We start from the raw sequence: 52,041 nt of genomic DNA, 5'->3' as shown, positions 1-52,041 counted from the left end.
GATGCTGTAGGTGCCCGCCGGGACACTTTCCCCCACCGCCAGGGTGAGGGTGCTCGCTGCGGGCTGGTTGGTGGCTGCACCCGTGATCGGATTGGCGCTGAACGTGCCACTGATGCCCGAGGGCGGCGCCACCAGGCTGAGCTGAATAGCGTCCGCGAACCCGCCCTGGCGCGTGATGTCGATGGGCAGCGTGGCCGTTTTTCCTGCCGCCCGGTCCACCACCGCGCTGCCCGCCGTCGTCATGTCGAAGCGGGGCGCGAGCGAGGCCGCTGTCACGGTGAGCAGCACCTTGCTGCCGCTGCTCACGCCGCCGCTGCTGCCGGTAAGCAGCACGTCATAGCGGCCCGGCACCGCGTCCACGCCAGCCTTCAGCGTCAGGGTGCTGCTGCTGCCGGACGCGGGGTCCGGGTCGAAAGTGGCCGACACGCCAGCGGGCAGGTTCTGCACGTCGAGGTCCACCGCGCCGGTAAACCCCGACTGCCGGTTGACGCCCACCGCCACGGGGTAGGTGCGCCCCGGCTCAGCGGTGAGACTGGCGGGCGCGGTGAGGACAAACGAGGTCTGCGCGGCCCGCAGGCTCGCCACCTCGCGCGACAGGTCGATCAGGGCCTGACGCAGAAATTTAGTGTTGCCCAGGGTGTCGCCGACCGGCAGTTCCAGGTCAGCGGCGTCAATGCCCTCGCCGTCGCGCGGCACTTCGATGGTGTCGGTCCAGTAGGCGGGCGGGTTAATGGTCTTCGGCATAAGCAGGTGCTCCTTCGTATTCGTAGATGGTTTCGGGTCGGCCCTGGCCCCACAGGGTTTCGCGCTCTCCCGGCGGCGGGAAAACCACGGGCGGCGTCCCCCAGGGGCTGTTCCAGGGCTGTGCTTTTACGCCCTGCGCCCAACGGTCCGTACCGCCCCAGATGTGCCGGCCAGGGCTGTAGAGCAGGCGGCGCAGGCGGGCGTGAGCGGGCTTCACGTCGCGGATGAGTTCCAGTACGCCGTCGAACGGTAGGCCCTCCAATCGGTAGCCCCAGTAGTTGGGACTGCCCCATGTCTGACCCGCGCCCCAGGTGCCGCCGCCCGTCGGCGCGAACAGCGGCGAGATGAACACACTGAACTCAGCCCAATGCGCGGGGTCCGGGTCACGGAAGTGCTCGGTCACGGTGGCGAGATAGCCCGCCTGCCGCAGCGCGAGCACCAGCCCCGGCAGCGTGCCCGCCTGTCGCCAGAATTCCCAGGCCCCGGCCACCCGGCGGCGGTAGGTGTCCAGCGGCTCGTCGGGGTAGCGCCGAATGCGCCGCTCGGCGCCGAGCTGCAGCAGGGCGTCCTCTGGTGCGTACTGCACCAGTCGGGCCAACGCGACGGCATAAGCCCGGCCAGCCACGTCGTCAAGTGGCGCGGCCAGTGCCCGCAGGTGCTGCTGCGTGCCCTCATCCTGGTAGTCCACCGGGTTCAGGCGCATCAGGCGTTGCAGTGCCGGCAGATACGGCTCAGGGCCGCTCACGGGGTGTCCCGCCAGCTCACGCGCGGCACCAGGGTCAGCGCCTCCACCGCCCCCGGGCGCACGTCCGCGAAGGTGGTTCGCGCGTCCAGGACGCCGGGCGGCAGCATCGCCACCTCGATCACCTGCGCGCGGTACAGCGTCCCGCCAATGGGCAGTTCACGCTGCAGTGCACTCAGGCCGGAGAGCACCTGCGCCTCGATGCTCGCCCGGTCCCCGAACGGGGCATAGAGTTCGACGGCCACCGGGACGGCCCGCTCCGCCGCGCTGTAGACCTGCACGTCAGAGGTCAGCGGGCGGCGCGCCTGAACATAGGCGTCCACGGCCGTTACCGCCGCGTCGCCCAGGCCGCCGGTGCCCCACAGCACCACGTCCACCGTGCCCTGCCCGCGTGGGTGTTCGTCGAGGACCCGCACCCGGTCCACCGAGGGGTGGGCAGTGAAGGCCCAGTACTCGTAGGCGTCCCGCGTGGCCCCGCCGCCGAGTTCCGACCAGCGCAGGCGGGCGCGACGGCGCAGGGCCTCGTCGCCCTCCTCGTCGGCCCCCGCCTCGAGCAGCCAGCCGCCCACGTTGGTCACAGCCAGCCCCGGCAGCGGCGTGTGCAGGATACGGATGGTCGTCGCCGGGACGTTGTAGGCCGCGCCCGGCTGCTCGGCGCGGACCGGGACATCGGCGTAGCTCCCAGCAGGCACGACAGCGGCTTCGAGGGTGCTGAATTTGAGACCGTTGGCCGTGCCGACGATCAGGCCCGCCGGGGCCGCGACCGCGCTGCCCGGCGAGGCCACCAGGCGCACGAGGCCCTGCGCGAACGTCGAGGTCTGCCGCGTGGTGGCGTAGTGCGACTCGGTGAGCAGCGAGAGCCACTCGCCCACAGCGGAGTCGAGGTAGCCCGCCTCGGCCAGCGCGGCCACCAGTCGGTCCACATCGCTGATGCCCTCGCCCGCAAGTTCAAGCAGCGTTCTGAGCGGGTCGCCGGGCACGTAGTTCGTCGGCGCGAAGTTGGCCCCGAGGGCCGGGTCTGCGCCGAGGGTGTAGAGCATCCGCTGCACGACCTGCTCGCGGCTGCGTGGGCGGATAAGGTCAGATAGTGCCATGCAGCCTCCTACCCCACTCCGTAGGGGGTGATCTCGATTTCTGGCGGGTAGAGGGTGTGGGCGCTGCTCGCCTCGATGACGAGGTCAATCACGCCTGTCTGGGTGGTCACGCTGGCCCGGAGACTCACACCTCGCAGGTGCACCGCTTCCACGGTCGCATCCGCGTTCAGCACGCGCGGGTCTTCTTCGAGGTCGAGTTCGCAGATGGCCGCCGCCTCCGCTCCCCCGTCCTGAAACGATTCGCCCAGGTATTCGGGCAGGTAAGAGCCGTAGTCGGGGTCGTACCAGAGGGCGCCCTTGCGGGTGCGCAGGCGCCGGGCGAGGGATTCAATGAGGAGGGGCAGGCCGGAAGTCAATTCGCTCCCCAGGCCACTGCGGAGGGTGAAGTCAACGCCGAGGTTATCGCCGGTCATTTGATCGCCCCCAGGATGGATTTCGCGGCCCCGAACACGTCGCCGAGGCCGTCGATGTGCTGATCGAGTTCCCCGACCGCGAGTTCGGCGAGGCTTCTCAGGTCCGTCACGCTCTCGATTTTTCGCGTCACGTCCCCGACGAGGTTCTCGACGCTGCGAATCTGGCTGTCCAGTCGGCTGGCCTGCTCGCTCGCCATGCGGATGACCTGCGCCAGCTCGGGCGAGTGCTGTGCGAGGAGCTCCAGGGCTTCCCCGAGAATGGGCATCCCCGTGAGGTCGGTCAGTGCGCCGGGGAGGTCACGGGCGATGTCCAACAGCCCATTGAGTTTGCCGCGCATGTCCCGCAAGGCGCCCAGGTCGCCCAGGGCCTCGTGGAGCTGGCTGCCGAGGTCTAGTTTCATGTTGACGAGGTTGCCCGCGTAGGAGAGCAGAGAATCCTTCGCCCCTTCCAGATCACCGCGCACGAGGCTTTGCAGCACCGGGTCGTCGAGCTGCGCCCCCAGCGCCTGCGCGATGTCCGGCCCCACCAGCCCCAGGAGCTGTTGCGGGTCGCCGCTGCCCACCGCGTCTGCGATGCTCGGCAGCTTGTCCAGCATCTTCGTCACTTCGGGCGGGACCGGAATGCCCAACTCCCCGGCCACCTGTTGCCCGAGGTCCACCAGTTCCCAGAGGCTGGATTTGGCCCCCAGTTGCGTCAGCGGGTGCAGGAGGCCCATCAGCCGCTTCCTACCTTCGTGCTGCCACTGGTGATCGTGCCGATGTGGGTGACGGGATCGACCTGCACGGTGTCACCGACGCGGGCCACCGGGGTGTCGCCGCCGACGCTGATGCGCGCCCCGTTCACAGTGGCGCTGCCGCTCGCCTGGAGGTTCAGATTCGCATTGGCCTTCAGGGTCACGTCACCCCCCTTGAGGATGTCCAGCACTCCACCCAGGCCGCTGAGCCGCACGCTGCCCTTCGCGGAATCCATCAGCAGTTCCTGGCCGGCCATGTCGCGCAGGAACACCTTCTCCGCGAGTTTCGTGGAGTCCATCAGCAGTTCGTGCCCAGCCTTCGCCCGGACCCGGATGCACTCTTTCCGGTCTTCGGCCCACAGCTCCACCAGTTGCCCGGCAGCGTCCTGCACTTTGATATGGGGGCGCATGTACTCGGCGTCGTCCGGCGACTTTTGTCCCCGGTCGTCGTCGATCACGATGCCCTGGCCCTTGCCGGTCACCAGTTCGAACCGTTCGAGGCTGGCCGCTGCGTAGCCGGTCACGACGGGCCGCGCCGGGTCGCCCGCCTGGAACTCCAGCATGACTGTCGCCCCGGCCTTGAGCTTGACCTTCGCCCCGGCAATCGGCTGCAGCAGCCGCACCTCGGTCATGTCGGGCATCAGCGGATGCTCGGGCCGCAGGTCGAGGGTGTGGTTGCCGTGGTCCCGCAGCACCTGCGCCGCGTACAGCCCGCAGTAGTCGGTCCAGCGGGTGGCCTGCTGCGTGACGGTTTCCAGACCCGCGATGCCCTGATCCTTCCCGTCACCCGTGTGGACCGTGGAGCGCAAGCGCAGGCGGTTTTTCGGGTAGTCGTAGACTTCGGTGATGGAGTGGACCACGCGGGTGACGCGTTTTTCCACCTTCTCTTCCCCGCGCGTCATGGTGACGTGCCGGTTGGCCGTGAGCTGGGGCGTAAAGGGCACCACATACAGGCCCTGGGCGGCGTCGTACTCCTCCAAGGGAAGCTCCGGGTCAAACGGTTCCCACTTCGGAACATCGGCGTGAACCTTCCCCTCATGGTCCATCCACCAGATGCGGTCGGGGTAACGCATCATCAGCGCCCGCAGCGCCTCGTGCGCGGGACCGGCGGGGCGGGTCCATGCCGGCAGGGTGCCGGGCAGGTTCAACTCGCCGACCTGCTCGCCGCACTCCTGCAAAATCTCTCGCAGCACGGTTTCCGCTGGGATGTCCCGATACCACTTGGCCGCGATGTCCTTGCCCAGGCCGCCCGTGCCGCCGACGAGCTGCGCAGAGAGAAAGCCCCCGCTCAGGCCGACGCGCACGACGGTCATGAGGCAATCCGGGGGCGAGTCCTGTTCGAGGTCGAAGCGCAGTTGCACCTGGTCGCCCGGCTGCCAGGGCACCTCGGTTGCGCCGAGGCGGACACTGGCGGTGGGGCGGCCGTTGAGCGGGTGCATGATGAGCGTGGGCGGCCCCGCAGGGATGCCGGAAATCTGAAGTAGGGGCATGGGGCCTCCTGTGTGGGCGGAAAGGACTCAGCGCGCGGGCGGCTGCACGTTCTGGCTCGGCATCCCCTGCGGAATCGGGGCCACTGGGCCAATGGGCCGGGGCTTCGGCTTCGGCGGTGCTGCGCCCCAGCCACCGGGTCGGATGATGGTTGTGGGCTGGCTCTTCGGCGTGGTGAGCTGATCGAGCCGGACCACGCCGCGCGAGTCGATGTGCCGGTCAATCGGTCGGCCCGCGCCGTCGAATCGCCCGCCTTTTTGCCGGTAGGTCACGAGGTTGTTGCCAGCCACCAGCGGCATGCCGTCCTTCTTGTCGAAGCCGACGACGGTACCGAGGTGGCCGTACCCGCTGGGGTCGTTGGCAAACCCGATCATGTCGCCCACCTGCGTCACGCCGGGCTGCCAGGGGCGACCCAGGCCCATGCGGTTGGCGTTGGCTTCGGTGGCCCGGGCGCTGGCGCCGAAGACTGCCGCAGGGACACCCGCCGCCGTTGCGGGCACCCGCACCGAGGCCGAGCAGAAGCCGGGCGTGGCGGTGGTGTTGCCCCCAGTCAGGGGCACCGGCGGGGCCACCAGCGAACGCAGCATCGAGTCTGCCGACGCCTGCCCCGCCGCCGTGGTGGTGCCGCCGCTGCCCCAGTTGCCAGGGGTGCCGCCTGCGCCACTCGCGCCGCCGCCCGGAATCGTGATGGTCCCGGCGTCGCCCACCGCCGTCGCCTTGTCCTTTTCCTTGAGCTTCTCGGAGAATTTCAGGGTGGCCGAGTAGCCCCCTTTGGGGCTGTAGCCGCCGCCCTCCTCGCTCACGAAGTACAGCCGCTTGATGCGCCGGCCCCGGATTTCAGGATGCGTGCTGGTGAACACCGCCGGGCCGCTTTTCGTGCCGCGCCGCAGGTGGGCGAGCAGGCTCTGGTAGGCGTCCCACTGCGCCGGGGTCCACATGGTGACCTTGACCTCGACTTCGCCCGTCGCTTCGTTGAGCTGCGTCACGGCCTTGCCGTCGGCGGGCAGTTCCTGGCTGTCGGTGTTGGCGCTCATGGTCACGCGCACCATGCTGGCGCCCGGCACCGGCCAGCGCTTGCCGCCGTCGAGCAGCACCAGGTCGTCGTGCAGCTTCGCGGCGGTCATGGGGCTGCTGCTCACTGCGGACCACCTCCGGGGGTGCCCACGCCCTGCTCGATGGCGTAGAGGTTGAGACTGCTGCCCACCGCGCCGCCTGCCGCTGCGCCCACGTCCTGGGCGAACTGCGGCGAGAACTGGCCGTAGGCGTTGATGGTGATGTTCGGGGCGAACGTCGGGGCCGCTTTGCCCCAGGCATTGCCCGCCGACTGCGCCGCTTCCATGCTGGTGATCTTGCCGTCGCCGTCGAGGTCCAGCCCCTTGTTGTCGCTGTAGGCCCTGCCGTCGGCAGTGGTGTAGAGCACCCGGCCCGTCTTGCTGGCGCTGCCCGCGAACACGGCGGCGTAGACCTGCTCAAGGCTCGCGCCAGGACGCACGCCCGCCTCGCGCAGGTAACGCTCGATGTAGGGCGCCTGTTCGGTGGGCGACATCCGGCGCACCGCCTCGGCAGTCGTGCCCAGGCCCCGCGCCGTGGACGGCAGGAACTGAATCAGGCCACTCGCGCCGCTGGCCTTGTTGACGGCTGCCGGGTTGAGCGCACTTTCCTTGAACGCCACCGCGAGCAGCGCCTGCGGGTCGATGCCGAGCCGCTCTGCCACGCCGGTCAGGGCCGACACCGAGGCATTTGCGCCCGTGGGGGTGAGTGGCGGCGTTTTGGGCTGCGGCCCGGTGGGCACTGCCGCCGCCGCCTGCTGCACCACCTGCGGGGTAGGCAGGGTCACGCCGATGCGGGCCAGCCCGTCACGCACCCAGTCAGGCAACAGGGTTTCGTACAGCGTGGCCCCCAGGCCAGCCAGTCGGGAGGGAATGCTCTGGAACCACCGCACGGCGGAGTCGGCGGCGCTGCGGAAGCCGTCGCCCAGGCCGTCGATAAAGTCCCGGAACGGCTCCCACTTGCGGTACAGAATGGCTCCGAGGCCCGCGATGGCCGTCACCGCCGTGACCACCCAGCCGATAGGGTTGGACAACCCTGCGAACAGGGCGCCGATGCGGGCCAGCCAGGGCGCGAACCGGGCCGCGAGCGGCGCGAGGCGGCCCAGCCAGCCGAGCATCCGGGGGCCGAGGGTTTTCAGGCCCCCGAGCAGTTTGGGGCCGAGGCCCTTCAGCCCCAGCGCCGCCAGCAGGCCACCGCCGCGCACGCTGCCCATGAAGGTGCGGGCCAGCCACGAGCGCCCGAGGATGGCCTGCCCTGCTCGGCTGATGCCGGTCTTCATTGCTCCGATCAGCATCTGCCCGCCTTTCATGCCGAGCTTGCCGATCATGCCGAAGCTGAGCAGGTTGGCGAGCCACGCCACGCCACCCGCGCCGACCATGAACCCGAGCACCTTGCCCATGCCGCCGCTGCCCTCACCGCCGGTCAGACGGTCCAGTTTGTCCAGGCTGGCGCCGAGCAGCTTCACGGGAATCAGGGCTGTGTTGACGCCAGCGGCGAGGCCCTCCCCGAAGCCTTTGGCGTTCGCAATGACGCGGGGGCCTTCGCGCTCCCACCACGTCGCGTAATCGTCAAGCTTGGAAAGAATGCGGTTGATGGTGTCCACGCCTTTTTGCCCGCCCGTCGCATCGGCCAGCGGGTTGAACACGGCGCCGAACAGTCCAGTCATGCTTTTCTCGAACCGCTTTTGAATCCGTGAACCCGGCCCCTTGCTGAAGTCGGTCAACTCCGCAAGGTTCGCCATGAAGTCTTGCAGCGGCTTGAGCGCCCTGCTCGACCCCTTGCTGTCCACCAGCGACATGAACAATTCCTCGGGCCGACTGGCGAGCGTGGAAGCGAGGCCGCTCAGGGCGCTTGATTGCTCCTTGAGGGCGCTGCCGTACTGTTTGTTGATGATCTTGCTGACGGCGTTGATGCCCTCCTGAATGGTGCCCTTGTACTCGCCATTGGCCCCGAACTTGAGGCCCGCCGCCTTGAGCGCCATTCGGCTGATGTTGAGGTTGGAAAAGCCCTGGCCGACCCCGAACGCCTGCCCGAAGTCGCCACCGCGCAGCGCGGCGAAGGCTTCCATGACCTGATCCATGCTCTTGCCCGATCCCACGCTCAGTTTCCCGGCCAACTCGACTAGGGGAATCGCCTGCGAGGGGTCGAAGCCGATAGCCACCGACTGCCGCGTGGCGTCCAGAATCTCGCGGGTGGTGAAGGGCGTGGCCGCCGCAAACCGCTGAGCATCCTCAAACAGCTTGGCGGCCCGGCTGGCGTCCCCCTCCATCATTCCCCGGAGGCTGAGCAGTTGGTTCTGCTTATAGGCGGCGGCATCGACGATTGACTTTCCGGCGTAGCCCACGCCGTAGCCCACGCCTGCTACTGCGAACCCCGCAGTGCCCAGCATCTGCGTCAGCCCCTGAAAGCCCTGTTGGGTCTGCCCCACCCGGTTCTGCACGCGCTTGAAGGCGGCGTCTACGCGGCGGGCGGAGTTTTCCCCGGCCTTCGCCCAGCCCCCGAAGGCACCGCCGGAAAGTCGGGTCGCCGCCTCGACACGCTTGATGGTCTTCTCGACCAGCTCCAGGCGCTTCTGCGCGTTGCGGGCGGGGGCGGTCAGTCTGTCAACGAGCTGTAGCGTCCACTGTACGGCTCCGGCCATGATTCACCCCCTGGTGTGGTATGCGTAACTGCATGAAACGTGCCCTTCTGCTCGCCTCTGCCTTACTCGCTGGCTGTCAGCAGGCGGGGCGCTCGCCCGAGGCCACCGCTCAGGCGTTTTTTCGCTCCGTGCAGACGCTTGATCTCCCCACCGCCGCCGGGCACCTGCACTCCGGAGAATCAGTGGAGGCGATTGATTCATTCGTGAATGGCGACGAGGACGTGCGGACCATTCGAAAGGCCCTTTGGGAACGCATGGAGTACACGGTTGGGAAGCGTCAGGCGGGGCGTCAGGGCACCACGCTGGTCCCGGTGCGCGTGAAGACCGTGGATATGACCACGGTGGCCCGCAACATCATCACGCAGCAAAACGGCGGGACCATGTTCATCCTCAACCAGATCACCGACCCGACGGCGCCCATGCGAGAGGTCACGGTTGGGCTTCAGGTGTCGGAAGAGGCGGGGAAATGGAAGATTTTCAGCTCTCCCGACCTCAACGCGGCCTTGCTTGGCCTCGATCTGCTCTAGCGTCCCTTGCCGAACGCCGTCATGAACGCCCGCTGCATCAACATCTGTTGCGCCGTGAAGTAGGCCCCCAGCCGCGCCCGGTCACTGGGCCGCCCGTCCTCGCGCTCCTGAAACTGGTAGGCGAGCAGGCACTCGGCGGCGAGGTTCAGCCCCCCATCCTTCGTTTGCGCGACCAGCCGTTGCCAGTCGGCCTCAAAACGTCTCTTCGCGGACCTCCGCGTCCGCACCCGCCATGCTCAGCACCGGCTCGACCAGCTTGTCCACCAGCGCGGGCTGCGCGTCCAGGGCCACCGCCACCGCCGCCGCGTCCGGCGCGAGCAGACAGCTCATCAGCAGTGTGCGGTTGGCACTCAGGGCCTGCGCGGTGCGCTCTTTGAACTTGGCGAGCGTTTCCACGTAGCGGTCGTATTCGTCACGACTGGGGGCGCGGACCACCACCTGCAGGCGCTGACCGGCGGCGGTGGGCGCACTGAGGGTCTTGACGCGCTCGACGCCGTGCGTGCGGCGCAGTTCGGCGACCTGGGCACGGGTCAGGCCCGCGAAGGTGTCGGTGGGGGTGGGCTGGGGCTGCTGCTGTTCCTGGGTCATGGGGATGCCTCCGAAAATGGATTGGGAAAAAGGTGTCCAGGCCGGGAATCTGGGCGACTCCCGGCACGTTTAGGGGTGGGTTACTTCGCGCCTTCCGGCATCTTGGAGAGCGGGTTTTTCCCGTTCATCTTGATGTAGTGCGGCTTGAAGCCGAGGGTGCGGGTCAGGGCGTCGCCGCCGGTTTCGTCGCTGACGCCGCGCTTGGTCCAGCGGCAGCCGATCAGCTCGTCCTTGGTCAGCTTGGAACTGCCGAGCTTCTCGTAGGCCACGCTGACATCGAAGTCCTTTTCAAAGAACTTGTCACCGAAGGCGTCCACGATCTCGGCGTACTCGTCGGCGTAGACGGTGAGTTCGCCTTCGTCGGTCTTGTACATGCCGTCGCTGACCCCCAGCGCCATGCGGGCGTTGCCCTCGATGTCGCTGCGCTCGATGCTGTCGCCGTAGCTGATGGACCGGGCCAGGATTTCCTTGCCGTCCACTTCGATCTTGATGCGGGCGAAGGTGAGGCGCGGGTTTTTGGTGTCGATCTTGGGCATTTACGTCACGCTCCCTTCGGCGCAGCGGGCGCGGCGGCGGCTTCCACCGGGGCCGCCGGTGCCAGGGCCGCCAGCATCGGATTGGTGAAGCCCACGACCACGTCGATGTGTTTCATGTGGCCCAGCGGAATCACGCTCAGGACGAAGGTGATCTTGCGGGTGCTGAGGATGTTGCCCTCGCGGTCCACGCGCACGCGCACGCCGGAGGCTTCCCCGCCCAGTCCCGCCCGGACGCGGCCTTCGAGGTAGGTCTCCATCGCCAGCGCCTTCGTTTCCAGAATGCGCCCGGTCGTGGTGTCCACCGGCACGTCGTCGCCCAGGTAGTCCATCGCGGAGACATAGCCGATGGTGGCCGCGCGGTCGATCACCTCGCGCTGCTGCACCTCGTCGTAGTCGCTGCCGCTCGGCGCGAGCATCGGCCAGGACGCCGGGTACACCCCCTCGCGCCCGTCGTAGGTGCGCAGGGCAGCGAAGCGGCCCACGTTGCCCGTGAGGTTGGCATCGAAGGCCAGGGCACCCATCGCGGGCAGCGGCCCGGTGCGGACGCGGTAAGGCGCTTCGCCAATCGGCACGGTGGCGCGGCGGGCGCTGAGCTTCCAGGCGCTGCTGCGGCGCTCCAGTTGCCGGGTGATGGGGTTGTAGACCGCGCCGCCGTCCAGGGCCACCGCCACGCGCAGGCTGGTCAGGTTGGCGAACAGGGCACTGACGCGGCTGAGGTAGTCGCTCATGCGCTCGCCGTCGGTCATGGCAGGGGCTTCGAGCAGCGCGTGGACGTAGTAGTTCCGCGTCTCGCGCTCGGTCAGCACGGCGTCCACACCGGCCACCAGCGCCGGGGTCGCCGCGCCGAGGATGTGGACGAAGCGCAGGTCGGGGCGCGAGCCGAGCAGCGTTTCCAGCGCCGTGATGATGTCGGCCACCGTCGCGGCGGGCGCGGTGGTGGTCAGGCTGTAGGTGTCGCCTTCCGTCAGGCCGCCCGCGCCGAAGGTCACGCTCAGGCCGGTGCCGGTCAGGTCGAGCGTGCCGGAGGCGGGCACGCTGCGCTCGGGGCCGTCGTTGCCGTTGGTGCTGACGACCACCGCCGCGAGGCCGTCCGTCGCGGTGCCGCTGCGGGTCACGCGCAGGGTCAGGCTGTAGGCGTCGTTCACGGTGCCGCCCGTGGTCATGACGCTGGCGCCAGTGCCGACCTTCGTCACTTCCGACACGGTGCCCTGGGTCGTCGCGTTCACGCGCACGCCGACCACCGGGGCGGTTTCGAGCAGGGCCACCGCGCAGGCGCCGGCCAGCGGGCCACCCTGGTAGGCGTCGAGGGCCTGCGAGCCGCGCGTCATCCACTGCGGCGTGAGGGGGCCAGCGGCGGCCACGCCGATCTTGGCGTGCGCTTCGCTGATGGGGGGCACCAGACCGAGGTTGTAGTCCTCGAAGGTGACTTTGACTCGGGAGAGAGCGGTCACTTGATCACCTCGCCGGTGGCGGCCTCAAGAGCTGCCTTGAATTCGCCTTGCGTCACCTCGCGGCCCTGGGGCCAGTTGGTCGAGGCGCGGAGGGCCGCCTGCTGCCACCCGGGGAGTCCGGTCAGCAGCGTCTCGAACGGCACGCGCCCGCCGTCCTGAGCAGGGGCGGGCGCATCGGCGCGGGGGTCGGGGGTCGGGGTCGGCTCAGTCGGATTCGACAAACTGAGTTTCTCCGTTTGGGCGGTACGTTTCGTCATCAGGGACCACCTCCGGGGTGTCCATGAACTGGGCGAGCTGCGTGAAGTGGGCCACGCGCACGCGGGTGATGTCGCTGCGGGTCAGCACGGCCGGGAACGTGATGGTCAGGTCGGCCACGCGCACCGTGTAGTCGCCCCACGTCTCGGAGCGCAGCCGCGAGGTGGCGGGCTTCCCCGGGCCGATGGCGGCGTAGCAGAGGTCGGCCAGCAGGGCGGCTTCCTCGAAGGTCACGGCCTTGCACACCAGCGTCGTCTCTGCCGTGCCCATCGCCAGCGCGTCCGCCACCGAGCCGTCCGGCGCGTCGTAGCGGACACTGCCGGGCAGCACGATGACCAGCGGGAGCTGCGGCTGACGGTCGAGGTACTCGGAACCGAGATACACCGCGACGCCAGTGCCCAGCGCGTCCTGAAGCTGTTGCGCGAGTGTTTCCATCAGCCGAACCTCTGGCGCAGGTATTCGCCGAAGTCGTTGCGGAGCCGCTGCTCATAGGCGAGCGGCAACTCCCCCGAGTCCGGCACGAACTTGCGCCGGGGCATCTTGCGGGTGCCGCGTTGGTGGTAGGCGGCGTAGGCGTTGGCGCGGCCCGAGGTCTGCACGGTGACGCCCCGGCTGTCGGCCCGCCACGCGATGCCGTTTCGCAGGGTGAAGGTGTCCTGCAAAATTGGGTTTCGGCGGCGGGTGGGTTGCCAGGGCACGCCGTAAGGGTCGCGCTCGAAGCGGAACCCTTCCAGCACCAGCTCATGCGTAGCATGTCCAGCGATGTTGTGCAGGTCGTGCAGCGTCTGCGGGTTTTGCAGGTCGCGCAGCTGGCGTTTGAGGTCTTTGAAGAGGGTCACGCCTACCACCCCGGCCCGGTGCGGACCACAACCGTTGTGGGCCGCTCTGGAGCCACCTTTCCGGCTTCAGTCGTCCCCGCCACCGCTTCGAACGGCGGCAAGGGCTTGACCGGAATCAGGCTGTCCAGCGCTGCACCCTGTGCCAGCCACGCACTGACGATTTCCTGGCTGTCGCGCCTGCTCTCGCTGGAGCCGTCCACCGCTCGGGACTTCCAGAGTGCCGGGTCGCCGAGGTAGAGCCGCGCCGCCGTGAAGTGCGGGCGGTAATACTTCGCCGGGGGGTTGGCCGCCGGGTCAAAGGCCGCGTCCAGCTCCAGTGCCGCGTTCAGCTCCTGGTCGGTACGGCTGTACTCAGGCCAGGTCGACTCACTGGGGCGGGTGGGCTGGCCGGGGCCAAGCGGCAGCCCGCCCCGATTGACCTCGGGCCTGTCGCGCAGCAGTGTGCGAACCCACGTCCGAGAAAATTCCCGGTCTGCGGGGTCAATCACCGTCAGCAGCGACTCGTCATAGGTGCGGGCGGGCTGGGTCATGTCAGTTCACCGGGTCATTGGCTTTGGCGAGGGCGCTGTCCGCCTGCTCAGCCGTCAGTCCCAGGTCGACCAGCGCCGCTTTGTCCTTGGCCCGCAGGGCTTCGTAGGTGGTCACGTCGCCTTCACGCAGTTTGGCGATGCCGACGAAGTTGCCGGGGAGGTCGCCCGTGCGGAGGGTGGGGGCATCCTCCTGAGCGCTGGCCTCCGCCTTGGCAGTGGCTGGGCCGAGGTCTTCCCCGGTGGGAGAGACGAACCGGCCTGCACGGATAAACTTGACGTCACTCATGGGCCACACTCCTTACTTGGCGGTGGGGTCTTCGTAGGCCCCGGCGGTGATTTGCAGGATGGCGGCGGCGCCTCGGCTCAGCACGCCAAAGCCAAACTCGGCCTCGAAGTTCTCGCTCTGGAGGGGGTAGGCGATGTTGGTCGCCACGATGCGCAGGCCCCGGCGGTTCTGCTCCTCCGGCTCACGCAGGCCCAGCACCTTCTGGGCGGCGTTGCGGTTCAGGCCCAGCAGGTAGCCGCTGTAAACCCAGGGCTTGACCCAGATTTCGGCACCGTTGTAGTAGCCGATTTTGCGGTTCTTGATGTTGCCGGTGTTCAGGCTGCCCCGGGCCACCATCTGGCCGTTGGGCACCTGCTCGATGCGGGCGTCCATGATGGGCGCAAAGCCGGGCAGGGCGCGAATGGCGGCGGCTTCAGCCAGGGACACCTGAATCACCACGTCCGCATTGTCATCGTGCTCTGCCACGTTCTCAATCAGGGCGTCCACAGCGTCAGCGGTCAACTCGGGCGCGGTCATGAAGTGGTTGTGGGCGCCGTCAAAGCTCTCACCGGCGGGGCCGTTCACGGGCGCGGTGCCGTCACCGTTGTACAGGGGCTTGACCTTCAGCACCATGTCGTCCACGCGGTAGTCGGTGAAGTCAAAGCTGACCGGGCGGAACAGCGCCTCGCGCAGGTTGCGGGTCATGCGCTTGATGTGCGCGGCTTCCACCTCGCGGGTCCGCATGGCGACCTGGGCCACGCTCGCGGTGGTCAGGAAGTCGGTGGTGAAGCCCTTGGCGATTTTGTAGCGCTCAAGCGGCAGCCCGATGCGGCCCGGCTTGCTTTCCACCTGGGTGGGGGCGCGTCCGAACTCATCCGCCAGCACCATTTCGTCGGTCAGCATCTGGCCAGTGGCGTCGGGCATCTCGCGCTTGGTGGTGGGGGTCACGTAATCGCGCAGACCCTCGACCAGCTGGGCGTTGTGGGCGGCGATTTCCGCATTCACGGCGGCGGCCACGTCCTCCATGCCAAACTCGCGCACGGTCTTGTTGGTGATGGTCTTCAGGTAGTCCAGCGTGTAGGTGCCGGTAACGCCTTTGTAGTTTTCAGCCATGATTCAGCCCCCCCTTAAGCGAGCTTGCCCTGAGCGACGCACAGCAGGTCGTTCTCGGACACGCGGATGAAGGCCCCGCGTGCGTCCTGCGCGGTGGGGGCGTCGTTGATGGTGCCGCCGGTGCCCACGTAGTACACGTCAGCGGTCAGCGGGGTTTCGGAGGCGCGGAAGCGCACGCCGACGCCGTACAGGGTCAGCGGTTGCGCCAGCACCTGACCGGCTTTGGCGGCGCGGGGGGCAATGCCGGCGAACGCGCCAGCGGCGAGTTTGAAGATGGCGTAACCGCCCGTCACGGCGCGGATTTCGCAGGGGCTGCCGGCGGGAATGTCCTCCCCAACGCGGAAGCCGGTGGTGGCCTGAACAGCAAACATGGCGCTGTTGGTGTCTACGCCAGCGCGGGGGCTGAGGGTAATTGCAGGCATGTCCTGGCTCCTTAAATCTCGTAGGCGGGGTCTTGCCCCTTGGCGGTGATGATTTCGGTCTGGGTGGCAATTCCGGCGTTGGCGGCCTCCCGGCTCTCCTGCCCGCTCACCCAGCGGGTGCCCTGCTCGGTGGGCTTCTGCTCACGCTTCAGCGCCCCCAGCACGGGTTTAAAGTGGTCGGCGGCCAGCGGGGCGTCATCGCCCTCACCGACCACCCAGACGGTTTCTTTCACCGTCTCTCCGTTTTCCTGTCGCTCGCGCTCCACCTGCCGCAGCTTCTCTACGCCTTTGGTCAGCAGCAGCGCCTGGGGGTCCAGGCCATGCTCAGTGGCGTAACGGTAGGCGCTCAGCTCGGCGGTGGCGCCCTCGGCGGTGTCCAGCAGGGCGTCCAGATTGCCCAGCCAGCCCTCGACCACCTTAGAGCGGGCATCGTCACTGTCTGCGCCCTCCAGCGCCTCCAGGTCCAGCCCAGCGGCGGCCAGCAGCTCCAGCGCCTCATCCCGCCCGGCTTCCAGCGCCTCCAGGCCCTCCAATTTCTCGGCCACCTGTGCGGCAATCTGCTGCGCGGCGTCCTGAGCGGGCCGTTTGCCGGGGGCGGGGAGTTCGATCCCCAGCGCCTGGGCCAGCGGCTCCAGCGCTTTGGCAATCACGCGGGTGCGGATGCTGTTGCTGTCGCTGGCCTCGGCGTTGCTCTCGGCCTCGGTGAGGGCGGTCTGGCTGGCGCTGTAGGCGTCGTACAGGGCGTTAAAGGCGGCCTCATGGTCGCCTCCTGCGGTGTTCAAGAAAACGGCTTTTGATTTCATGGTTCTGAGCCTCCAGGGCTGCGCCCGGCGTCATGCCGGGGTGAATGGGCGAGCGCACCCGCGTGACCGTCATGGTCTGGGGTGCGCTCAGGGGTTTGGACTGGACTTACGGTCACGTGACCAGCCAAAGGATTAGGTCAGGTCGCCGTAGGCCTTGAGATATTGCTTTGCGCGGCGCCGCGCATGTTCAGAGAGATTGGGGTTCCTCAGAGCACCCTGAATGCGCAGAGAATGCGCAGACGCCTTCTGGGTAAGGCGCGAGCCGCCAAAGAGGTCAGGCGTATCCGCACGCTTGAGACGGCGGGCAATACTCCCTGCGTGCTCAACCCGAGGCCGCCCCGCCTCTTGTGCAAGCCTCCGCGTTTTATCGTGGCTCTCGCCAAGTCGGTAGCGAAGCGTATGGCCGCCAAGGCGGTTAACCAACTGGTCAGCTTTCTTGGGTTTGATCCCCACCAGGCGCCGCGCCGATGCTGCCTGTCGAGTAAAAAACCCTGGCTTGTGCTCAGAGCGCGCCCGCGCAGTGGCATCTATGGCGTGAATAAGGCCCTGTCCACGCTCGCCATGCTCAAACTTAGAGAGCTGGCGGGCAGCGCCCAATAAACGACCCGCTCGACTGCCCAAGTGCTTCTCTCCGTGCCTGGAGTAGATGACGCGCCGCTTCCCTTTCGAGTTGGTCGCGCTTCTCATTAGGCCCTTGGCAAACAGTGCCCGGTACTGCCCGGCGACATTTTTTCCTCGCACGGGATGCCCGCGCCCGCCGCCTCTTCCTTCCTCTGCCATCCCTGTCACCTCCTACTGAACTTGAGAATGTGCCCACAAAACGCCCGCTCCGACCAGGGCAACCGCTCGTCACCCGGCCCGTAGGCCAGCGTGCCGCCGATGTTGTACAGGTCATCTACGGGGATGGTCAGCCCCTCCAGCGAGCTGTGTGCCCTGCGCTCCTGTGCTGGCCTGACCCGAATGAATGTCTTGAACCGTGCCCCGCCCTGCACCGCTCCGGCCTGGGCACCCTCGCGGGCGGCATCCCAGACCAATATCTGAGCGGCGAGGCGGGCGTAGGGGCTGACAAAGGCCGCAGACCGCCCGGCCAGCACCTCCGCAGCCCGTTGGGCCACCATCTGACCGCGCGGCAGGCTCAGGCCCACCGCCACCGCCTGCGCCTGGGCGGGCAGGGTTTCCACCCGCACCAACCCCGCCAGCGTCTCCCCAAACGCCTCACGCGCCGGGGCCTGGGCTTGCAGGCTCGCGGTCAGGGCCAGCAGCGAGAGCAGACGCTCCGGCGGCCCACCGCCCGCTGCCAGGGCCGCATGGATGGCGGCGAGCAGGGGCAACAGGGCGGATTCGGCCTCACCCTGCCAGAAGGCGAGGGCATCATGGGGTGGCATCGGCTGTCACCGGCGCACGCGGTCTGGGCGGGTCAATCATCCCAGCCAGCGCTTCGGCTGCGGCCTGACCCTGCTTCAGCTTCTCTTCCTGCTCTTTGCGGACGGACTCCAGCATCTCGTCGGTGTCCTCCACCCCGATTTCACTCATGGCGTTCTCGGTGCTTCTCAGGCCCGCGCCCTGCTCGGCTATCACCTGCGCCCGCTCCTCGGTGGTCGGCTGCGCGGCCAGGATGCGGCACTGGACCACCACGCGGTAGCCCCGGAAGCGGCCCGCACTGCCACTCAGCGCAGCAGCCCAGGCCAGCACCATCTCCAGATGCTCGGCCAGTGCGCCCTCAATCGCCGTGGCGGTGGCGTAGAGCGACGTTTTGAAGTCGTTCATCGCCTGGATGCGGCTCTCACCGCTCGCCGTGGCGTCACCTGACATGCGGATATGGCTCTGTGCGGCCTCGTCCAGCATGTCGTGGTAGGCGTCCGTTTTGGTGGCAATCAGGGCGTCGGGGCTGACCGGCTCGAAGCGGCCATACTGCCCACCGCCCACCGCCTGCACGTTGCCCTGGGCGTCTGCCGTGGTTTGCGGGCTGAAAAAGGTTGCCTGCCCGCCGCCGGGCCGCCAGGCGGGGTCTATCTCGTACCGCATCCCGTCCGGTACGTTGCTGTCCCGGACCCACTCCCCAGGCGGCAGGATGTTGACCCCGTACCGCTCCAGCACCGCCGCCAGCTCTGCGTTGCGGAGAATGGCCGTTTTGGCGAAGTTGAGCATGAAATTGTTCCGCACCATCGTCGGCGTGATGAACTGCTCGCGCTCGGCGTGGGTAATCGGCAGCAGGCCGTGCATGTCCACTCCGGCGCTCTCCTGCACCCGCTCCTGCACCGGCAAGGGCTGACCATCGCCGCCCAGCAGCAGCGAGGCTTCCAGGGCCGTCACGCGGCGCACCACCGTCTGCCCGGCGGCGTTCAGGTAGTAGACCTCTGCCGCCTCATGCCCGGCCTTGTCTTTGCTGCGGTACACGGCGTACCGCTCGCCGGTTTCCTCATCATCCACCACCCGCACGGCTGCCGGGTCCGGGTTGCTCAGGCGCAGGCGGGCGATGCTCCCCAGCAGGTCGCCGGGGGGAATCACGCCGTCCCGCAACTGCCCGGTCGGGACATAGCTCCGCAGGTAGGCGTCACCGAGCAGCAGCTCGCGGGCAAACATCTGGAGCTTGCCCAGCGCCCGGTTGCGGTCCAGGTAGGCGGTCAGCGCCCCCTCGGCCTCCCGCATGTCGGCTTGCTGCGCCTTGGTGGCCTCAGCGGTGGCGTCCCGCAAGGCCAGTTTGATGATGGGGTAGCGGCCAATCACGGCCCCGACATGGCGGCGGGCGACTTCCAGCAGGGCATTCTTGGGAATGAACTGCTTCTCTACGGCCAGCAGGAACTCTGCGGCCAGGCCGTTCTCAGCGGGCAGGCGGGGACCAACCCAGCCCGCACCGCCCAGCCAGTGGTCGCCCGCCAGCATCTTTCGCACGCGCTCGCGGTGCTGCCTGCTGTCGGCGTCGGCTTTGGTCAGCTCCTGCGCCTGCTGGAGCGTGAGGTGTTCAGGCATTGTCATAGGTCACGCTCCTTTCAGCGGATGGTGGCCACGGATACGCCACCGGGGCGGCGGGCGGGGGTCTGACGCTTCAGTTCTTCGTCGAGCCAGTGGTCGGTATCTGCGAGGTCGTAGGGCTTGTAGTCAGGCAAGCGCTTCAGAGCCTTGAACAGGGCGTCATGCGTCCCTTCGGCTTCCACAAATTCGCCGCGTTCTCGGCTGCCGAGCGTGACCTGCCAGCGTTCCCGCTTGCCGCCAGTACTGACACTTGCCTTGACCTGACGTAACTGGGGCTTCCTGGTGGTCGTCGTGATTTCCGGGTAGTCGGGTGACACCACCAGTTTGTCCCAGGTGGCGTTGTAAGACGTTACCCAGGTGTCGCCCCCCTGGTTGGTTTCGATGATCACGCGACTGGCCCCGTACTCGATGGCTTTCACGATGATGCGGGTCAGCATGCCGTCCACGCTGTCGCGCCCTTCCCAGGCGTACAGACCTACGCGCAGCTGAGGCCGAAGGAAAGGCGGAAGCGGGGGATCATTCGGGCCAGGCGTGCGTACGCGCCCACCGACGCGGATGCCATTGCTGTCGCTGTCATCCGTGTTCGTGACCGCTGGGTCGCCCACCACGACAATGTCCTCGAATTCTTCCAGCCCAGGCCGAGGAATGGCCCGAAGCTGAAAATCCTTGTAGAGTTCCCCTTCCTGATTTCCGACTTCGTTCTGCTTTTCCTCGATGAACTGGGTCGGCCCCATCTGGTTGAGTTCCGCTTCCAGCATCGGCAGGGGCCGCGCCTGGGGCCAAGTGCTCTCGCCCGCCGTGATGCGGTAGACCGGCCTGCCATGCTCATTCAGGCCCGCCTGCTCGTACTCCAGGCCGCGCACGGCGGGCCAGGGGCCGGACACGAAGCGGTCCATCAGGAAGTCGGCGGGGTGCTCGGGGTCGAGGTCCGCGAGCCGCGTGAAAATCCCGTGCGGGTTGATGATGTTCTGCAGGCCGATGACCACGCGGTTCGGGGCGCCCGCCGGAATGATGTCCGAGGTGATCGTCTTGATTTTGCGCTCGGTGGTTCGCAGCGTGTCGTGCTTGCCGTCGAGGTCGTCGAGGATGATCACGTCGGGGCGGCTGCCTTCGAGCAGCAGGCCGCGAATGCTCACGTCCAGCCCGGCGGCGTCCACGACCACGCCCGACGCCGTGCGCACGCGGTCACGGCGCCAGCCCTTGCTGTTGCCGAACTTGCCCACCTGCCGTTGAGAGAGCAGCGGGTAGTAGCGCTCCACTTCGGGCGACTCCAGTACGGCGGCGATGTTCGTCACCGCGTCGTCGGCCTGGTCCTGGGTTTCCTTGACATACAGGATGTAGCGGAAGCCAGCGGCGGCGAGGCGAATCACGGCCCGCTCGGCGTTGGTGGTCTTCGAGAAGCCGCGCGGCCAGATGTAGAACTCGGTGGCCGGGCGCTCGGGCGTCATGGCCCAGATGCGCTGCCAGAACTCCTTGTGGAAGTCGGAGAGCGGCTGGGTGTAGGTGTGCGGGAAGAGGGTGCGCAGCCAGTCGAGGTAATGCTCCGGCGCAGGCTGGCCGTTGCCGAGGGGCCGCTCAGTTGAAGGCGGGGTCTGCGCTTCCAGCGATTCGAGGAGTTTCAGTGCCCGCCGTTGCTTGGGCTTGAGCAGCATTAATTCGGTTGGCGAGAGCACGGTTCACCTCCTCATCGGCTGTTGCGTCGGCAACAATCTTGAATGCCCCGCTCAACTTGAACAGGTCTTTTTCGGTGTCGGCCACTTCGCTCATGCGGTCAAGCAACTTCTCCCGCACGCGCTTCGCCTTCTCCAGATAGCCTTCGATAATCTCAGCGACTTTTTCAGGGGAAGGTTTTATTTTCCCCTGCGCCTGCCACTCCCTAAGCGTGGGGGCAGAAACCCCCGTCTCACGCGCTGTTTTCTTGATGTTTCCCGCATTTGCCTCAAGGATGGTGAGGAATGCCTCTCGCTGTTCGTCGCTGTAAGCCATGCTCACCTCCATGCAAGCAAAAGCCCCAGCCGGAGCCGGGGCGGTTAGATTCTCTTTTTCTCGTGCCAGTAGCGATGGTACCCGGCGGCTACCCAGAGGTCATGCACGGGCGCCCAAACAGCGTAAGAAGAACTGCCGAGCAAGCCGTCACGAATCAGGCAAGCGGAAAGCATCTTTGTTGCGTTCATACCCTCTCCCCCTCAAACACCAGCACTTCGCCCCGCTCCGGCTCCGCGTATCGCACCTGCCGCGCCGCCCACAGGTCATCGAGCAGGGCGTCCAGTTCCCCCTCCCCCGTCGCGCTCCGGGGCCAATCCTCCCGGTGGAGGTGCAGGGCCGCGCAGCGCGTCGGCTCCGGCTCAGGCGGGCACCAGACGGCGGTCAGCTCGCGGGTGATGCGGGGGCCGTACTGTTTGTGGCGGGGCGCCCAGGTGTCGGGGTTGGGGCGGGCGGGGCCGTTGCGGGTGCGGAGTTTGCCTCTGGCCTGTTTGCCCACAGGACTAGGGAAGAAGGCCAGCGCCAATACAGCACTCTGTGCAGAGCGCGTCGCCATGCTCTACGTGTGTTGCTTCGCGCTGAAGGCAGTTTTGGCACAGATTGAGCGCACGCTTCTCCTGACGCCACGATCTAAGCGCCTGCCAGAGCGCACCCACAAGAAGGCGGTGATGCCCCGTTCCCCGAACGTATACGGGAGTGAACTGGGTAAGAACATCGGCTGAAGCCTCAAGGCTGACGTGGTAGCCCGTGTTGTAACGCTTGACTTCCAAGTGATTTAGCTTCATATGCCTACCTCCGCTGGAGCCGACGCCCCAGCCGTGTCCCGCCTGCGTTGTGCCGCCCGCGTCGAACGATGCCGCGCCAAAATGCCAGCCGCTCCTTCCGCCTCAGCACTTCGCGTACCACCCCCCATCAAACACGCTCACCCCGACCTGCCCGAGCTGCTGCGCCAGGGCCAGGGCGTCAGCCGTGCGGGACTCGCGCCAGCCGAGGTGTGCGGCGAGGAGACGGGTGGTGACGGGGCCGCGCTGCCCAGCCCGCCAGCGCGTTTCGGCGTAGGCGGCAAGGTGCCGGGTCAGCTCATCAGCGTCCCGGTGGGCGGCGGTGCGGGTGATGTGCGCCTCAAAGCCTGTCATTTGGGCGTGATGCGGCGGCACTGGACCGTCGCCACGGTGCCGTCTTTGTTCCACTTAAGGCGGTACTCGCTGCGGGGCAGAACGCGGGTACTCACGTAGGAGCGGTCCTGCCTGTCCTGCTGACCGCGCCACCGTTCGAGGGCATCTGTCGCCGCTGCGCGGGCCGCATCGTGGGCCGCTTTTGCAGCGGGCAGGTCCGGGGTGGGGACAGCCTCAACATCACGCCATTGCTCGGGCATATGGGCCTCTCAATTTGAGGGAATGTGGGGGTGGGGCAAACGAAAAACCCCCGCGCTGAGGCGGGGGTAGTAGGTGGCAGTTGCGGGACTCGAACCCACGTGTCACAGGGTGAAACTGTGCTGACCTCCACTGCCGGGGCTGGGTTTTACGGTCTCCCAGAAAACGTGCGGCCTGACACCGCCTGCTCGGTTATGCACCCGACTGTGCTGGCAGATGCTGTGAGAGTTGCACTCAACACGAGGTCGAGCTTAGCTAAATCATACGGGTCTCCGGCCCAGTTTTCAAGCACTACGCGCAATTTTGTTGCGGTGAGCTTCCCGCGCTGCACACGATGGGCCGCAGGTAGACGGTGAGGGCGGTGAGCATTGCGCGGGTGCCCGCCGTGACTTCGCTTCGCAGCTTGTACCGCTCCCGGCACAGGCGCACCGGGGCTGCGCTGCCCCCATCCCTCAGCCACGCCCGCGCCTCCTGCCACAGCGCCTCGTCCACGTCGCGCACGTCCAGTGTCCAGACCTCGGGGGCGTAGGTCGCCTCAAAGCCGCCGACGAACGCCGCGCCGGGCACCTCCACGCGGTAGGTCCAGGGGCAGCCACGCGGGGGGCGGGGGGCGGTGTCCATCTGCGCGAGCAGGCGCTCAAGCTGCGTGGCGCGGTTGGCGAGGGCGTCCAGGCGGGCGTGGGCGCGGGCTTCGAGGTCGCGCTGCTGTCGCTTCTGGGCGTAGGCCAGCTCCTCCTCCGCTTCCCGCTGGGCTGAGCGCACGGTGTCCAGATGCGCCGCCGTCTCTGCGGTCCCGCTGCCCGGCGTGGGCGGCGTGCGGTAGGGGGCGGGCTGGGCGGCGGTGAGCAGGGGCATCCGCGTGTCCTGCTGCATGGCGCGGGTCAGGGCGGCGAGGCGGTGGAGGGCAAGCTGCTGATGGTGGTCGTCGGCGTTGCGGACGCGGATGGTCAGGGGTTCAGGCATTCAGCCTCCAAAAATCAGGGCCAGCAGCAGCGCCAGCCCCATGAGCAGGGTCCAGAGCCGCGCCGCCGTCTCCCGCGCTCGCCAGTCGGGGAAGCGGAACAGGAGGCGCAGCGCGTCGGGCACGAACAGGAACCACCAGACGGTCAGCAGGAACCAGGGCATCGCGGGGTTCGCGGGTGTGAGGGCGTAGGCGTCCGGCTCCGGCATGGTGGCCTCCGGGGGGAAAAGAAAGCCGCCCCGGTGAGGGGCGGGGGCGGGTCAGAGTTTGGGCGGGGTCTGCCGTGCCAGCGGAATGCGCGGGTCGCCAGCGAGAAAAGTCTTCAGAAAGTGCAGGTTGGCAACAGGAATGACGGCGGTGCTCCCATCTACGCGGGTCATGATGACAAGCCCGTCCCGCGTCTCGATAGACTTCTTGCCCCAGCCCCAGACTTCCGTTGTGCCGCGTCCTTGGTCAATCGTCGTGGCTTCAAAGTAGAACAGTTCCTGCATCTTCATCTCCTCAAACTTGAGAACTACTCCCGCCCGGCGTTGCGGTTGGCGCCGAGGCTGTCGGCGTTACCTGCCGTGCGGCGGGAGAGGCCGCGCCGCTGGCGGGAGCAGGTCAGCGCGTCCTCGTATTTGTGCGGCGTGGGCTTAGGCGCGTTGGGCGGGCCACCCCGGTAGTGGTCCAACAGGTCTTGCCACTCGCGCTCGGTCAGCTTCCCGGCGTCGATGGCGTCCTGCACACGGTCAAAGCAAAGCCCCCGCGATTCCAACTCAGCGAGGGCGTGGGCACGGGCTTTTGCGGCATAGGTCATGTCATCCCCTTTGCCCGCCAAACGTCTTGTGAGGTGCCGTCTGTCGCTATTCCCGCATCAACCAGCGGGGCATGAATGACGGCGAGCATCTTGCGGGCACGCTCACGGCTGGCAAGATGCACGGCGGGCAGCACAGGCACGTCAGCTCCCATAAAGTCCGCAACAAGCTGGGCAGGGCTTTTGTTGGTCTCCCGGCTGGGGCCAACGGGCCTGCCAAACTGACTGCCGACAATGGCGAGGGCTTCGAGCATGGTGTAGAGCGTGGCGCGTTGCATGGGGCACTCCCCGCCCGCTTTCATCACGGCGCGGGCGTTGTAGAACTTGTGCAGCAATTCTTCTTGCCCCGGCGTGCGGTCAGGCACGGCCTCCCAGTAGGCGATGCGCTTTCCTACGTCGCACATGTCCCGTTCCCGCCTGTCTGCCCAGTCGAAGAGGGAGGGCGGGGCGGGCGTACCAGCAACCCCAGAGCGGGCAGGACTCATCTCCCCTCCGTAGGCAGCTCCTCAACCCGCGTCACCACGTCCAGCGGGCCGTACAGGTGCTCAAAAAATTTCCTCTTGAGCCGGAAAACGTCGGTGAGCACGCCTTTTGAGTCGATGACCCTGGGCTGCCCTTTCGCATAGGTGACGTGAAAGTCTGCGATATACGAAACGCCCGCCCCCAGGTCGAACACCGGCTGCGGCGTCCAGTCCAGCACCAACCCGCCGAGCTTCATCAGGTCGAGGTGCTCGGCCATGCGAGCCTCTAGCTTGCTGGCGTAGATGCGCCCGGCATATTCGGCGCGGACGTTGCCGTACTTGCTGCGCTTCGGCTCCTGCGGCACCTCCACCCCCGCCCGTGCCAGGGCCTCAGCGGAGACGCCGGAAGCGAATGAGCGGGGCATCAGCCGCCCGCCTTCCCGCTGCTGATAACCCACCCGCCGCCGTGCGGAGCATCAGCAGGCGGCTCTACGCCGTCAAGCACCCACGCTTCAAGCAACAGGCGGGCCTCAATAAAGTTTGCCAAGCCGCCGCGCCGATGGTGGTAGGCAACGTTTTTCCCGCTCGACAGGTGGATGACCCGCGCTCCCCCGCTGTGGTTCACACCTACGCCGCCGCGCTCAATGCGGGCCGATTCGCTCCGCACGTCATGGTCCGGCAAACGCCATTCTGGGATGTCCATTCTCTTCCTCCATGCAAAAGCCACCGCCCCGGCTCAGTGGCGCGGGGCGGGCGGGGGTGGGGGTTAGGGGTTGATGCGGGCCGCGTATTTCTTGGCGAACTCGCCCAGTATCGGATGCGGAGACATCTCGCGCTCAAGGCAGGCGACAATTTGGCCGATAACCCATAGGGCGGCGTCCCGCTCATTGCCGGGCTGGTCGAGGTCTTCACGGCCCACGTTGGTCTGTGCCGGTGCGATGCGGCTCAACTTGGCAGCGAGGCGGGCATGTGGAATCAACACGTCCACACGGTCAGCGGGACCGGCGAAACGTGCAAGCCAGAGCAAAGTGGCGTGCAGCCCGCCCGCCAGCGCAGCGTCCAGCTCAAGCAGCAGTTGATTCACCTCCGCCTGATTCGCCCGTGCCTCTTGTGCCCGCTCGGTTTGTGCCTTCACGTAGGCGGGCGAGGCGCGATACTTGCGGCGGGCGAGGTCTTGCCGGTCTTCCCAGGCGTCAATCAGGGCTTGGGCCTCATCGCCGGGCGCGGCGTGAATCTGCTCACCGTTGAAGTCGAACCACACGATTTCTTGCCGCTCATTTGCCATCTCTACGGCTTTCTTGGCAAGGTTGTAAATCGAATCACCGGGGCGGGCGGCCATCTCTACTTTTTCGGACATCTTCTCTTCCTCCATGCAAAACCCCGCCCCGGCTCAGTGGCGCGGGGCGGGCGGATTATTCGGGACGGGCGTCTTGCGCCCACTTGGGCACGCGGGGGTGGTCGGGCAGCAGGGTTTCCAAGTATGCGAGCGTTGCCATAGGTGCCAGCACTTCACTGCCATCTACACGAGTGATGTACAGCAATTGAGGACTGGCCTCAGCAGGCTCACGCGACCATCCCCTGAGCGCCGTTCCGTGACCACTCCCCGCTCTAAAGAGCGAGGCTTCTCAGGCGACGGCATGCGATACCCCGCTACCGTTGACGCCTGATGGCAAGGCCCTTGCCAGAATGTTTTTCGCCGCGTTGTGGTCGGCGTTCGCCGTATGGCCGCACTGCACACACCTGAAGGTCGCCTGATTCACACGGTTCTCCTTCCCCGTGTGTCCGCAGGCATGACACCGTTGCGACGTGTAGCGGGGGTCTACGGCGATGACTTGCCGCCCAGCACTTTCAGCCTTGGCAGCGAGTTGAAACAGGAATCCGGCCCAGCCTGCATCGAGGATGGAACGGGCGAGGTTGCTCTGGGCCATGTTGCCCACCTGAAGGTTTTCGTGTGCGATTACGTCGTGTTCATAGATGAGCCTCCGGGCGGTCTTGTGCTGGAAGTCGAGGCGCTGCCGCCTGACTTTGCGGTGGGTCTTGGCGACCTGCTGCACGGCCTTTCTGCGCCTGTTACCGCCTTTCTTGCGGCGAGCAACGGTGCGCTGCTGGACGCGCAGTTTCTTCAGGCTGTTTCCCAGGTGGCGGGGATTTTCGATGAACTCCCCATCTGACGTGACCGCAAACCACGTCGTCCCCAGGTCGAGGCCAACGCTGCTTCCGGTGGCAGGGAGCGGGTTTTTCGGGACTTCGCAGGCATAGACGGCGAACCATTGCCCGCAATCGTGGACGATTTGCAGGCTCTTAGGCTTCCCTTCCAGCGGGCGGTGCAGCTTAACTTTGACGTTCCCGATTTTCGGGATGCTGATGCGTCGCCCGTCGTCTACGGGTCTGCCGCAGGCCGTCCAGTCGCCCTTCTTGTTGTCCCAGCACTGCTTGAACTTGAACGAATCCCAGCGCTGGGCAGGCTTGAACCGGGGGAATCCGGCCCGCTTCGCGCCCTTCTTGATGCGGCTGAAAAACGCCTTGTACGCCTTGTCCAGTCGGTCGAACACGTCTTGTAGGACGTGGGAGTAGACCCCGGCGAACTCCGGGCATTCTGCCTTGAGTGCCGTAAGTTCACGCTGTTGGTCGTAGGCGCTGAGGGTTTTGCCGTGCTTCCGGTAGGCTTCACGGCGTTGCTCTAGGCCCGCGTTGTACAGCGTGCGGGTGAGGCGCAATGTCTCAAACATGGCGGCCTCTTGGGGCTTGGTGGGGTAAAGCCGATACCGAAAGGTACGGATGGTGGTATTGTTTTCCATGCTTGGCAGCCCTTAACTGCCTTGCCACGCTCCCGACTGTTGACGCAGTGCGGGGGCATTGCTGTTTCACTATAGCACGAAAAGCCTCGGCATTGCCGTTCCTGGCGGAACGGATGCCGCTAGACCCCGCACTGAAGTACGGGGCATGCGCGTCACTTTCCGTCAGCCGCCTTGAGTTCAAAAAAGTACAGACCTTCCATTTATTCCTCCAAACCACCCGCCCCAGCACAGGCCAGAGCGGGTGTCAGCTTCTGAAACTTCTAGACCCTTCGCTTTCGGCTTCGCGGGCGGCATCTTCCTTAAAGTCGGCGTAGCAGTCTGGGCAGAAAAGCGAACCATCTTCACCCTTGCGGCATTTGCCGCAAACCATATCTCCGCAGGCGTAGCAGGCTTCTGTGCCAACGATGGAATCACAGGTGCCGCAGGCCCGCCGTTCTCGCCATGCTGCGTGCTCCCGCTGCTCAGCCTCAATTTCCTCAGCGGTCATGCCACCAAAGATGCAGTCATGGCAATACCCGCTCGCCAAGCGGCGTGGGTAGGTGTTCTTGTGACAGCCAACGCAGGTGTATTCCAACTCAAGCTGTCCATCATACATCTCTTTTCCCATAGCGCCTCCAAAAAACAGGACGCCCCCCGGCATGGAGGCGTCCTCAAACTTGTGGGATTGGGCGGGCTTATGCCCTCAGCGTGACCATGACGGCCCGGTAGCCGCTGTCGCCCGCCGGTTCGAACACAGCGGGCGAGGTGCTGCCGCTGAAGCTCAGGCGCACGTCGCCGTCTATCGCGCCCAGGGCGTCGAGGACGTGCCGGGCGTTGAAGGCGAGGCTCATGGCCTGCTCGGTGCCGCCCTGGGTGACGCTCAGCGTGTCCTGGGCGCGTCCGTAGTCGCCTTCTGCCGTCAGGGTGAGCGCGCCGTCTTGAATCAGGAACTCCACGCGGTTATTGGCGTTCTTGTCGGCCAGCACCGCCACGCGGCCCACGGCTTCCTTGAGCGCGGCGGCGGGCAGCGTGGCGGTGAGTTTGATTTCCTTCGGAATGACGCGCTCGTAGTCGGGGAAGTCCCCGTCGAGCAACTTGAGGTTCATCCTCGCCCGGTCAGTGATGACGGTGAGCTGGCCTTCGCCGGGCAGCAGGCGCACCGTGCCGTCTTTGAGCAGCCTCAGCAACTCATCCACCGAGCGGGCCGGGATGATGAGCGGCGGGGCTTCGGGCGCGTCACTGCGGACATCGCACAGCGCCACCCGGTAACCGTCCGAGGCGGCGGCGCGGAGGGTGCCCGCATTCCGCTCCAATTTCAGGCCCCGGAACACCGCCTGGAACGCCTCATTGCTCGCCGCGTAGCGCACGCTGCCCAGGGCGCGGGCGAGGTCTGCCGCGCTGAGGCTCACGCCGGGGGCGTCGGGGAAGGTGAGGGGCGGGTAGCTGTCCCGGTCCCCCGTTTGCAGCTTGAAATCCGAGCCTGCCGAGCGCACCGTCAGTTCCGCGCCGCTCAGGGTTAGTTCGACCAGCTCGCCGCCGAGGTTGCGGACAACCTGCGCGAACAGGTGCGCGGGCACGGTGAAGTCCTCTGGGGCCTTGACCTCGGCGGGCACGGTGGCTTGGAGATCAATCTCCAGGCTCGTGCCGCTCAGGGTCAGGCCGCTGTCGGTGGCGGCCACATGGAGCGCGGTGAGCAGCGGGTTGGAGCTGCGGGTGGGGATGACGCGCTCCAGGAGGCTCAGGGCGTCAGTGAGGGCTTTTTTGGTGACGGTGATGTTCATTTCGGCTCCTTTTGCTGCCACTCGATGACGGGAAAGCCCTGCTCGGTGAACAGGCGGGCGCAGGACTGGCGGACGGTGGCGGGGTTGGTCAGTTCGACTTCAAACCAGTCCGGCTCGCTGCCCTCGGCCACCACTTCGCCGTCCAACTCAATACGCCAGCCGCCCCAGCGGGAGCGGAAATAGAACTTCTGCCCGTCCGCCGTCTCGCCTTCTACCTGCGTGGGACCAAAAGGGGTCGTGACCCGCACCCAGCTCAGCGGGCGAATGGGGCGCAGTTCGATGACGTGGGAAGCAATCCGGGCCGTCAGGCGGGCGTAGGCCAGCACGTCGCCTTCATAGGCGGCTTTCAGCTCATCCAGCCACTCGTCTTTGTTGGCAATCACGGTTTCTCCCTGCGGGGCTGAATGCGGCGGGCGTGGATGGCGTGGTCCAGGTAGGCCGTCACGCCGCGCATGTGGGCGAACACCTCAGCGGGCGCACCGATGGCAACGAGGTAGGTGATGAGGTCGGCGGCTTCGGCGGCGGTCTCCTTGAGGCGCATGAGGGGGTCAGCTTCCCAGTGGTCTATCGGATGTCCGTACGCTTCCCGGCCCTTCCGGTGCTGCCGGTTCATCTGGCGCAGGACTTCCGGGCGGTCCTGCACCTCGGCACGGGCGCGGCGCTCCATCGGGGAGGGATTAGGCTTCATCGGCTTCCCTCCAACGCTCAAGGTTGACCTCAGTTTTCTCCCAGTAGGCGCGGGCGAGGTCGTCAGGGGTGAAGCCGTAGCGGGCGATGATGGCACAGAGAAGCGAGCCTGTCCGCACCAAGTGGTCTGTGGCAGACAGGGCGAGCAAAAGCTCAGGTAAAGGGGTGTCAACCTCGGGGTTTTCAAGCTCAAACTGCCCATAGTGCGCGTGCGATTCAGGCCAGGGCTTGCCGCAATGCAGCGTTTCTAGCAGGGTGAAGTGCATTACATCGGCGGCCTCCGCAAGTACCTCTGTGGGGTCCACTGTCTTTGCGGCGCCCGACTTGCTCCACCACACCCAATCGGGCTTTGCCGCCTGTGTCAGCTCGCCAACTTCTGCCAACTTCGCCACTCTGATTCGCGCCGGTTGCGGTTCGGGCATCCTGCCGAGGCGCTGAATCTCCGCCTGCCGCTTGAGCATGTCGCCGTAGTTGAGTGAGTAGATCATTGTCCTTTTCTCCTTTGCGCGGCCTCTGCCACGCTCTGCGGCTCATAGCGGTAGCCCCAGCGCCCCTTGCTCGGCACGGTGCAGCGTTCTATGTCGGATGCCCATGCAAAGCCGCGTTGCAGGGCGGCGCGGAGGGTGACGGGCCGGACGCCAATCAACCTTGCCGCCTGCTCGGTGTCCGGCCACTCATCCCGCCGCCTGAACAGTTCCGCGAAATAAGCGCGGATGGTATCGGCTTCCTGGTGCGTGACCTGGAGGACACAAGCGGCATACTTGTGCGGCTCGATGCCCAGCACGGTGCGTACATGGGCGACAAAGGAGCTGGCTGTCAACTCGCGCACTTCCTGGCACAGTTCGATCATCAGCACGCCGGGGGCATCCCAGCGGCTCAGCGCCTGCTTTTTGTAGAAGTACTGCATCTGCCCGTCGGTCATGCCGAGATGGGCGGCGACATATGCACGGGCGTAGCCCCTCGACCTAAGCCCGCTGACGCGACGCAAGACATTGCTGGGGTCTCCCTTGCCGCCCAGGTGGGGCTTTCGGGCGTGGGCGGTCATGGTGACTCCGTGAGGGGCTGAGGGGCGCTTACCCGCTGCGCCCACGTCGGGTGGTCAAACGTTTCCAAGTCGCCGCGCAGCTCCAGCTCCCACAGGCAGGTGTTGACCTCCGCAACGTCAATGCCCAGCCGCTCGGCGTAATAGACAGCGGATTTGAACGGGTGCTGAATGACCATGCGGCGCAGGGAGACAAGGCGTTGCTCCCGTGTGGCGACGGCGTATTTCTTGTTTGGGAGCTTGTCGGCGGGCCGGGTGGCCTCCACAAAATCGCGCAGGGCGGCGATCAGCGCGGGGTCCTGCTCTCCCTGCGCCTCCAGCACCATGACGGCGCGTTCACAGGCGGCGTGGCGGGCGGCGTAGTTCCGGTGTTCGGGGCTGGCCTTTGGCATCATCTCTCCCCCAGCTCCCGTGTCACGAACTCGGCGTAGGCGCGGCGCTCGTGCGGCTCGGCCACCGGGTCGAGCAGGCAGGTGCAGGCGGGCGCGTCCGGGCGGCGCTCGAAGTCCACCGGGTTGGGGGCGTCGGGGGCGTAGCGCAGGCAGCGGCCCCGGCTGGGGCAGGCGGTGTCGGCGCAGGGGGCGATGTGGAGGCGCATGGGGGTCATTTGGTGGCCTCCGCAAGTAGGTGCTTGAGATAGGTCACGCCTTCTGCCCGGCCCTCTTGGTGCCAGCAGGCCGGGCGCCCCAGGGCCGCACTCACCACATGGTCGTAGTACCAGTAGCGGCACAGGCCGAGGGAGTCAAGTTTGTCCAGCAGCGGGTCTACTTCTCTGCGCCACGCGGCTTCCTCAGGGGTTTCGGTGTAGGGCGGGACAACCATAGGCTGCCGGGAGTAGGAGCACTGGCAGCCCACCGGGGTAAGCGGTCGGGAATCGGTCATGAGGCTTTCTCTCCTTTGGCATAGGCCAGCGCCCCAGCGGGAGGGCCGGGGCGCGGTGGGGCTGGGTTCAGTCGCCGTCTTTTTCGGCTTGCCGGGTGGCTTCGGCGGCGGTACTCACGGCGCGGAACGAGTTGCGCCAGAAGGCCGCGTCGTTCAGCAGGTCAGCGAGCGGGCGGGCGTGGATGCTGTCGGTGCTGTCGCCAGGGCGGGCGGTATGGCATCGCCCACACAAGGGTGTGAGGTAGTCGTGCGTGCGGTAGCGTTCGTTGGCTTCTAAGCGCAAGTGATGCAACTCAATGTCCGGGCCGGAGTAGCCGCAACTTGAGCACGGCTGGCGCTTGAGCACGGCTCGGTAGTCCCTTCGGTCATCTATCGCCCGCACCAGCGCGTCGAGGGGATTCTCGCCCGTGTTGGCGGCGCGGACCATCGCCCGCTGCACCGTCTCGCCTGCTGCCACGAACGCGGTCACGGCGACTTCGACCTGTTCTTGCCGGGTCAGGTTGTCAGCTTCTGACATTTCCGAGGTGACCAGGGCGAGCGCGTCCGCCGTTTCGCGGTTGAGGCGGATGGTCGTCGTCTCACTGCGAGCGGCAGGCGCGGCGCGAATCTCCTCCGGGCTTTCCCCGGCGAGCAGACGTTTGCCGCGCTCAGCCAACTCCCCGAAGTGCAGGTGCTCGTCGTCGAGGCCATGCGCGGCGGCGGCCCCGGCGTCGAGGTAGCTGTAGAGGCGGGCCTGATACTCGCCCTGGCAGAACCAGAGGATGAACTGCCGCGCCGTGCCTTTCGGGTAGAGCAGCCCCCAGTCCTTTTTCAGCTTGTGGAGGTCGCGGGCAAACACCTTGCGCTGCGTGGTCAGGGTGGCGTCTTGCAGGCTCAGGCGGTCCCGGCGCTCCTCCAGCGAGAGGGACTGCGCGGGGGCAGGGTGCGTGATCTCGCTCATTCCCCCTCCCCCAGTCGCGTCAGCGTCCATGCCCCGGCCTGCCACGTCCCGCGCTCCGGGCACGCCGTCAGCCCGCCGAGCAGGGCGCGTTCCTCCTGATGGCTCAGGCGGCGGCGCAGGCTCGGCGGCAGACACAGGGCGAAGGCGCAGTGGAGGGTGCTGGGGTGGTCGAAGTGGAGGCGGATGGGGTCGGGGGCGGAGGGGTGGGCGAGGTGGTAGGCGGGGGTCATGAGACTCCTAGCAGGGCGGGCTGGGCGTGTGCCGCTTCGATACGCCGCTTGGCAACGTGGTAATACTTTTCGTCCAACTCAATCCCCACGAACTGACGCCCCAGCTTGAGGGCGGCGGCCCCTGTTGTCCCGCTCCCCATAAACGGGTCGAGGATTTTGTCACCCGGCAGGCTGTAGGAACTGACCAGCCACATAAGTAAATCCTCGGGTTTCTGGGTGGGGTGTTCGGTGCTGTTATTGGGATTGGCGCACTTGAGAACGGTGGTCGGGTGGCGCTCGCCTGTCGGATTTTCGGAGAGGATGTTTTGGGAGGCGCTGTAATGATTGGCGCTGCTACGAACCGGCTTCCCGTATGGCTCCCCCGCCGTCTTCTGCGGGTTGTACGTGCTGCCCTTGAACCGCCGCGCAAAAATCAGGATGTCCTCATGCGCCCGCAGCGGCCTGCGGTTGGCGTCCAGAAACCCGGTGGGCATGGTCTTTTCCCACACCAGCCGGTAACGGTAGTTTTTGCGGTTGCTCTGAATCAGGTCCACCGTGAACAGGTCGGCGGCAAAGCACACGATGACGGCGGTTTCTTTGGTGACGCGGTGAACCTCAGCCCACCATGCCGCCCAGTCAATCGGCGTCTGGTCGAAGTCAAGCGCGGTGGTGCCGTAGGGCGGGTCCACAATGACGGAATCAAAGTGACCGTCAGGAAAGCGCTTCATCACTTTTAAGCAATCCCCCAGAATCACTTCCCCCGTCATCCCCTCACCCCCAGCGGCTCCGAAATCAACTGCCAGCAGCACGTCCGGGCGCTGTGGGTGCCCGTGCCGCCCATCTCGCTCAGGCACCCGCTCAGCTCGGCGCGGGCGTCGGCGGTCAGGCCGTAGCGGGCAAAGCCGAGCAGGCGCTCCGGCAGCTCAGCGGGCGGGGCGATGAAGGGGCGGCCCACCTCGATGTTCCACTCCAGATGGTGCAGCACGTACAACCGGGGCGCAGCGGCCCCGGCGAATGCGGTGTTTTGCATGGTGTGTCCTTAAATTTGTGGGGTTTAGGCAGCCCGCGACTGGCGCTTTTGCATCCCCTTTGCGTAGGCGATGGCCCGGCTTTTGCAGTAGGCCAGCACCTCCGATGAGGGGGCTTTGGGGTTGAACTCGCGCCAAGCGTAGGGCGGCTTTTCCTTGAACTTTTCGAGATAGAGGTAGTAGGCCGCACCGGGCGACTTGCCCCGGTTCTGGCAGTAGCCCAGGAACTCGGCGTACCACCGTTTGCGCTCGTTCAGGTCATAGGCGTGTTGCTGCTGCCCCTCTGCCGTCAGTTCCTCCAACTCGCCCGGAATGAATGAGGCGTGGTCCGGGGCCTGCTCAAAGTGATGCTCATGGCCGCACTCGGGGCAGACGTGCGTCCCGATGAGAACGGCGCAACAAGCGTCTCCGGTGGGCAACAGCCCCTCGCAGGGGAACTGCTTTTTTTCATCTTTGGGCTTCTTGCGGCTCTTGCTGCCCTCGGATTTTTTGCCTTCCTTGCTGTGCAGCTCAGGGGGCACGAAGTCCTCCGCAGGACCGAACATGGCTAGCCCGCCCGCGTGGTCAAGGATGCGCCCAAACGTCTTGCCGGGGGCGCTTCTCAGCACGCGGCCCACCATCTGAACCCAGATACGCTCGGATTTGGTGGGGCGCATGTTGATGGCCGTCACCACGTCCGGCACGTCCAGCCCCTCAATGGCGATATTGACTGAGGTCATGCCCTGATACTCACCGTCCCTGAAGGCTTGCATCAGGCGGCGGCGCTCTGGCTTGGGCGTGTTGCCGTCAATGTGAATGCAGGAAAACCCCGCCGCGTTCATGCGGTCCCGCAGCGCCAGCGAGGTCTTGATGTCGGGCGGAAAGGCCAGGAAGCGGTCAGACGGGCAGATGCGGGCGAAATTCTCTACCGCGTCGCCCACGAGTTGCGGATTGGCTTCTGCCCAGGCGCTCAGCTCGGCGCTGCTGAAGTCGCCCGTCTTGATGCGCTGGAGCTTGGTGTACTCCGCCTGTGGGGGCACAAAGTACCGGGGCGTGACCAGAACGCCCTCATCGAGCAGCTCCCGCATGGTCACGGGCACCACGAGGCTCCGGTACGTCTTGCCCAGGCCCTGCCCGTCCCCGCGCATGGGGGTGGCGGACAGCCCCAGGACAAAGGCGTCCGGGTACTCCGCGAGCATCAGTTGAAAGCTGCGCGACTGGGTGCGGTGGGCCTCGTCAATCACGATGAAGTCCACCTTCTCAGGCGTCCATTTGCGGGATTCCCCAGTGGCATCCTTGCGGCGCCAAGCAAGGAAGCTCTGAATGGTGCCGACGAAAGCCCGGCCCAAGCGGTCTGCCGACTCTCCGGCCATGATGTAGCTGTGGGGAATGCCCACGCGGTCAAAGGCATCGGAGGCTTGGTCTGCCAGTTCCTCACGGTCCGTCAGCCACAGCATCGTCTTGCCTTTGGCGTGGCTGCGGCCAAGCATCTCCGAAGCGGTCAAGGTTTTGCCCGCCCCGGTGGGCATGGACAGCATGACCTGTTTCCGGCCCCGCTTGAACTCTGCCTGTACGCCGTTGATGGCCGCCTCCTGATAGGGGCGCAGGGTGAAGTCGGTCATGCATCCCGCCTTTTGGCTCTCCAGCCCTTGCCCCGGTACGCCCCGCACTGGTGGTGCACTGAGCAGATGACGGGCGCCTCCGGGTTGCCGTCAAGCCACCCGTGCGCCTTTCGACCCAGGGGGCATAAGCCCATGCCGTATTCGTCCGGCTCCCAGCGAACACAGGAGCCGCAACGTCCCGGCTCCCGCCCCAACTCCTCAGCCGTCGGCATCAGGCCACCCCCAGAACCATGTGAGGCATCTCGCCGTTCGACAAGCGGTCCAGGCGGTCCACTGTTCGTGTCAGGCGGCGTTGGAGGCGCAGGGGCACCCGCTCCCCGCGCAGGCGGGACAGAAGCAACTCGCGCTCAAAGTAGGACTTCTGACTCTCCAGCACCGAGGACACCCGCAGGAAGGCGGCGTCGGCACCCTCGGCCCGAGCGTCGGCAAAGAACTGAGCGAAGGTGCAGCGCAGGGCGCCGCCCGTCGTCAGGTAGCCCAGGGCGTCCAGTTCAGACAGCTTGCGGCGCAGGGTGTCGCGCCTCATGTGCAGTCGCCCCGCCAGGGCTTTCAGGTCCAGGCCGGGGTGCTGGGCCAGGACCAGGGCCACCCGCAAAAGTGCCCGCAGGGACGGTGTTTTCTTTATCCGCCCCCCGGCTTTAGCCATGCTCTTTATAGGGGGGGCGGATAACGTTCTGTCCCGCTTGATCTCGCGGGTCCGGGGCCTCAAAGGGCTTTTGGATGCCTCCTGTTGCTGGGCAAGAAAGGGGAGGGTCAGCGGGTCGGTGGGCAACAGAATCTGCACGCCCGACTGGGGGTCACTCGGGTTGACGCGGGAGGTGCGAAGGAAGCCCCGGTCACTCAGCATGTCCAGCCGCGCTCGGAGGTCGGAGGGGTGGCAGCCCAGCAGCGCGGCAAAGCCCTTGACGCCTCCGACCTGTACCGCCCATTCGCCTTTCGGCGTTTGCTTCAGGTGCCCTTCCGCTGCTGACTGGTAGGCCCAGCCCAAGAGGTCCACCACCGCTTGCAAGGCCCGGTGGTGCATCTGGGCGCCGAGGATGTTTGCGGCCCGTTCCAGAACCGATGCACTGTGAACCTCCCAGGCCGCTTGAACCTGCTCGGGGGTCCATTCGGGCGAGGTGGTGTCCTGCGGGGCCGGGGTGTCCATGCCCAACTCATGCCGGGCGGCACTCAGGGCGCGGGTGAAGTCCCCGTCATGTTCGAGCAAGGTGAAGAGGTCAAAGGCGTCATGCCCCTTCTTGTCTGCCCAGAAGTCCGAGGCGTGGTAGCTGACCGCCCGGCTCTTGCTCCCGTCCTGATAAATCTCGATGCCCGCCAGCTTGGTTTTGCTGTTCGGGCTGAGGTAGCGGTTGCCGCGCCGCTTGTACCCGCTGCGCTCCAAGACCTCCTGAACCGTGTAGCGGGCGTTGTACGCCTCAATGACGCTCGGCCCGGTGTACTCCCGCCGCTCTCCCTTCGGAGCGGGCGTCACGGGCTTGTCCGTGCGCTCAGCGAGGTGTTCATAAAGGGCGTACAGCCACGCGGGGGTCTGCGGAAGGTCACTGCGGCTTCGGGGGGCGCCTTTGGTCCAGCGGTACTCGTAGCCGTTCGGGTGCAAACTGCCCGGCGCCACGTCCTGAAACCCATCCCCGCCGCGAATCTCATAGGCCGTTTCGTCGTTCACGTTCAGGAAGCGGCGGGACTGAATGGGGTCGTCCTCCCCCGCCAGGAACCACAGGCGGTAGCCCGCCCCCTGAATGACGTGTGGATGCTGCTCAAGAATGTCGTCCAGACTCAGCCCGGCTTCTTGGAAGGCAGCGCGGGCCAAGTCCATGTCGTCAATGTCTAGGCTGTTGATGCCGGAGGCCCCCAGGTGAACCCCGATGTTGTGGGCCTGGGCGTACCACTGCGAGACCTGCTCGGTGGTGGTGAGCAGGTTCTCGCGCTTGTTCCAGCCCCGGCCAAAAACGGGGTTTTTCTCGCCGTACTTGACGGGCGTGATGGCGAAAGCAAGGTTGCCGACGTAGTAATTGGCCCGCCGCAGCATCAGGGCGGCATCGTATGCATGGTTCATTTTTTCCCCTGTGCCTTGACGAAGGCAAGCGCCTCGTCGTACTCCAGTTCTTTTGCAGTGAGCAGTCCGGCCATCAGGAAGGTCTGCCCCTTGTGAAAGCCGAATTGGACGCCCCAGACATGCCCGCACTCGCCCCAGACGGGCAGCGTGTACAGGTCGCCCCGTCCACCCCAGCCCGCCGCGCCCTGGTCATGGCCAGGGGCGTTGAAGGGGTGCGGAAGGACGTGGTTGTAGTCGTACCCGCAAGCGGGGCAAACGAGCTTGCTCTCCCAGATGTCGTCGGCTTGAAAAAAAGGTGCTATCTTTGTTCCAGACATAGAAACCTCAGCGCCGCCTCGTCTGAACACGAGGCGGCGCTTCTTTTGAATGAAGTTGTGGTCAGGCGGCGTTCTTGTCGGCCTCTGCCTTGCACCGGGTGTGCAGGTCTTTGCCCTGCTGCTCGGTCAGGTCGGCCAACGTCACCAGCTCAGGCAGCTTCAGGACGCGCCGTGCAATGTCGAGGATGCTGCGGCCCTCAAACTTGGTTGCCGCCAGCAGGCCCGCGCAGGCGGTTTCCAGCCTCGAGGCCCGCTCCTCACCGATGCCCTGGAGGGTCGGCGGCTCCTGATGGCTCTGTGCCCGTTGCTGGGGCTGCCGCCGCTGGGCGGGCACCTCGTAGTCGGGGATGCTCTGGCGGTCTCCCCGGAACACGGCGAGGGTGACGTACTGAAAGCCGCCGTCCTCGCCTTCCTTCAGGTGTTCCGGGTCGCTGCTCTTGGCCCCCCGGCTGTACTTGATGACGGCGGGCATGCTCTTTCTCGGGTTGGCTTCCAGGTCGCGGCGCTTGTAGGACTTGCCCCCATGTAGCACCACGTCCTCACCCTCCGGCGTCGTCCACTTCCGCGCCCCGATAAGCGCCCAATCGAAGGTGTCTGCCATGCTGTAGGGCAGTTGGTAGCCACCAGCGGGAATCTCGCCGCTGACAAACCCTTTGGCGCCCCATTCGCGCATCTTGCTGAGACTGTCAGCGTAGTCGGTGCACTCCACGCTGATTCGCTGCCCGAGCGGGCCGGTCAGGTGCAACTGGTTCATGCCACCCTCCTCTTGCCGAAAATGTCATCCGCTTCGCGCTCCACGTCCTTCCAGATGGCCCGCCACTGCTCCAGCGTGAGGCGCCTGTTCAGTTCCTCGCGGATAACCAGCGCCGCCACCGGGTTGTCCCGGTCCAGTTCCCTCAGCACGTCACTGAGGCTTGGTGTATCTTCCATACGCACCTTCCTTTCCCCTGGCTTTCCCCCAGGGGCTTTCTTTTGCCCTCTTGCGCGGGCCGCGCTGTCGTTGCCCCCTCTGCCCTTGCTCGGGCGTCGGCGGCGTATGGGGCGGGGGGTTCGCCTCCCCCACCCGGTAGCTTTTCGTCCGCCAGGACTGAAACCCCCGCGTATGCCTGTCCTGGCTCAGCGGGGATGGGAAGGCCCGCGCTGAGGCGGGCGGTGGGGCTTACTTGAACGTCTCGCCCGCTTCGATGGCGGCGGCGAGGCTGGGGTAGGCGAAAGTCAGCTTGCCGTCCTTAAGCTGACGGTCTGCTGCTGCCCCACTCTGCGAGATGATTACGCCGCGATTACGTGGATTGAGTACGACAGCCCTTAATTCCGTATCGCGGTCATGGTCTTGCCCAATCGCAACCAAACGTCCGTCGCTCATCCGCCAAATCTCTCCGCAGTCCGGCTCCCGCTTCTCCTCTTTCGCCTCAGCCTGCTCAGGCGCGAGCACGTAGCGGTGGCCGTTCAGGGTGACTTCGGGGGCAGGCTCGGGCGCGGCGGCAACTGCGGGCGTGGCTTCCGGCTCAAGCGAGGTCCACTGGCCGTAGTCTTTGCCGCCATCATCAAAGCGCACAAGAACGCACTCGCCAGTGATTCCGTAGCTCCCCACAACGGCGCCGCTCTTGCCGCTGTAATAGGAATACCAAGCGTCGCCAGCTACTTTCCGCAGCGTCACCCGCGTTCCAACTGCGGGCTTTTCGGTAAACTTCTCCATAGCTCTCCCTTTCGCCCCCGTCCCAGCGGGGGCTTTTGCTGTAGCTCACCTGCCGGGGTTGAACCGGCGCGGGCCTGAATACCCGGTGGCATGTCTGGGGGGATGGGAACCTTCTTAAACTTGAGGGCGTATCGGGCGCTGAAGGTTTCCGACTTCCAGCGCCCGGCCCGTGCGGTCCTCACCGCGCAGAGGCTCTTTCGTGTGTGACCCGGTGATGAGCTACCCGGGGCAGTAGCGCGAGGCTGTCACCCTCAAGCGCGTCATGTCTGCTGTGCCTGTCCAATCCGGTCACGCTCTGCGGGTGAGTCGCCCCTAAAGGTCTTACGGGGCGCGGGTCGCACCGTTGGTATAAGTGCCCGCTCCTGGTGCCGGATTGGTCTTGCTGTGGGTTGTCATCAGGCGCAGCAGCCAAACATCACTGCCATGTGGAGCGAGGCGGGATAACGGCGCACCTCGTCACGCCGGGGGGAGATTCAGGCCAGCAGGCGGGCAATCCAGAACGGGCTGAAGATCAGGACGAGCAGCAGCAGCCCGGTCAGAAACTCCTCAAGGCGCTCGCGCTTACTCATGGCGGCTCCCGGTGGCGTCAATCAGTCGGATGCGCTCGGCTTCGAGCAGGCGGTAGGCGACGCGCTCGGCCTCCCCGCTGTCGGCGTGGCACTTGCGGGCCGCGCTGTCGCGCTCCTCATAGGCGCGGCGGATGGGGTCTTGGCTCTGAAAGCCGTGCCGGGCGAGCAGGGCGCGGGCGGTGGTGGTGGGGAAGCTCACAGCGCCGCCGCCTTGCCTGCCCGGTAGCGCAGGGGCCGGGCGCCGGTCACGGGGTTGCGGGCGGGCAGCGCCGACTTCTGCGCCGACGCCAGCGCAGCGCGGGCCGAGGTCAGGCCGGGAACGTGGTACTCCAGCGCGTCAGCGGCTTCGAGAAGTGCCTTGAGCTGCTCGGTGGTCAGTTTCAGTTCGACGGCCATGCGGCACGCTCCTGTTCAGCGAGGCGGGCGAGGATGCGCTCGATGAGCGCGGCGACCTGTTGAGCGCGGGTAAGGCCGGGTCTGCTAGAGTGGGAGTGAGTCATCTGGACTTCCTTTCCCCGGCCCTTCACTGCCGGGGGCTTTTTTTGGCTTCCGAGCGCGGCGCTTATCCGGCCTTGTTTCTCGCCTGTTCATCGGAGAATGCAGCATCCTCCAACTCACCGGGAAAAAAAGAGAATGCCTGCTCCATCTCGTGCAGTCGCACGCGGGAGGGCACGATTAACCCCTTTTCAATCCGGCTAATATAGGAACTGCCATTTTGCAGCCCCAGGCGGTCTCCAAATGCCTTCTGGGACAAGCGCAGGTCATAGCGCTTTGCCTTAATGAGTTCTGCTAGTTGCCCCATAGGTAGAAGCATACTCCAACCTCCAACCAATAGCAACATGTTGCATAGGGTCTTGCACGGTGTTGCAACCTTTTGCAAATATCCCCCGTAAAGGGGGGCATGATGACGATGTTGAAGACTTGCCCCCCGCAGGGGGTACCGCCAGTGACCGACTTTCCAGACATGCTTTCTGCCGCTGCCGCTGGGGTACTTCTCCGCGAACGCCGTGAAGACCTGGGAATCACGCAGGAGCAACTTGCTGAAGCCATCGGGACCGACAAGTCCTATATCAGCAAGTTGGAGGGCGGGGTCTACAATGTGGGCCGCAGCAAATATTTCCCGGCGGTGGCACGCACGCTCCGCCTGTCGGAAGCTGACATTCGGGCCATCAACCCCAGCGCTGTCTTCGATGCTCCAGCCCGCTCCACCCGCCCCCTCTCTGCCGCCGCCCAGGGCTACCGCATTCCGAAGGCCCCTCGCCCGATTCCCGAGGCGCTGCGGGAAGCGGCAGAGATTTACGGCGACCTGCCCGCCTTTGCTGGCCTGAGAGAGCGGCGCTGGCAGGAGTTCATGACCAATGTCAGCCGCCACCGCACGCCGAGCAACCCCGATGAATGGATGCAGGAGTTCGCCGCGTTGAAAAAGATGGGCTATGACCCCCAGGACAGTGACGAGTGAGTCTGGACCCCGACGTGTACAACCTTCTGCGCTATCAGCAGGCCCGGCACGCCGAGGCCGAGTACGCCGATGACATGGAGGAGCTGGCCGCGCATTTTGGCTGCGTGGTCATACCCGCCGACGCTTCCCGGCTTGTCGGCGGCGAGATTCACATTCAGCGGGGTCTTAAATTCGAGGCCCGCCGCTCCGCTCTGGCGCATGAACTCAGCCACAAGCTGACGCAGGAGCGGGATTTTGACGGCGCCCCGAGCTATGAGGAGGTCATCTTGCACCGGCACAGCAGCGTGCCCGACATGCCCGCCCACCTTGAGCGGTTGGCCGAACACGGGCAAGACCTGCTGACCATGCCGGACCACATCGTGCAGACGGTGCTCAATCTCTGCGGCACCGAGGCGCGGGCCGTCTGGGTGCTGCATCAGCAGCAGCGCGTCTATCTGCACGAGGCCCTGCGGCGCATCGTGCATTTCAACGAGTCAGCGCGTATCGCTGGCTTTATCGCCGTGCGCGGCACGATTCACCATGCCTACAGCTACGGCTACTACCTGCCCGCCTGGGTGGGGGACCGGGCGCCGACGCGAGGGGAGGGCTTGACGCTGTTTTCTGTGCCGGGGCGTCCCTTGGTGACGGTGGGCTTGGTGGCGGTGGGCGACTGGGAGGCGGCGTGACCGTCCGCGCGTACATCAGAGTTTCTGGGCGGCATCAGGTGGACGGCTTTTCGCTGGGCGCACAGCAGGCCAAATGTCAGGCGTGGGCGACCTATCAGGGGCTGGGCGACGTGGTGGTCTACGAAGACGCGGGCCTCAGCGGGCGCGGCGACAACCGCCCCGGCCTCCAAGCGCTGCTGCTTGACCTCGTGCCGGGCGACGTGGTGGTCATCCTCTCGATTACGCGACTGGCACGCGGCGGGGCCGTGCAACTCCTGACGCTGGTCAACAGCATCCGCGAAAAAGGCGCCCGGCTGGTGTTTCTGAGCGAGAACATCGACACCGACAACTACACCGGACGCCTGATGCTCACGACATTTGCGGGCTTTGCCGAGATGGAGGTGGAACAGACCCGTGACCGGGCCATGATGGGCAAGACGCAGGCGGCGCAGCAGGGCCTGTACCCGCACAACCCCCACAACCTGCGGATGGGCTGGGCGACTGACGAGGAGGGCCGAATCGTCGAGGATGAGCACGCCGAGACGGTGCGGCGCATCATTCGCCAGGGCCGGGCCTCCTACCGTCAAACGGCGGACCTGCTCAACCGCGAAGGCGTCCCGACCCGCAACGGCCTGATTGGGCGCTGGGATGTCTACCAAGTGCAGCGCATCGTGACCCACGCCGGATACTGGACCGGCGAGGTGATTTTCCGGGAGAGTTCCGGGGGGGAGCAGATCGTCATTCCGGCCCCGCCGCTGGTGTCGCGGGAGGAGTGGGAGGCCGCGCAACGCCCCCGTTCGGCCAACTCCGTTTTTCGGCGGCCCGACCTCTACCCGCTGACGGGCCACCTATCCTGCGCCTGCGGGCATGGCCTCGCCGGGCAGCGCAAGGACTCCCAGCGGGGCCGGAAGCGGTTTTACGAGTACTACTTTTGCTCTCCCCTGCGGCGCGGCACGGCCACCTGCCCGGCGTGGCAGAAGCGCTCCCCCTGCTTTCCCGTCGCCCCCCTCCACCAACACGCCAGACATGTCCTGGCCGAAGCTGTGGCAAACCCCACCGACCCTCTCAAGCTCGCGCTGGCGTGGCAGGGGGAGTTGCCGCCTGACCCGCACGCGAAAGAGCGGGCAGACATCGCGCAGCGCCTCGACGCCCTGCTGGACCTCTATCTGGACAACATGGTGGACAGGGCCATCTACGCCCAGCGCCGCCAGACCTTTGAGCGCCGCCTGGAGGAGCTGGCTCCCCCGGCCCCGGTTGCCCCGGTGGCCATGCCCGCCCGCCCTGACCTCGCGGCAGCCATCCTCGCGTCCACGAATGAGGAGTTTGCGGCCCTGCTCGATTTGCTGGAGGTCCGCTTTGTTCAGTGCGAACGGGACCGTGTGGAACTGCAAAGCTATACGCCCCTGGGGTGATGGTGTACGTCGCGCAGCATCTCAGGTGGCGATTGCCCTGCACACCCGCCGGGGCGAGGAGGTCGTGTGCGCCGAGGGCAGCCACATCTACGAGTGGGAACTGGGCATGATGGCGGCTTTCAGCGGCGTGGTGCCGCGCTTCGTGCCCGCGCCGCTGGGCGTACCGAGTCCTGAAGACGTGCGGCTGGCGATTCGGCGCAGCGTCCACCAGTCTCCCACCGGCCTGATCAGCCTGGAAAACACCCACAACAAGGCCGGGGGCACCGTCATTCCCCTCGAAGTCATCCGGCAGATTCGGGCGGTGGCCGAGGCCGAGGGGCTGCCGCTGCACCTCGACGGGGCACGGGTGTTCAACGCGGCGGTCAAACTCGGCGTGGACGTGCGCGAAATCACGCGGCACTTCGACACCGTGAGCATCTGCCTGAGCAAGGGGCTGGGTGCTCCGGTGGGCAGCGTGCTGCTCGGCTCGGCGCAGGCGATGAAACAGGCCCACCGGTACCGCAAGATGCTGGGCGGCGGCATGCGGCAGGCCGGAATCCTGGCGGCGGCGGCGCGGGTGGCCGTGCGCGAAGGCCCGGCGCGGCTGCAAGGTGACCACCTGCGGACCCGGCGGCTGGCCCGCGCCCTGGTCGAGGCGGGCTACGACGTGGACCTCGCCGCCGTACAGACCAACATCATCTATGCCCGGCTTCCCGAGGCCGAACGCCGCGCCGCCGCCTGGGCCGAAGCAGGCGTGCTTGCCAGTGCGCTGGGGCACGACTCGGTGCGCTTCGTGCTGCACCATCAGGTGGACGACGAGGCGCTGGACCGGGCCATTGCCGTGCTGACCGCCTGAATATGGCCCGGCGCCTGCCCCCCTCCGACTGGCCGCCGCCCCCGCGCGAGGCGCCGCGCTGCGCCCTGTGTGGGCGCGAAACGCCGGTGCTGACCGAGCACCACCTGATTCCCAGATCGCAGGGTCGGCGGCGCGGCGTGCCCATCCACGAGCTTCCGACGGCGGCGCTGTGCCCGGCCTGTCACAAGTTCCTGCACCGGACTTTTACCAACGCCGAACTGGCGGGCGAGTACGCCAGTCTGGGCGCCCTGCTGGAAAACGCGGACGTGCAGCGGTTTCTGAACTGGCTGCGCAAACAGCCCGCGACGAAGGGGGTGCGGGTGCGCTAAAGCATCTGCTCACGGTTCAGCAGAGGGAAGAATTCAGGGAGGGTGCGGGGAGTTGGGAGGAACGCCCGGCCCGAATCGCGCCTGTCGTGGACAGAACGCCTTTACCGGGCATGGTGCTGGTCAGCCTTTTCCTGGTCAGCCGGAATTCTCATCAATGGTTCGTGCAGTTTTAGGCGGCTTTGAGGCCGAAATTTAGCGGACTGGACGGCAGATGTTCTAATTCTTCAAAGCGGGCCGAGAGATCCAACTTGGACAAAATCACTTGGGCCAGCAGGGCGTTATACGCCCTGCGTTTCATGTCTTCGAGACTGAACACCAGATCCTGCCCGCCACCGGCCGCCCGCAGGACCTCCAGCCGACAAAGATTCAGGGTCAGCAGCACCACATTCCAATGCGCTTCAATGCCCTGCTGTGAGCGCAGTTGCACATCCTGGCTCCCCAGGAACTGCTTGGCATCCCGGAAGATCAGTTCAATCTCGAAACGGCTCCGGTACAGCGCCATGATCTCATGAGCGGGCATCGTCACAGCGGTGCTGAACAGCACCGCGTAACCCGTCACTTGACCCTTTTTACCGACCTGCTGGATGACGACTGCACGCACTTCTCGCGCCCACTGCACGCTCCAGACCACCTGAGTCCACACCCGCTCGGTCGACGTTTCAGAAACGAGGTCAAAGCGCTGCAAGTCGCTGAAATCCACCTTGCCGTCGAACTTTTTTGGCCGTCCGCGTCGTCTGGGATGCTCGCCGGTATAGAGATACTTGAGGTTGGCGTTGCGAGGAAATCTGGAGATGAATGGGAGACCGTGACCGGTCACGGTCTCCACCATGGATTCTTTCGCATAGTTCCCATCCGCAACCACAGCGGCCAGATCAAGCCGTGGAACAGTCCGGAGATCGAGCAACACGTCATCCAGCTGGTCAGCGGCCTGTTCCAGACGACTCGGGGCCTCAGACCCGGTCCGGGTCTGACGGACATCGACCGTAAATGCCTGTCGGTGCTGGACGTCAATCAGGGCACAGCAGGATTGCTCGATCCCACGTTCGGTCCGTGCGGCACAGCCATTCCAGAACGAGCCGAGGTGTGCGGTGTGCTGACCAGATTTGCGGTGAAAAGAGGCGTCGATGGCCAGAACGCACAGTGGGCTGATCAGCCCACTCTCAATCGCCGTGCTCACAGTCGCCCGGTGTACTGCGCCCCAGGGAATGGCCCCGGGGTCACTTCGGTGCAGCCAACGACGGATCGTACTCTCCGAGCAGGCCGCATATCGGGAGAGGTTCAGGACGTTCAGCCGTCCAGGAACAGCGAGAAATACGCTAAGCAGCACGGTCAGAAAATTCCGCTGCGTCTTGCGCAGCGGGACCGCGCTGAGAACGTGCTGTAGGATGGCCATCAGACCCATTGGAAGCGGTGTATTCACAGCCCCATTTTCGGTGGGTCTTTCTTTGTGACCTCAAAACTGCACGAACCATTGATTCTCATACGGATTCCGCTTAATTCCTGCACAGTCGGGCCTGTACAGTTGGGAAGGCGCCGCCTGTGCATCCATATCGCAGAATCCGTATTTTTTCCTACTCGCATCCGCTCTGCTGCGCAGCTTTGCAAGTCGGATTGAATCTGAAACTACCAGATTCAATCGGAATCCGTATTATCAGAGCTTGTGCAGGTCGGGAAACAGCAGGGTGGCCTGCTCCTCGCTCAGAACGCCGGGACCGTATTCGGGCGCCCAGTCCACCGCGACTCCCCCCACGAAGGGCAGGAAGGTGTCGGTCAGACCCAGCAGCCACGCCTCGATTTCGTGTGCGGCGTCGGCGGGGGGCTTGAAGTTGCCGTAGGCGTACAGCATCACCGTAACCGCCACGTATCCCACCCCCAGTGACTCTTCCCCCTGCCGCAAGGCTCCGGGGGCATGTTCCTGACTTTGCGACAGCGTGTACCAGCGCTGGTATTGCGCCTGGGCACGGGCATAGGGCAGGCGCACCCGCTCGGCTTTGCCGTAGGTCCACCAGGGCCGGGCGTCCAGCAACCGGACCGACACCTCGCGCAGCCGGGTCGCCAGCAGGTCGCGCTCGGCCTGTTCTGCCGCCGCGTCCCGCTTTCCCTGGCGGCGGGCCGCGTGCAGGTCGAAGTCCCTGAGCCACGCGGTGTTCAGTGTCTCGCGGGGGTCGCCCTCCGCCTGAATCAGCAGCCGAATTCGCAGCGCGTAGCCGGGCGAACGCAAGTCGCTGAAAAAAAGCCAGTAACAGAAAAAGGCCCACACCAAAAACCCCGGCGAAGGCGGCGAGAGCACGAGGCACAGCAGCCTCAGCGGGGCCAGGAACGTTTTCAGGTGCTCCGGCAGCCACGGGGCGTCCGAAAAGCCGAGGCCGACCACGACCAGGGGCAACAGGGAAAGCAAGGCGACCGCCACCCAGCGCAGGTTCCACGACATGCCCCAGCCTGACACGCGCCCCCTGACAGACTTCGTGCGGGCTGGTGAATGGGAGCGTGGGAAGCTAGCATCCCTGCATGCTCAAATCCCTTCTGCCTGCGCTGCTGCTCGCTTCTGTCGCGGGCGCTCAGACCGCCCCCAGCTTCGAGGGCGAGGTCATCTATCAGGTGATGCCTGACCGCTTTTTCGACGGCGACCCGGGCAACAACGCGGGCGTGAACCGGGGCGACCCCAGGGCCTGGCACGGCGGCGACCTCGCCGGACTGACGCAGAAACTGCCCTACGTCCAGAAGCTCGGCGCGACGGCGCTGTGGCTGACGCCCGTCTACCGCCAGCAGGCGGTCAATTCGTTCGACACCGCCGCCTACCACGGCTACTGGCCCGCCGATTTCCGGCAGGTGGACCCGCACTTCGGCTCGCTGGCGACCTTCGACACCTTTATAAAAACGGCCAAGGAAGCGGGCATGAAGGTGGTGCTCGACCAGGTCATCAACCACTTCGGCTACGAGGCTCCGGCCGTCAGGCAGCATCCGGAATGGTTCAACGGCAAGGCACAGTGCGACGCCAGCCAGGACCGTGACGTGGACTGCCCCCTCGCCGGGCTGCCTGACCTGCGCCAGAGCGTGCCCGCCGTGCGCCAGCAACTGCTGGAAAACGCCGACTTCTGGCGGGCGCGGGGGGTGGACGGTTTTCGCTACGACGCCATCAAGCATGTGGAGCGGCCTTTTCTTCTCGACCTGCTGAAAAAGGACCGCGCCGCCGGAACGTGGACCCTCGGCGAGTGGTACGACGCCGACGCGGGAACGGTGGCCGAGTGGCAGAAACAGGGCTTCGACAGCCTTTTTCTGTTCAGCCTGCAAGCGGCGATGCGCGGCAGCGTGATGGGCACGTCCAGCCTGGTCAACGTGCGCGAGGTGCTGCGGCGCTCGAACGAACTCGCCCGCCCCGGCGAGGTCGCGCTGTTTCTCGACAACCACGACGTGCCGCGCTTTGCTCAGGGCAGCTTTTTCGAGGACGAGGGACAGGCCCGGACCAAGTACGGCCTGCGGGCGCTGCTGACCCTGAAAGGGGTGCCCGTCCTCTACCAGGGCACCGAAATCGCCATGCGGGGCGGCGCCGACCCCGACAACCGGCGCGACATGCGTTTCGAGGCCCAGTGGACCCCCGCCGAAAGGGCCGTGTACGACGTGGCCCGTGACGCCATTGCCGTGCGAAAGGCGAGCGCGGCCCTCAGCCGGGGCGAGCAGACGCTGCTCGAAGTGCCCGACCGACAGGCCGACGACCTGCTGCTCCTGACCCGTGAGCAGGGCAATCAGCGCGTGCTGGTCGCCTGGCACGGCGGCCTGAAGCGCCAGACCTACTCGCTCAAGCTCAGTACGCTGGGCCTGAAGGCGAACGCGCAGGACGTGACCCGGACGCTCTTTGCCGGGCAGGACGCCAAAGTCAGCGTCAAGGGCGGGTATCTGCACCTCAGCCTTCCGCCCAAGGACGCGGCGGCGTTCGTCCTGCGGTAGGAAGCGGGGCGGCAAGCAGACAGCAGAGAAAGGCAAATCCCCGCCCAGCGCGGGGGTTTTTGCTGATACGGATTCCGCTTCATTCCTGCACAGTCGGGAAAGCGCCGCCTGTGCATCCATATCGCAGAATCCGTATTTTTTCCTACTCGCATCCGCTCTGCTGCGCAGCTTTGCAAGTCGGATTGAATCTGAAACGACCAGATTCAATCGGAATCCGTATGAAACCGCGCCCCGACCCTGGGGCAGGCGAGCCAGGTCCTTCATCCCGGAGCGTTCCCGACTTGCCAGAGGGAGAGACATCGCTTACAATTACGCCAATAACATAACGACGAAGGAGTGGTTCATGCCCCTGACCCTGACACCCGAAGCTGTCGCTGCCCTCGCCCCCGACCCTGCCAGCCTGAAGGCCGGCCAGAAACTCACGGCTCCCGGCAAGTGGCCTGTCCTGGCCCACGACGGCGATGTGGTGTGGGGCGAAGCGCAGGGCAGCGGGGCGCACCCGTATCTGGTCGCCGCCGACCTGCGCACGCCGGACATCGCCACCAAGTGCAGTTGCCCCAGCCGCAAGTTTCCGTGCAAACACGCGCTGGGGCTGCTGCTGCTTCACGCTTCGGGGGCGGGTGACTGGAAAGCCCTCGCCGTACCCGAGGAGCTGAGCAGGTGGCTGGAAGGTCGCCAGGCCCGCGCCGAGAAGCCGAAAACCGAGCCGAAGGAGGCCGACGCCGCGCAGCAGACCAAAACGTGGGCCAAGCGCGAAAAAAAGATGGGGGCGGGGCTGGAAGCATTGGAGCTGTGGCTGGCCGACCTGGTGCGCGAAGGGATTCTGGCGGCCCGCGGGCGCAGTTACGGGGAGTGGGATGGGCAGGCGGCGCGAATGGTGGACGCCCAGCTTCCGGGCGTGGCGCGGCTGATTCGCCAGATTCCCGACCTTCTGCACGAGGAGGACGGGCAGGCGCTCACGGCCCATCTGGGCCGCCTCTATCTGCTGGTGCGGGCATGGCAGGGCCGCGACAACCTCAGTGAGAACGAACGCGCCGACCTGCTGACTGCGCTGGGAATGCCGCTGGACCGCGCCGGACTGACGCGCAGCGACACGGACGACTGGTTGGTGGCAGGCAGCGTGACCGAGGAAGAAGGTCGCCTGACCGTGCGCCGGACCTGGCTGCTGGGGGGCGGGGGCGAGGTCGCCCTGCTGCTGGACTTCGCGCCCCAGAATCAGCCGCTGGGCGCGGGCCACCCGCCGCTGCACCGGCTGAGCGGCGCACTGTCCTACGCCCGGTCGGCGTTCGCGCAGCGGGCCGTGCTGGAAGGCGCACTGGACGGCGGCCCCTCGGCGCTGCCTGCCCGAGCCTCCGCGCTGGCCGACCTCTCGCGTCAATGGGCGCAGGCGCTGGCGCTCAATCCCTGGCTGGAACGGGTCGGGGTCCTGCTCGGCCCCGTCCACTTCGCACCGGGGCAGGTTTGCGACGCACAAGGACAGGCCGCCGCTCTGCACCCCTCGGCCCCGAACCTGTGGCACCTGCGGGCACTGGCCGACACCGAACCTGCCTACGTGTTCGGGGAATGGGACGGCGTGACCTTTTTGCCGCTGACCGTGACACCGCAAAGTGAGGCGACCCCATGACGCTGAAAGAACTGGCGGCCACCGCCCTCCGCGGCACCGCCCGCGCCGACGTGCCCCCCCCACCACACACGCCACTGGGCGAGGCTCTGGCCCGCGTTCAGGCCGAGACCCCCGAAGCCACGCTGCTGGCCCGCGCGGCCCTGAGCGGCCTGCACGCCCGCGCTGGCGCGGTGATGGAGAGGGCCGAGACACCGCCCCCCGCGACCCTGCCCCCCGCCGGGAAGCCGCTGCCCGCCCCGCTGTGGCCGCTGCTGCGGCAACTGCTGAACGGTCCGGCCTTCGAAAGTGCCCTGCACGACCTGTCGGCAAGAGAATGGACGCTGAGCGCCGCGCAAGTGCTTCAGCTTTACGCGAGCCATCCGACGCTGGCGGCGGGGCTGTGGCCGTTGCTGGACGAACGCGGCAAAGCTGTGCTGAACGCGCACCCACTGCACAAAGCCTGGGAAAAAGCCGAGGCGCAGGCCCAGTGGGAAGCCCGCCTGGACGCCCTGCGGGAAGCGCGAGAAGCTGATGCAGGTGCGGGCGCGGCGCAAACCCTGGAACTCTGGAAGGAAACCGACGCCGACGGACGGCGCGACCTGCTGGACATGCTGAAGCAGGACATCCTCCCTGAAGATTTGCCACTCCTCCAACACGCCGAAAAAGACCGCTCGGCAGAGGTGCGGCGGCGGGCGCGAATGCTTCAGGGGCATCTGCCGGGGCCGCTGCAAGACGAACTTCTGGCGCTGCTTCCGCAAGCGGTGCAGGTGCAGCAGAACAAGATTTCTTTCAAGCCCTTCGACCTCCCCGAAGCGTTGGGCAAGGTTAAAACGGGTGCCTACGACGACTCTGACCTTCACCGTCTGCTGGGGGCACTGCCTTTTGAACTTATTCGTAAAACGTTAGGCGTACAAGGCCCGGCTCTGGCGACGGCTGCCCAGAAGAAAAACTGGGCGCTGGGGCAGTCCATCCATCAACTGGCGCGGGAGTACACGCGCAGACTGGTGGCCAAGCGCGATCTCATACGGATTCCGCTTAATTCCTGCACAGTCGGGAAAGCGCCGCCTGTGCATCCATATCGCGGAATCCGTATTTTTTCCTACTCGCATCCGCTCGGATTGAATCTGAAACTACCAGATTCAATCGGAATCCGTATCAGGCAGCCTCAAGCTGGCGAAGTGCCTGCCACCACCACGCCTGAGCAGGTTGTGGAGTGGCTCAAGTCCATTCAGGAGAAGGGGCAGCGCGACCCAGCGACCCTTGACCTTCTCGCTCAGTCCCTCGACCCCGCCACCGAAATTGCTATGCCTGAGCCGTTGCCGTTGGTGCTGCCGCGCCCTCAAGGTTCCCACCATCCGCCTGCCGCCTGGCAGGAAAACCAGCAACACCTCCATGCCGAACGTCAGGCCGAAGCTGAAGCCGCGTGGCGTTCGCTGACCGGAATTTTGCG

At 66.1% G+C, this 52,041-nt stretch carries 69 protein-coding genes and 1 pseudogene (2 of these 70 only partly in view); 9 read left to right on the top strand and 61 right to left on the bottom strand.

What is annotated here, in order from left to right; translation table 11 throughout:
* The 8 genes in view from G6R31_RS04250 to G6R31_RS04215 are tightly spaced (at most 27 nt apart) and all read right to left on the bottom strand, a layout consistent with a single transcriptional unit that may run on beyond the window.
* Positions 1 to 744, bottom strand: partial view of a COG1470 family protein gene (locus G6R31_RS04250; RefSeq protein ID WP_017869979.1) — the 5' portion only. Its footprint begins 519 nt before the window's first position; only the first 744 of its 1,263 coding nucleotides appear in the window; the start codon lies at positions 742 to 744; its stop codon lies off the left edge, out of view.
* Positions 728 to 1,489, bottom strand: a complete 762-nt coding sequence (locus G6R31_RS04245; protein ID WP_017869980.1) for a phage tail protein — start codon at positions 1,487 to 1,489, stop codon at positions 728 to 730. The genes G6R31_RS04250 and G6R31_RS04245 overlap by 17 nt, the downstream gene beginning before the upstream one ends.
* Positions 1,486 to 2,580 (bottom strand): baseplate J/gp47 family protein, encoded by a 1,095-nt coding sequence (locus G6R31_RS04240; RefSeq protein WP_017869981.1) that lies wholly within the window; start codon positions 2,578 to 2,580, stop codon positions 1,486 to 1,488. Before G6R31_RS04240 ends, G6R31_RS04245 begins: the two co-directional genes overlap by 4 nt.
* A gap of 8 nt (positions 2,581 to 2,588) precedes the next feature.
* Positions 2,589 to 2,993 carry a hypothetical protein gene (locus G6R31_RS04235; RefSeq protein WP_017869982.1) on the bottom strand — a complete coding sequence of 135 codons (405 nt, stop codon included), beginning with the start codon at positions 2,991 to 2,993 and terminating at the stop codon, positions 2,589 to 2,591.
* Positions 2,990 to 3,709 carry a hypothetical protein gene (locus G6R31_RS04230; RefSeq protein WP_017869983.1) on the bottom strand — a complete coding sequence of 240 codons (720 nt, stop codon included), beginning with the start codon at positions 3,707 to 3,709 and terminating at the stop codon, positions 2,990 to 2,992. The genes G6R31_RS04235 and G6R31_RS04230 overlap by 4 nt, the downstream gene beginning before the upstream one ends.
* The gene (locus tag G6R31_RS04225; RefSeq protein ID WP_017869984.1) at positions 3,709 to 5,217 is read right to left on the bottom strand and encodes a hypothetical protein; all 1,509 of its coding nucleotides are present in this window, start codon (positions 5,215 to 5,217) and stop codon (positions 3,709 to 3,711) included. Before G6R31_RS04225 ends, G6R31_RS04230 begins: the two co-directional genes overlap by 1 nt.
* 27 nt (positions 5,218 to 5,244) lie before the next feature.
* Complete coding sequence (locus tag G6R31_RS04220; RefSeq protein WP_152423546.1) at positions 5,245 to 6,339, bottom strand: hypothetical protein; 1,095 nt, start codon at positions 6,337 to 6,339, stop codon at positions 5,245 to 5,247.
* A gap of 11 nt (positions 6,340 to 6,350) precedes the next feature.
* Complete coding sequence (locus G6R31_RS04215; protein ID WP_017869986.1) at positions 6,351 to 8,906, bottom strand: transglycosylase SLT domain-containing protein; 2,556 nt, start codon at positions 8,904 to 8,906, stop codon at positions 6,351 to 6,353.
* A gap of 32 nt (positions 8,907 to 8,938) precedes the next feature.
* Here G6R31_RS04215 and G6R31_RS04210 point away from each other — a divergent pair, with 32 nt between their 5' ends.
* Positions 8,939 to 9,433: a hypothetical protein gene (locus G6R31_RS04210; RefSeq protein ID WP_017869987.1), complete on the top strand. Its 495-nt coding sequence runs from the start codon at positions 8,939 to 8,941 to the stop codon at positions 9,431 to 9,433.
* Here the strand turns inward: G6R31_RS04210 and G6R31_RS04205 are convergent.
* The 51 genes from G6R31_RS04205 to G6R31_RS03955 all read right to left on the bottom strand — a co-directional run bounded on the left by G6R31_RS04205 (position 9,430) and on the right by G6R31_RS03955 (position 41,166).
* Complete coding sequence (locus G6R31_RS04205; RefSeq protein ID WP_017869988.1) at positions 9,430 to 9,660, bottom strand: hypothetical protein; 231 nt, start codon at positions 9,658 to 9,660, stop codon at positions 9,430 to 9,432. The two genes, G6R31_RS04210 and G6R31_RS04205, sit on opposite strands and share 4 nt — an antisense overlap.
* Complete coding sequence (locus G6R31_RS04200; protein ID WP_017869989.1) at positions 9,626 to 10,021, bottom strand: hypothetical protein; 396 nt, start codon at positions 10,019 to 10,021, stop codon at positions 9,626 to 9,628. The genes G6R31_RS04205 and G6R31_RS04200 overlap by 35 nt, the downstream gene beginning before the upstream one ends.
* An 80-nt stretch (positions 10,022 to 10,101) precedes the next feature.
* Positions 10,102 to 10,557, bottom strand: coding sequence for a hypothetical protein (locus G6R31_RS04195; protein ID WP_017869990.1), 456 nt, complete (start codon positions 10,555 to 10,557; stop codon positions 10,102 to 10,104).
* 5 nt (positions 10,558 to 10,562) lie between these two features.
* Positions 10,563 to 12,008 (bottom strand): DUF2586 family protein, encoded by a 1,446-nt coding sequence (locus tag G6R31_RS04190; protein ID WP_017869991.1) that lies wholly within the window; start codon positions 12,006 to 12,008, stop codon positions 10,563 to 10,565.
* Positions 12,005 to 12,229 (bottom strand): hypothetical protein, encoded by a 225-nt coding sequence (locus G6R31_RS04185; RefSeq protein WP_152423547.1) that lies wholly within the window; start codon positions 12,227 to 12,229, stop codon positions 12,005 to 12,007. The genes G6R31_RS04190 and G6R31_RS04185 overlap by 4 nt, the downstream gene beginning before the upstream one ends.
* On the bottom strand, positions 12,213 to 12,698 hold the full coding sequence (locus G6R31_RS04180; RefSeq protein WP_017869993.1) for a hypothetical protein: 486 nt from the start codon (positions 12,696 to 12,698) through the stop codon (positions 12,213 to 12,215). The genes G6R31_RS04185 and G6R31_RS04180 overlap by 17 nt, the downstream gene beginning before the upstream one ends.
* A complete protein-coding gene (locus G6R31_RS04175; protein WP_043826345.1) occupies positions 12,698 to 13,102 on the bottom strand; it encodes a phage virion morphogenesis family protein in 405 nt (134 codons plus the stop codon). The genes G6R31_RS04180 and G6R31_RS04175 overlap by 1 nt, the downstream gene beginning before the upstream one ends.
* A gap of 2 nt (positions 13,103 to 13,104) precedes the next feature.
* Positions 13,105 to 13,632: a hypothetical protein gene (locus tag G6R31_RS04170; RefSeq protein ID WP_017869995.1), complete on the bottom strand. Its 528-nt coding sequence runs from the start codon at positions 13,630 to 13,632 to the stop codon at positions 13,105 to 13,107.
* 1 nt (position 13,633) lies between these two features.
* A complete protein-coding gene (locus G6R31_RS04165; protein ID WP_017869996.1) occupies positions 13,634 to 13,918 on the bottom strand; it encodes a hypothetical protein in 285 nt (94 codons plus the stop codon).
* Positions 13,919 to 13,930: 12 nt separating this feature from the next.
* Positions 13,931 to 15,010 (bottom strand): hypothetical protein, encoded by a 1,080-nt coding sequence (locus tag G6R31_RS04160; RefSeq protein ID WP_017869997.1) that lies wholly within the window; start codon positions 15,008 to 15,010, stop codon positions 13,931 to 13,933.
* Positions 15,011 to 15,024: 14 nt separating this feature from the next.
* Positions 15,025 to 15,432, bottom strand: a complete 408-nt coding sequence (locus G6R31_RS04155; RefSeq protein ID WP_017869998.1) for a hypothetical protein — start codon at positions 15,430 to 15,432, stop codon at positions 15,025 to 15,027.
* 11 nt (positions 15,433 to 15,443) lie between these two features.
* The gene (locus G6R31_RS04150; protein WP_017869999.1) at positions 15,444 to 16,214 is read right to left on the bottom strand and encodes a hypothetical protein; all 771 of its coding nucleotides are present in this window, start codon (positions 16,212 to 16,214) and stop codon (positions 15,444 to 15,446) included.
* 153 nt (positions 16,215 to 16,367) lie between these two features.
* A complete protein-coding gene (locus G6R31_RS04145; RefSeq protein ID WP_152423548.1) occupies positions 16,368 to 17,015 on the bottom strand; it encodes a hypothetical protein in 648 nt (215 codons plus the stop codon).
* 5 nt (positions 17,016 to 17,020) lie between these two features.
* On the bottom strand, positions 17,021 to 17,620 hold the full coding sequence (locus G6R31_RS04140) for a hypothetical protein (protein ID WP_017870001.1): 600 nt from the start codon (positions 17,618 to 17,620) through the stop codon (positions 17,021 to 17,023).
* Positions 17,607 to 19,211 carry a hypothetical protein gene (locus G6R31_RS04135; RefSeq protein ID WP_152423549.1) on the bottom strand — a complete coding sequence of 535 codons (1,605 nt, stop codon included), beginning with the start codon at positions 19,209 to 19,211 and terminating at the stop codon, positions 17,607 to 17,609. Before G6R31_RS04135 ends, G6R31_RS04140 begins: the two co-directional genes overlap by 14 nt.
* Positions 19,212 to 19,225: 14 nt before the next feature.
* A complete protein-coding gene (locus G6R31_RS04130) occupies positions 19,226 to 20,881 on the bottom strand; it encodes a hypothetical protein (RefSeq protein ID WP_152423550.1) in 1,656 nt (551 codons plus the stop codon).
* The gene (locus tag G6R31_RS04125) at positions 20,784 to 21,194 is read right to left on the bottom strand and encodes a hypothetical protein (RefSeq protein ID WP_152423551.1); all 411 of its coding nucleotides are present in this window, start codon (positions 21,192 to 21,194) and stop codon (positions 20,784 to 20,786) included. The genes G6R31_RS04130 and G6R31_RS04125 overlap by 98 nt, the downstream gene beginning before the upstream one ends.
* A gap of 184 nt (positions 21,195 to 21,378) precedes the next feature.
* Positions 21,379 to 21,690, bottom strand: a complete 312-nt coding sequence (locus G6R31_RS04120) for a hypothetical protein (protein ID WP_017870005.1) — start codon at positions 21,688 to 21,690, stop codon at positions 21,379 to 21,381.
* Positions 21,691 to 22,078: 388 nt separating this feature from the next.
* On the bottom strand, positions 22,079 to 22,327 hold the full coding sequence (locus G6R31_RS04115) for a hypothetical protein (RefSeq protein ID WP_017870006.1): 249 nt from the start codon (positions 22,325 to 22,327) through the stop codon (positions 22,079 to 22,081).
* On the bottom strand, positions 22,324 to 22,566 hold the full coding sequence (locus G6R31_RS04110; RefSeq protein WP_017870007.1) for a hypothetical protein: 243 nt from the start codon (positions 22,564 to 22,566) through the stop codon (positions 22,324 to 22,326). The genes G6R31_RS04115 and G6R31_RS04110 overlap by 4 nt, the downstream gene beginning before the upstream one ends.
* A gap of 289 nt (positions 22,567 to 22,855) precedes the next feature.
* Positions 22,856 to 23,527 carry a hypothetical protein gene (locus tag G6R31_RS04105; protein WP_017870008.1) on the bottom strand — a complete coding sequence of 224 codons (672 nt, stop codon included), beginning with the start codon at positions 23,525 to 23,527 and terminating at the stop codon, positions 22,856 to 22,858.
* Entirely contained in the window at positions 23,528 to 23,734 is a 207-nt protein-coding gene (locus G6R31_RS04100; protein ID WP_017870009.1) for a hypothetical protein, read from the bottom strand. It abuts the gene before it with no gap.
* Positions 23,735 to 23,785: 51 nt separating this feature from the next.
* Positions 23,786 to 24,022, bottom strand: coding sequence for a hypothetical protein (locus tag G6R31_RS04095; RefSeq protein ID WP_017870010.1), 237 nt, complete (start codon positions 24,020 to 24,022; stop codon positions 23,786 to 23,788).
* 17 nt (positions 24,023 to 24,039) lie between these two features.
* Positions 24,040 to 24,324: a hypothetical protein gene (locus tag G6R31_RS04090; RefSeq protein ID WP_017870011.1), complete on the bottom strand. Its 285-nt coding sequence runs from the start codon at positions 24,322 to 24,324 to the stop codon at positions 24,040 to 24,042.
* On the bottom strand, positions 24,321 to 24,725 hold the full coding sequence (locus G6R31_RS04085; protein WP_152423552.1) for a hypothetical protein: 405 nt from the start codon (positions 24,723 to 24,725) through the stop codon (positions 24,321 to 24,323). Before G6R31_RS04085 ends, G6R31_RS04090 begins: the two co-directional genes overlap by 4 nt.
* Positions 24,726 to 24,802: 77 nt before the next feature.
* Positions 24,803 to 25,207 (bottom strand): DUF1064 domain-containing protein, encoded by a 405-nt coding sequence (locus tag G6R31_RS04080; protein WP_017870013.1) that lies wholly within the window; start codon positions 25,205 to 25,207, stop codon positions 24,803 to 24,805.
* Positions 25,207 to 25,485 carry a hypothetical protein gene (locus tag G6R31_RS04075; RefSeq protein WP_017870014.1) on the bottom strand — a complete coding sequence of 93 codons (279 nt, stop codon included), beginning with the start codon at positions 25,483 to 25,485 and terminating at the stop codon, positions 25,207 to 25,209. Before G6R31_RS04075 ends, G6R31_RS04080 begins: the two co-directional genes overlap by 1 nt.
* Before the next feature lie 63 nt (positions 25,486 to 25,548).
* Positions 25,549 to 26,139 (bottom strand): hypothetical protein, encoded by a 591-nt coding sequence (locus G6R31_RS04070; protein ID WP_152423553.1) that lies wholly within the window; start codon positions 26,137 to 26,139, stop codon positions 25,549 to 25,551.
* 268 nt (positions 26,140 to 26,407) lie between these two features.
* A complete protein-coding gene (locus G6R31_RS04065) occupies positions 26,408 to 27,580 on the bottom strand; it encodes an RNA-guided endonuclease InsQ/TnpB family protein (protein ID WP_017870016.1) in 1,173 nt (390 codons plus the stop codon).
* A gap of 244 nt (positions 27,581 to 27,824) precedes the next feature.
* Positions 27,825 to 28,187 carry a hypothetical protein gene (locus G6R31_RS04060; RefSeq protein ID WP_152423554.1) on the bottom strand — a complete coding sequence of 121 codons (363 nt, stop codon included), beginning with the start codon at positions 28,185 to 28,187 and terminating at the stop codon, positions 27,825 to 27,827.
* Positions 28,188 to 28,254: 67 nt separating this feature from the next.
* Positions 28,255 to 29,340 (bottom strand): DNA polymerase III subunit beta, encoded by a 1,086-nt coding sequence (gene dnaN, locus G6R31_RS04055; RefSeq protein WP_017870017.1) that lies wholly within the window; start codon positions 29,338 to 29,340, stop codon positions 28,255 to 28,257.
* On the bottom strand, positions 29,337 to 29,723 hold the full coding sequence (locus tag G6R31_RS04050; RefSeq protein ID WP_017870018.1) for a hypothetical protein: 387 nt from the start codon (positions 29,721 to 29,723) through the stop codon (positions 29,337 to 29,339). The genes dnaN and G6R31_RS04050 overlap by 4 nt, the downstream gene beginning before the upstream one ends.
* Positions 29,720 to 30,028: a hypothetical protein gene (locus G6R31_RS04045; RefSeq protein WP_152423555.1), complete on the bottom strand. Its 309-nt coding sequence runs from the start codon at positions 30,026 to 30,028 to the stop codon at positions 29,720 to 29,722. Before G6R31_RS04045 ends, G6R31_RS04050 begins: the two co-directional genes overlap by 4 nt.
* Positions 30,018 to 30,515 carry a dUTP diphosphatase gene (locus tag G6R31_RS04040; protein ID WP_017870020.1) on the bottom strand — a complete coding sequence of 166 codons (498 nt, stop codon included), beginning with the start codon at positions 30,513 to 30,515 and terminating at the stop codon, positions 30,018 to 30,020. The genes G6R31_RS04045 and G6R31_RS04040 overlap by 11 nt, the downstream gene beginning before the upstream one ends.
* On the bottom strand, positions 30,512 to 31,072 hold the full coding sequence (locus G6R31_RS04035; protein WP_017870021.1) for a hypothetical protein: 561 nt from the start codon (positions 31,070 to 31,072) through the stop codon (positions 30,512 to 30,514). Before G6R31_RS04035 ends, G6R31_RS04040 begins: the two co-directional genes overlap by 4 nt.
* On the bottom strand, positions 31,069 to 31,464 hold the full coding sequence (locus tag G6R31_RS04030) for a hypothetical protein (RefSeq protein WP_025566663.1): 396 nt from the start codon (positions 31,462 to 31,464) through the stop codon (positions 31,069 to 31,071). Before G6R31_RS04030 ends, G6R31_RS04035 begins: the two co-directional genes overlap by 4 nt.
* Positions 31,461 to 31,676, bottom strand: a complete 216-nt coding sequence (locus tag G6R31_RS04025; protein ID WP_017870023.1) for a hypothetical protein — start codon at positions 31,674 to 31,676, stop codon at positions 31,461 to 31,463. Before G6R31_RS04025 ends, G6R31_RS04030 begins: the two co-directional genes overlap by 4 nt.
* Positions 31,673 to 31,951, bottom strand: a complete 279-nt coding sequence (locus G6R31_RS04020) for a hypothetical protein (protein WP_152423556.1) — start codon at positions 31,949 to 31,951, stop codon at positions 31,673 to 31,675. Before G6R31_RS04020 ends, G6R31_RS04025 begins: the two co-directional genes overlap by 4 nt.
* A 67-nt stretch (positions 31,952 to 32,018) precedes the next feature.
* On the bottom strand, positions 32,019 to 32,891 hold the full coding sequence (locus G6R31_RS04015) for a hypothetical protein (RefSeq protein WP_017870025.1): 873 nt from the start codon (positions 32,889 to 32,891) through the stop codon (positions 32,019 to 32,021).
* Entirely contained in the window at positions 32,888 to 33,121 is a 234-nt protein-coding gene (locus G6R31_RS04010) for a hypothetical protein (protein ID WP_017870026.1), read from the bottom strand. Before G6R31_RS04010 ends, G6R31_RS04015 begins: the two co-directional genes overlap by 4 nt.
* Positions 33,118 to 33,828, bottom strand: a complete 711-nt coding sequence (locus G6R31_RS04005; RefSeq protein ID WP_017870027.1) for a DNA-methyltransferase — start codon at positions 33,826 to 33,828, stop codon at positions 33,118 to 33,120. The genes G6R31_RS04010 and G6R31_RS04005 overlap by 4 nt, the downstream gene beginning before the upstream one ends.
* A gap of 35 nt (positions 33,829 to 33,863) precedes the next feature.
* Positions 33,864 to 34,130, bottom strand: a complete 267-nt coding sequence (locus G6R31_RS04000) for a hypothetical protein (protein ID WP_017870028.1) — start codon at positions 34,128 to 34,130, stop codon at positions 33,864 to 33,866.
* Between the two features lie 24 nt (positions 34,131 to 34,154).
* On the bottom strand, positions 34,155 to 35,729 hold the full coding sequence (locus G6R31_RS03995) for a DEAD/DEAH box helicase (protein WP_017870029.1): 1,575 nt from the start codon (positions 35,727 to 35,729) through the stop codon (positions 34,155 to 34,157).
* A gap of 211 nt (positions 35,730 to 35,940) precedes the next feature.
* Positions 35,941 to 37,782, bottom strand: coding sequence for a bifunctional DNA primase/polymerase (locus tag G6R31_RS03990; protein ID WP_017870030.1), 1,842 nt, complete (start codon positions 37,780 to 37,782; stop codon positions 35,941 to 35,943).
* The gene (locus G6R31_RS03985) at positions 37,779 to 38,099 is read right to left on the bottom strand and encodes a hypothetical protein (protein WP_017870031.1); all 321 of its coding nucleotides are present in this window, start codon (positions 38,097 to 38,099) and stop codon (positions 37,779 to 37,781) included. Before G6R31_RS03985 ends, G6R31_RS03990 begins: the two co-directional genes overlap by 4 nt.
* Positions 38,100 to 38,160: 61 nt before the next feature.
* Positions 38,161 to 38,853 (bottom strand): single-stranded DNA-binding protein, encoded by a 693-nt coding sequence (locus G6R31_RS03980; RefSeq protein WP_017870032.1) that lies wholly within the window; start codon positions 38,851 to 38,853, stop codon positions 38,161 to 38,163.
* Positions 38,850 to 39,029, bottom strand: coding sequence for a hypothetical protein (locus tag G6R31_RS03975; RefSeq protein WP_017870033.1), 180 nt, complete (start codon positions 39,027 to 39,029; stop codon positions 38,850 to 38,852). The genes G6R31_RS03980 and G6R31_RS03975 overlap by 4 nt, the downstream gene beginning before the upstream one ends.
* 229 nt (positions 39,030 to 39,258) lie before the next feature.
* Positions 39,259 to 39,795, bottom strand: coding sequence for a hypothetical protein (locus G6R31_RS03970; RefSeq protein ID WP_017870034.1), 537 nt, complete (start codon positions 39,793 to 39,795; stop codon positions 39,259 to 39,261).
* 561 nt (positions 39,796 to 40,356) lie between these two features.
* Entirely contained in the window at positions 40,357 to 40,563 is a 207-nt protein-coding gene (locus G6R31_RS03965; RefSeq protein WP_017870037.1) for a hypothetical protein, read from the bottom strand.
* Positions 40,560 to 40,760, bottom strand: coding sequence for a hypothetical protein (locus G6R31_RS03960; protein ID WP_017870038.1), 201 nt, complete (start codon positions 40,758 to 40,760; stop codon positions 40,560 to 40,562). The genes G6R31_RS03965 and G6R31_RS03960 overlap by 4 nt, the downstream gene beginning before the upstream one ends.
* A 166-nt stretch (positions 40,761 to 40,926) precedes the next feature.
* Entirely contained in the window at positions 40,927 to 41,166 is a 240-nt protein-coding gene (locus G6R31_RS03955) for a helix-turn-helix domain-containing protein (protein ID WP_025566654.1), read from the bottom strand.
* Positions 41,167 to 41,310: 144 nt separating this feature from the next.
* On the opposite strand from G6R31_RS03955, the gene G6R31_RS03950 reads away from it, so the two are divergent.
* From G6R31_RS03950 to G6R31_RS03930, 5 genes and pseudogenes are all read left to right on the top strand, one after another.
* Positions 41,311 to 41,823: a helix-turn-helix domain-containing protein gene (locus tag G6R31_RS03950; protein ID WP_017870040.1), complete on the top strand. Its 513-nt coding sequence runs from the start codon at positions 41,311 to 41,313 to the stop codon at positions 41,821 to 41,823.
* Positions 41,820 to 42,488 (top strand): hypothetical protein, encoded by a 669-nt coding sequence (locus tag G6R31_RS03945; protein ID WP_017870041.1) that lies wholly within the window; start codon positions 41,820 to 41,822, stop codon positions 42,486 to 42,488. Before G6R31_RS03950 ends, G6R31_RS03945 begins: the two co-directional genes overlap by 4 nt.
* Positions 42,485 to 43,879, top strand: coding sequence for a recombinase family protein (locus G6R31_RS03940; protein ID WP_081608226.1), 1,395 nt, complete (start codon positions 42,485 to 42,487; stop codon positions 43,877 to 43,879). Before G6R31_RS03945 ends, G6R31_RS03940 begins: the two co-directional genes overlap by 4 nt.
* 19 nt (positions 43,880 to 43,898) lie before the next feature.
* Positions 43,899 to 44,714 (top strand): annotated as a pseudogene (locus G6R31_RS03935) (threonine aldolase family protein); the annotation flags it as partial.
* A 2-nt stretch (positions 44,715 to 44,716) separates the two neighbouring features.
* Complete coding sequence (locus G6R31_RS03930; protein ID WP_017870044.1) at positions 44,717 to 45,043, top strand: HNH endonuclease; 327 nt, start codon at positions 44,717 to 44,719, stop codon at positions 45,041 to 45,043.
* A 169-nt stretch (positions 45,044 to 45,212) separates the two neighbouring features.
* Here G6R31_RS03930 and G6R31_RS03925 read toward each other — a convergent pair whose 3' ends face one another.
* Together G6R31_RS03925 and G6R31_RS03920 are read right to left on the bottom strand one after the other, a co-directional pair.
* A complete protein-coding gene (locus G6R31_RS03925) occupies positions 45,213 to 46,445 on the bottom strand; it encodes a transposase (RefSeq protein WP_164993954.1) in 1,233 nt (410 codons plus the stop codon).
* Positions 46,446 to 46,694: 249 nt separating this feature from the next.
* Entirely contained in the window at positions 46,695 to 47,474 is a 780-nt protein-coding gene (locus G6R31_RS03920; protein WP_017871827.1) for a DUF1517 domain-containing protein, read from the bottom strand.
* Positions 47,475 to 47,551: 77 nt separating this feature from the next.
* Here G6R31_RS03920 and G6R31_RS03915 point away from each other — a divergent pair, with 77 nt between their 5' ends.
* The 3 genes from G6R31_RS03915 to G6R31_RS03905 form a co-directional block, all read left to right on the top strand.
* Positions 47,552 to 48,988 (top strand): alpha-amylase family glycosyl hydrolase, encoded by a 1,437-nt coding sequence (locus G6R31_RS03915; RefSeq protein WP_017871828.1) that lies wholly within the window; start codon positions 47,552 to 47,554, stop codon positions 48,986 to 48,988.
* A 343-nt stretch (positions 48,989 to 49,331) separates the two neighbouring features.
* The gene (locus G6R31_RS03910) at positions 49,332 to 50,612 is read left to right on the top strand and encodes an SWIM zinc finger family protein (RefSeq protein WP_017871829.1); all 1,281 of its coding nucleotides are present in this window, start codon (positions 49,332 to 49,334) and stop codon (positions 50,610 to 50,612) included.
* Positions 50,609 to 52,041, top strand: partial view of a DUF5691 domain-containing protein gene (locus G6R31_RS03905; RefSeq protein WP_017871830.1) — the 5' portion only. 43 nt of this gene lie beyond the right edge of the window; 1,433 of the gene's 1,476 nt are visible here — the first part of the coding sequence; the start codon lies at positions 50,609 to 50,611; its stop codon lies off the right edge, out of view. The genes G6R31_RS03910 and G6R31_RS03905 overlap by 4 nt, the downstream gene beginning before the upstream one ends.

The sequence above is a fragment of the Deinococcus wulumuqiensis R12 genome (genome assembly GCF_011067105.1).
Taxonomy (GTDB): Bacteria; Deinococcota; Deinococci; order Deinococcales; family Deinococcaceae; genus Deinococcus; species Deinococcus wulumuqiensis.
Note: the sequence above shows the minus strand (reverse complement) of the source record. Positions and strands in the feature narration are given on the sequence as shown.

Bases quoted from the DNA above. Each gene is read 5' to 3' on its own strand.
- G6R31_RS04240 (WP_017869981.1), bottom strand. From the start codon at position 2,580: ATGGCACTATCTGACCTTATCCGCCCACGCAGCCGCGAGCAGGTCGTG.
- G6R31_RS04235 (WP_017869982.1), bottom strand. From the start codon at position 2,993: ATGACCGGCGATAACCTCGGCGTTGACTTCACCCTCCGCAGTGGCCTG.
- G6R31_RS04230 (WP_017869983.1), bottom strand. From the start codon at position 3,709: ATGGGCCTCCTGCACCCGCTGACGCAACTGGGGGCCAAATCCAGCCTC.
- G6R31_RS04225 (WP_017869984.1), bottom strand. From the start codon at position 5,217: ATGCCCCTACTTCAGATTTCCGGCATCCCTGCGGGGCCGCCCACGCTC.
- G6R31_RS04220 (WP_152423546.1), bottom strand. From the start codon at position 6,339: ATGACCGCCGCGAAGCTGCACGACGACCTGGTGCTGCTCGACGGCGGC.
- G6R31_RS04215 (WP_017869986.1), bottom strand. From the start codon at position 8,906: ATGGCCGGAGCCGTACAGTGGACGCTACAGCTCGTTGACAGACTGACC.
- G6R31_RS04210 (WP_017869987.1), top strand. From the start codon at position 8,939: ATGAAACGTGCCCTTCTGCTCGCCTCTGCCTTACTCGCTGGCTGTCAG.
- G6R31_RS04200 (WP_017869989.1), bottom strand. From the start codon at position 10,021: ATGACCCAGGAACAGCAGCAGCCCCAGCCCACCCCCACCGACACCTTC.
- G6R31_RS04195 (WP_017869990.1), bottom strand. From the start codon at position 10,557: ATGCCCAAGATCGACACCAAAAACCCGCGCCTCACCTTCGCCCGCATC.
- G6R31_RS04180 (WP_017869993.1), bottom strand. From the start codon at position 12,698: ATGGAAACACTCGCGCAACAGCTTCAGGACGCGCTGGGCACTGGCGTC.
- G6R31_RS04170 (WP_017869995.1), bottom strand. From the start codon at position 13,632: ATGACCCAGCCCGCCCGCACCTATGACGAGTCGCTGCTGACGGTGATT.
- G6R31_RS04165 (WP_017869996.1), bottom strand. From the start codon at position 13,918: ATGAGTGACGTCAAGTTTATCCGTGCAGGCCGGTTCGTCTCTCCCACC.
- G6R31_RS04160 (WP_017869997.1), bottom strand. From the start codon at position 15,010: ATGGCTGAAAACTACAAAGGCGTTACCGGCACCTACACGCTGGACTAC.
- G6R31_RS04155 (WP_017869998.1), bottom strand. From the start codon at position 15,432: ATGCCTGCAATTACCCTCAGCCCCCGCGCTGGCGTAGACACCAACAGC.
- G6R31_RS04145 (WP_152423548.1), bottom strand. From the start codon at position 17,015: ATGGCAGAGGAAGGAAGAGGCGGCGGGCGCGGGCATCCCGTGCGAGGA.
- G6R31_RS04140 (WP_017870001.1), bottom strand. From the start codon at position 17,620: ATGCCACCCCATGATGCCCTCGCCTTCTGGCAGGGTGAGGCCGAATCC.
- G6R31_RS04135 (WP_152423549.1), bottom strand. From the start codon at position 19,211: ATGACAATGCCTGAACACCTCACGCTCCAGCAGGCGCAGGAGCTGACC.
- G6R31_RS04125 (WP_152423551.1), bottom strand. From the start codon at position 21,194: ATGGCTTACAGCGACGAACAGCGAGAGGCATTCCTCACCATCCTTGAG.
- G6R31_RS04115 (WP_017870006.1), bottom strand. From the start codon at position 22,327: ATGACAGGCTTTGAGGCGCACATCACCCGCACCGCCGCCCACCGGGAC.
- G6R31_RS04110 (WP_017870007.1), bottom strand. From the start codon at position 22,566: ATGCCCGAGCAATGGCGTGATGTTGAGGCTGTCCCCACCCCGGACCTG.
- G6R31_RS04105 (WP_017870008.1), bottom strand. From the start codon at position 23,527: ATGCCTGAACCCCTGACCATCCGCGTCCGCAACGCCGACGACCACCAT.
- G6R31_RS04100 (WP_017870009.1), bottom strand. From the start codon at position 23,734: ATGCCGGAGCCGGACGCCTACGCCCTCACACCCGCGAACCCCGCGATG.
- G6R31_RS04095 (WP_017870010.1), bottom strand. From the start codon at position 24,022: ATGAAGATGCAGGAACTGTTCTACTTTGAAGCCACGACGATTGACCAA.
- G6R31_RS04090 (WP_017870011.1), bottom strand. From the start codon at position 24,324: ATGACCTATGCCGCAAAAGCCCGTGCCCACGCCCTCGCTGAGTTGGAA.
- G6R31_RS04085 (WP_152423552.1), bottom strand. From the start codon at position 24,725: ATGTGCGACGTAGGAAAGCGCATCGCCTACTGGGAGGCCGTGCCTGAC.
- G6R31_RS04080 (WP_017870013.1), bottom strand. From the start codon at position 25,207: ATGCCCCGCTCATTCGCTTCCGGCGTCTCCGCTGAGGCCCTGGCACGG.
- G6R31_RS04075 (WP_017870014.1), bottom strand. From the start codon at position 25,485: ATGGACATCCCAGAATGGCGTTTGCCGGACCATGACGTGCGGAGCGAA.
- G6R31_RS04070 (WP_152423553.1), bottom strand. From the start codon at position 26,139: ATGTCCGAAAAAGTAGAGATGGCCGCCCGCCCCGGTGATTCGATTTAC.
- G6R31_RS04065 (WP_017870016.1), bottom strand. From the start codon at position 27,580: ATGGAAAACAATACCACCATCCGTACCTTTCGGTATCGGCTTTACCCC.
- G6R31_RS04060 (WP_152423554.1), bottom strand. From the start codon at position 28,187: ATGGGAAAAGAGATGTATGATGGACAGCTTGAGTTGGAATACACCTGC.
- dnaN (WP_017870017.1), bottom strand. From the start codon at position 29,340: ATGAACATCACCGTCACCAAAAAAGCCCTCACTGACGCCCTGAGCCTC.
- G6R31_RS04045 (WP_152423555.1), bottom strand. From the start codon at position 30,028: ATGAAGCCTAATCCCTCCCCGATGGAGCGCCGCGCCCGTGCCGAGGTG.
- G6R31_RS04040 (WP_017870020.1), bottom strand. From the start codon at position 30,515: ATGATCTACTCACTCAACTACGGCGACATGCTCAAGCGGCAGGCGGAG.
- G6R31_RS04035 (WP_017870021.1), bottom strand. From the start codon at position 31,072: ATGACCGCCCACGCCCGAAAGCCCCACCTGGGCGGCAAGGGAGACCCC.
- G6R31_RS04030 (WP_025566663.1), bottom strand. From the start codon at position 31,464: ATGATGCCAAAGGCCAGCCCCGAACACCGGAACTACGCCGCCCGCCAC.
- G6R31_RS04025 (WP_017870023.1), bottom strand. From the start codon at position 31,676: ATGACCCCCATGCGCCTCCACATCGCCCCCTGCGCCGACACCGCCTGC.
- G6R31_RS04020 (WP_152423556.1), bottom strand. From the start codon at position 31,951: ATGACCGATTCCCGACCGCTTACCCCGGTGGGCTGCCAGTGCTCCTAC.
- G6R31_RS04015 (WP_017870025.1), bottom strand. From the start codon at position 32,891: ATGAGCGAGATCACGCACCCTGCCCCCGCGCAGTCCCTCTCGCTGGAG.
- G6R31_RS04010 (WP_017870026.1), bottom strand. From the start codon at position 33,121: ATGACCCCCGCCTACCACCTCGCCCACCCCTCCGCCCCCGACCCCATC.
- G6R31_RS04005 (WP_017870027.1), bottom strand. From the start codon at position 33,828: ATGAAGCGCTTTCCTGACGGTCACTTTGATTCCGTCATTGTGGACCCG.
- G6R31_RS04000 (WP_017870028.1), bottom strand. From the start codon at position 34,130: ATGCAAAACACCGCATTCGCCGGGGCCGCTGCGCCCCGGTTGTACGTG.
- G6R31_RS03995 (WP_017870029.1), bottom strand. From the start codon at position 35,729: ATGACCGACTTCACCCTGCGCCCCTATCAGGAGGCGGCCATCAACGGC.
- G6R31_RS03990 (WP_017870030.1), bottom strand. From the start codon at position 37,782: ATGAACCATGCATACGATGCCGCCCTGATGCTGCGGCGGGCCAATTAC.
- G6R31_RS03985 (WP_017870031.1), bottom strand. From the start codon at position 38,099: ATGTCTGGAACAAAGATAGCACCTTTTTTTCAAGCCGACGACATCTGG.
- G6R31_RS03980 (WP_017870032.1), bottom strand. From the start codon at position 38,853: ATGAACCAGTTGCACCTGACCGGCCCGCTCGGGCAGCGAATCAGCGTG.
- G6R31_RS03975 (WP_017870033.1), bottom strand. From the start codon at position 39,029: ATGGAAGATACACCAAGCCTCAGTGACGTGCTGAGGGAACTGGACCGG.
- G6R31_RS03970 (WP_017870034.1), bottom strand. From the start codon at position 39,795: ATGGAGAAGTTTACCGAAAAGCCCGCAGTTGGAACGCGGGTGACGCTG.
- G6R31_RS03960 (WP_017870038.1), bottom strand. From the start codon at position 40,760: ATGGCCGTCGAACTGAAACTGACCACCGAGCAGCTCAAGGCACTTCTC.
- G6R31_RS03955 (WP_025566654.1), bottom strand. From the start codon at position 41,166: ATGGGGCAACTAGCAGAACTCATTAAGGCAAAGCGCTATGACCTGCGC.
- G6R31_RS03930 (WP_017870044.1), top strand. From the start codon at position 44,717: ATGGCCCGGCGCCTGCCCCCCTCCGACTGGCCGCCGCCCCCGCGCGAG.
- G6R31_RS03925 (WP_164993954.1), bottom strand. From the start codon at position 46,445: ATGGGTCTGATGGCCATCCTACAGCACGTTCTCAGCGCGGTCCCGCTG.
- G6R31_RS03920 (WP_017871827.1), bottom strand. From the start codon at position 47,474: ATGTCGTGGAACCTGCGCTGGGTGGCGGTCGCCTTGCTTTCCCTGTTG.
- G6R31_RS03915 (WP_017871828.1), top strand. From the start codon at position 47,552: ATGCTCAAATCCCTTCTGCCTGCGCTGCTGCTCGCTTCTGTCGCGGGC.
- G6R31_RS03910 (WP_017871829.1), top strand. From the start codon at position 49,332: ATGCCCCTGACCCTGACACCCGAAGCTGTCGCTGCCCTCGCCCCCGAC.